This window comes from Gemmatimonadota bacterium (genome assembly GCA_026702745.1).
In the GTDB taxonomy this organism is placed as follows: Bacteria; JAAXHH01; JAAXHH01; order JAAXHH01; family JAAXHH01; genus JAAXHH01.
This window is the reverse complement of record JAPPBT010000018.1, coordinates 1-57671: the sequence shown is the minus strand read 5'-3', so window position 1 is coordinate 57671 and position 57671 is coordinate 1. Positions and strand designations below refer to the sequence as shown.

Genomic DNA, 57671 nt, shown 5'->3' with positions numbered 1-57671 from the left:
CGGAAATACTTCGGCGACGAAGATCCCATGGGCAAGATCCTGGATGCCGAGGGGTCCTTCCATTTCGAGGTGACCGGCGTCATGCGGGACCTGCCCGCCAACACGCACCTCGGATTCGACATCCTCGCGGCGTTCCGGATCCAGGAGCACTACGCGGATAAACCGGCCGACGTGTGGGACTGGCGAAAGTCGTACGGCTATGTCCTGCTCCGCGAGGGCAGCGATCCCGATGAACTGGAAGCCAGGCTGCCCGCCTTCGTGGAAAAGTACGTCGGCGACCAATATGATGGTGTATCGTCGACATTGGCCTTCAGGCTGCAGCCGGTCACGGATATCCATCTTCACTCTCATCTCGAGCGGGAACTGACACCGAACAGCGATATCCGGTACGTCTATCTTTTCGGCTGCATTGCCGTGTTCATCATCCTCATCGCGTGCATCAACTTCATGAACCTGGCCACCGCGCGTTCCGCGGGAAGGGCCGGGGAGATCGGCCTGCGAAAGACCTTCGGCGCGGCCAGGGGCCAGGTGATCCGGCAGTTCATCAGCGAGTCCATGCTCATGACCGGGCTGGCGGTCAGCGTCGCCCTCCTGCTTGCCCTGTTGAGTCTGCCGTGGTTCAACCTGCTCACGGGCAAATCCCTGTCCCTGAATGCGGAAACCGCCTGGTTCGCCCTGGGCGCCGTCGTGGCGATCGGCGCCGTCGTGGGTTTCGTCTCGGGCAGCTATCCGGCCCTTTACCTGTCCGGGCTCGCACCGGTCCAGGCACTGAGCGGCCTGCGCTCCACAGGTGCCGGAAACGCGGCCATCCGCCGGGTCCTGGTCGTGGGCCAGTTTGTGATTTCGATCGCCCTCATCATCTGCACCGGCGTGGTCTACAGCCAACTCGATTTCATACGCGCGCGAAACATGGGGCTCAATTCCGACCAGGTCGTCGCGGTGCCTCAGACCTTCGCGCCGGTTGTCGTGAGATCCAGCGTCTACAAAGCACGGCTGAAGGAGATACCTGCGGTGACGAACGTCTCGATGAATTTCCTGCTTCCAGGGCACAAGAACGCCGCGGCGCCGATCAAGGCGCGCGGACGGGGCCAGGACGAATCATCGATGATCGATATGAACCAGGCCTGGGTGGACGATGATTTCATCGGGATTTTCGGCATCGAACTGGTGGCGGGCCGCAATTTCGATTCCGCGTTCCCCGGCGACTGGACAGCGACGGGAGCGGTCGTAGTCAACGAAGCGGCCGTTGACCGGCTTGGCTATGCATCCGCCGGCGAGGCGTTGGGTAAGGAGATCGAAGGGCTGCAGGAACTGATTACGGATTCCGATGAGCGAGGTGAATTACGGCCGTCGATCGTAGGCGTGGTCAGGGATTTCCACTATGCCACCTTACGCGAACCCATCGAACCGCTGGTGCTGTTTCCGAACTATCCGGGCGGTTACGCCATGATCAAAATCGATGCAGGTCGCATGTCGGAAGGGCTATCGGCAATCGAAGAGGCATGGCATGAAGTAAATCCTGATTGGGCATTCGAGTACTTTTTCGTAGAAGACACCTTCGCGCGCCTATATGATGCCGAACAGCGGTTCGGAAGGATCTTCATCAGTTTTTCCGTGCTGGCCGTGATTATTGCCTGCCTCGGGCTCGTCGGGCTGTCCTCCTTCACCGCGGAAAGGCGCAGGAAGGAGATCGGGGTCCGCAAGGTCCTCGGCGCTTCTACCTCCGGTCTCGTCGCGCTGTTGTCTCGAGAGTACTTCCGGCTCGTGATCGCGGCCCTCGTGGTGGCTTGGCCAGTCGCCTATTTCGCGATGAACGCCTGGCTGGAAGGTTTCGCCTACCGCGTCGACCTGGATTGGACCACCTTCGTTCTCGCAGGCGCTCTCGCCATGGCGGTCGCCCTGCTCACCGTCAGCTTCCAGGCCGTGCGGGCCGCTGCCGCGAACCCGGTCGAGTCGTTGCGGATGGAGTAGGTGCTAATTAATGGAATATTCCCATAGAAAAACATTGACACGTCGAAGTGTATTATCATTTAATGAAATATCCTTGTTACAACGGTACTTTCTGTATCCTTTTCCTATAAGGAGCAGTATCATGCGAAAAGTAGCAGTTTACCTGCTGGCTGCGTTTTTGCTCGTGTCGATATCCGCTCAGAAAACCGTTCATGCCCAGGAGACTACGCCATCGTTTATTGTAGGAGGCGGACTGAGTCTTCCCATAGATGCCGAGGGAGCAAAGAATGGACCGGCGATTCGCGGCGGAGTATCCTTGCCGGTTTATCAGCGCTTGCATGCGGTATTGGAAGGTCATTATAGCCAATACAAGCCAGAAGAAGACGTGCTTGCCCCCGGGGTGAGTGGAAAAACGAATCTTACCGGAGCGAACCTCGGAGTTATGCTGCATTCCTCTTCTTCCACCGTAAGTGTATATGGGCATGGAGGAATAGGATTGACACGTGCTAAAGCGGAAATTTCCAGAGGAGGCGTATCTATCAGTAACTCCGAGAGTGCTTTAAGTTTTACGATAGGTGGCGGTGTTCATATTCCCATAAATCCGTCGATTGGCGTGGCTCTCGATGCGCGATACAATCACGCAATGACGGACGTGAAGCACAAGTGGATGCCGATCACCTTGTCTATTGTGTTCAGTCCATAGCGTCACAAATTGAATTTCCGGCTTTGTACATTAGAATGGTTAATCAAAACACCCCGCGGCGTAATCCGTTGCGGGGTGTTTTATTGCAATGGGTCATGAGATTCTTCTGTTAGACAAATCAAAAAAAGTTTCAAAAGACTCTTGCCTGTTCGCAAATAATACAATATCTTGTTTGCTACGTGTCTGAACACCACTATACCTAGTGATTCTTAATTCTTAAATTATCAATCAATTACAATCGGAGATCCGCCGCAGATGCGATGTCCTGCGTGTGGCACGCTCAACAGCCACGTTGTAGACTCCCGAACCATCCAGAGCGGTAGAACGATCCGCCGCCGCCGCGAGTGCCTTTCCTGCACCAAGCGATTCACTACTTACGAGGCGATCGAGGAAGAGGAACTGATGGTGGTGAAATCCGATGGCCGGAGGGAAGTCTTCGACCGCGGTAAGATCATGCACGGGCTGAAGCTGGCGTGCACGAAGCGCATGGTTTCCGCCGATCAACTCCACGAGCTCGTGGACCGTGTCGTGTACCACGTAAGCAACCTGAGCGAACGCGAGGTCTCCTCCGACAAGATCGGCGAATTTATCATCCGGGAACTGCGCAAGATCGATGAAGTGGCCTACGTGCGTTTCGCCTCGGTCTACCGGGATTTCAAGGACAGGAGCGAGTTCGCGGAAGAGCTCGAACAACTGGAGAAGCAGGAGTTGGCTGCGGTCGTCAAGGACCAGCCCGACCAGGGCTGATCCAGGTATTTGGGTACCTGGTCTGCGTTTTGCGGGATCAGGTATTTTTTGTTGACACAATATACACATCGTTTCGACGTTACATTTCTAAAGAAGGTGATTTAGGGGGCTAGTATGGCTGAAGACAAACTCGAATTGAATCTGGAAGAAACCCACGATCTCTTGATGGAAGAGACGGAGGAATCCGTTGCCGGAGGGGATGCCGAAGTGTCCGTCGATGACACGACCTCGGTCGACGCGCCGGTCGACGCACCCATCGAAGTGCCGGCCGAATTCGGCGGCCTTACCGTCGAGCGGCTGTACAGCAATCCCGGCCACGATCCCTACGCCGGCGTGGAATGGGAGAAGCGGACGGCCACGATCGCCGGCGACGGGGGCGATGTCGTCTTCGAGCAGAAGGACGTGGAGATCCCGGCGGACTGGTCGCAGCTGGCCACCAACGTCGTCGTGTCCAAGTACTTCCGCGGGCCCCTCGGCACCCCGAAGCGCGAGAACAGCGTCAAGCACATGATCAACCGCGTGGCCGACACGATCGCGGGCTGGGGGCGCGCCCAGGGCTACTTCGCCTCGGAGGAAGACGCCGACGCCTTCCACAACGAACTGAAGCAGATCATCCTCAATCAGCGGGCCACGTTCAACAGCCCGGTGTGGTTCAACGCGGGCGTCGAGGAAACGCCCCAGTGCTCGGCGTGCTTCATCCTGTCGGTCGACGACTCCATGGAGTCCATCCTCGAGTGGTGCAAGGTCGAAGGCATGATCTTCAAGGGTGGCTCGGGCGCCGGCGTGAACCTGTCCCGGATCCGCTCGTCCAGGGAAATCCTCTCCTCGGGTGGCCAGGCTTCAGGGCCGGTCTCTTTCATGCGGGCGGCCGATTCGGTGGCCGGGTCCATCAAGTCGGGCGGCAAGACCCGCAGGGCCGCCAAGATGGTCGTCCTGGACATCGACCATCCCGACGTGGTGGAGTTCATCTGGTGCAAGGCGAACGAGGAGCGCAAGGCCTACGCCCTCGGCGACGCCGGCTGGGACATGACCCTGAACGGCGACGCGTGGAGTTCCATCCAGTTCCAGAACGCCAACAACTCCGTGCGGGTGACGGACGACTTCCTGGACGCGGTGGAAAAGGACGGGGAATGGACGCTGCAGTCGATCACCACGAAAACGCCGGTGGAAAGCCTGAAGGCGAAGGAAGTCATGTCCTGGATCGCGGAAGCCGCGTGGCAGTGCGGCGACCCGGGCATGCAGTACGACACGACCATCAATGACTGGCACACCTGCGCCAACACGGACCGCATCAACGCGAGCAACCCCTGTTCCGAGTACATGCACCTGGACAACAGCGCGTGCAACCTGGCCTCGATCAACCTGCTCAAGTACCTGACCGACGAAGGCACCTTCGACGTGGTGGGATTCATCCACACGGTCAACATCATGATCATGGCGCAGGACATCATCGTCGACAACGCGAGCTACCCCACCGAGAAGATCGGCGAGAACGCCCGCGCCTTCCGCCAGCTGGGACTGGGCTACGCCAATCTCGGCGCACTGCTCATGGCCATGGGCCTGCCCTACGACAGCGACGGGGGCCGCGCCTTTGCCGGCGCCATCACGGCGCTGATGACCGGCCAGGGATACTACCGGTCCTCGGAGCTCGCCGAGCACCTGGGCACCTTCGACGGCTACGACGTCAACAGCGAACCCATGCTGAGGGTGATGCAGAAGCACCGGGACGCCGTGGACGACATCCAGGCGGAGATGGTGGACAAGAACCTGCTGGACGCCGCGCGCACCGCGTGGGACAACGCCCTTGCCCACGGCAAGGCGCACGGGTACAAGAACAGCCAGGCCACGGTGCTCGCGCCCACGGGGACCATCGCCTTCATGATGGACTGCGACACGACGGGCATCGAGCCCGACATCGCCCTGGTCAAGTACAAGCGCCTGGTGGGCGGCGGGACCATGAAGATCGTGAACCGCACCGTGTATTCCGCCCTGGAGAAGCTGGGTTACTCGAAGCCGCAGATCGAGCGGATCGTCCATTACATCGACGAGCACGGCACCATTGAAGGCGCGCCGCACTTGCTCCAGGAACACCTGCCGGTCTTCGACTGCGCGTTCCGGACCGAGAACGGAAGCCGTTCCATCCACCACATGGGCCACGTGAAGATGATGGCCGCGGCGCAGCCCTTCATTTCGGGCGCCATATCCAAGACGGTCAATCTCCCCAACGAGGCGACGGTCGAAGACGTCATGAACGTGTACATAAAGGGCGGGGAATTGGGTCTGAAGGCCCTGGCCATCTACCGCGACGGGTCGAAGCGCACCCAGCCGCTCAGCACCAAGGCTTCGGAGAATGAAGAAGAGGGCGCCGAGGTTCAGCCCGTGCGCCGTCGGTTGCCGGACGAGCGCGAGGCAGTAACGCACAAGTTCAGCATCGCCGGCCACGAAGGCTACCTGACGGTGGGGCTGTTCGAAGACCGCCAGCCCGGCGAGATATTCCTGCGGATGTCCAAGGAAGGAAGCACGGTGTCCGGCATGATGGACGCTTTCGCCACGGCCATTTCCGTGTCGCTGCAGTACGGTGTGCCCCTGGAAAGCCTGATCCGCAAGTTCAGCCACATGCGGTTCGAACCGGCCGGAATGACAGGCAACAAGGATGTGCCCATCGCCAAGTCCATCACCGATTACATCTTCCGGTGGCTTGCGGTTAAGTTCCTGCCCGAGGACAGCCATTCTGAGATCGTGGCGGACAAAGACATGGAAAACACCATGCATTCGAACGCCATGGACCAGACGATGACCGCGCAGGAGAACCAGGAACACGAAGTCTATACCGCCCAGGCCGACGCGCCTTCCTGCTCGGACTGCGGCAGCCTGATGACCCGCAACGGTACCTGCTACGTGTGCCGTGAGTGTGGAACGACGAGCGGGTGTTCTTGAGGTTGTGTAAACGTCCGCTACTCCTCTCCCGGGGCGTAGCGGAATCGGGTAGCCGGGACGCTCGATATAGTGATCTAGCCTTTTATACCGCCGGACACCGGGGAATCGAGTACCCGGGGTTCGGCCCTGACCGGGTGCGGGGATACGCCGGGGAGACCCGGCACCTTCTCCGTGCCCGTACGGTCAGGTCTGGCCAGCCGGGCCTCCTTCCAGCCGGGACTCCAGCGTTCAGGCCTCCTCCAGCCCCAGCCTTTCCTTCCAGTTTCTATCCGTAACCATGTAGTACAGGGCGCCCACGGCGGCAACGGTGACCCGAACGATCCGGTACGTCAGGGCGGCGGCCAGTCCCGTGGCCTGGGCGACCGTACCCGGGACCGATCCGTCGGCGGTCGTGCTGACGAGGTGGTAGATGTAGATGACCGCACCTTCCAGCGCGCCGACGCCCCCCGGCACCGGCGCGAAGGTGCCGATGATCTCGGCCGCGGGGATCAGCATGAGGTGCGCCCAATAGTCCGGCGCGGCCGCACCGGGCAGGAGCGCCATCGCGCAGCAATAGAAGGCCGATAGCATGAAGAACTGGCCGGCCAGGCCGATGAGCAGGGCCTCGGTGAGCGCGCTGCGTCGCGTCTGGTAGAGCGCCAGGCTGCCCGCCAGTTCGGCGAAGAAAGGCCCGACGAATCGTAGCCGGGTAAGCCGCTGGAAGAAGGTCCAGTCCAGTAGCCGGAAACGAAGGGAAACCGCCACGCAGATCAGCCCGGTCAAGGCACCGCCCCAGAAGACGAGGACGGCGATCATGATCTCCCGGTGATGCCAGAGGTCCTGGTTCAGCAGCGCGGCCGCCGATCCGACGATCAACAGCGCCAGCATGCCGATCAGCCGGTCGAGCAGCACCGTGGCCGCGGCTACGGTCCGTCTTGATTTCTGGCGGCGCGCGATGCCCACGGCGCGGACGATGTCGCCGCCCGCGGTACCGGGCGCCAGGTAGTTGAACAGGTTGCTGACGAAACCCAGACGGACGGCCTCGCGGAATCCCAGCACCAGCTTCTGGCCCCGGGCGAGAAGGTACCAGCGGAAGAAGGCCAGCACGGTCGCTATCGTGGCCAGTACGACGCCGATGCCCAGGAAGGTGAAATCGATTTCCCGGCGGATGAAGTCGACGTATTGTTCGCGGTAGAGATAGATAAGGTAGGCGAGGATGCCCAGTGCGATCAGCCACCGGAGCCATCCCCAGGCCTTCTTGAGCAGGTTCAGTTCCCTTCCTCCTCGGCCTGTCTGACCTGGGCCAGCGACTGAAGCCGGACGCAATGCAAACCCGTGTACGGAGCGCGTTTTCGGAACAGGCCGTAATCTTCCCGGCAGGACGTGCAGCTATACCGGGCGCCCCGGACGTGGCGCAGTTGTCCTCCGCAGGATGGGCAGGGAGGGACTCGTCGAAGCATCCGGTGGAGTATAGGAGATCAGGTGACCGGCGTCAAGGTATCAGGTTCGAGAACGGTAATCAGCCTCAATTCCCAACCAGAGACTGGCATCTACGCCTAACACCAATTCGAATTGTAAAGCGGTCTCCTGTGTAATCGGAGCCTTCCCCGCGATGATATCCTCAATGAGCTGCGGTGAACAGTCGCATCTTCGAGCAAATTCAGCGTGTGTGAGTCCTTGCGCGGCCAATCTCTCTTCCAGGACCATTCCAGGTGACACTACATAGTCCGGTTGGTACTGGTTTTTACCCACCGACATCTCTCCCTCCTTTGACATAAAGGTATGTACAATAGATTCGTACACTTGTAACTTGATTAGTCGGAAAAAGTTGGATTGTATCGGCACTCGAGAACAGATTTTAGAGGTGACTCCATGCCAAAAACCATAGCCATCGTAGGCGCACTGGATACCAAGGGCGATGAGTTCGCCTTCGTCAAAAACGAGATCGAGCGGCGTGGACACGGGACGCTGGTTATCGATACAGGCGTCATCGGCGATGCCGCCTTCGAAGCAGACGTATCGAATGAACAGGTCGCCGAAGCCGCCGGCACGACGATCGACGCATTGAAGAAGCGCGGCGACCGCGGCGAGGCCATCGACGCCATGGCGGCCGGTGTCGCGGAAATCGTGCAGGGACTGTATGAAGCCGGCGTGTTCGACGGGATCATCAGCATGGGTGGATCGGCCGGCACCGCGGTGGGGACGAGCGCCATGCGGGCGTTGCCCGTGGGCGTGCCCAAGGTGATGGTGTCCACCGTGGCCGCGGGGGACACGACCAACTACGTGGGGATCAAGGACGTGTCGATGATCCCTTCAGTCGTGGACGTGGCCGGCATCAACCGCATCAGCCGCAGGATCTTCGCCAATGCCGCGGGCGCGATTTCGGGCATGGTGGAAACCGAGGTGCAGGAAGCGGCGGAAGACAAGCCGCTCGTTACCGCCAGCATGTTCGGCAATACCACCGACGCCGTGGACCAGGCCCGGGCGATCATGGAGAAAGCCGGCTACGAGGTGCTGGTCTTCCACTGCACCGGCGCGGGCGGGCGGACCATGGAGGGCCTGATCGACGAGGGCCTGATCGAGGGCGTGCTCGACATAACGACCACGGAATGGGCCGACGAACTGGCCGGAGGCGTGCTGACCGCAGGCCCCGAACGCATGGACGCGGCCGGCAGGGCGGGCATTCCCCAGGTAATCGTACCGGGCTGCCTGGACATGGTGAACTTCTGGGCGCCGGACACGGTGCCGGAGAAGTACCGCGACCGCAGGCTGCACAAGTGGAATCCGAACATCACGCTGATGCGGACCAACGTGGAGGAGAACGCACGCCTCGGTCAGATCATCGCGGAGAAGGCCAACGCTTCGAGCGGGCCGGTATCCATCTTTCTGCCCCTGAAGGGCGTGTCCATCCTCGACAGCCCGGGGAACGAGTTCTGGTGGCCCGAGGCCGACCAGGCGCTTTACGACGCCATCAAATCGAACGTCTCCGCCGACGTGTCGGTATCGGAGATGGACTGCAACATCAACGATCCGGCCTTCGCGGAAGCGGTCACCGGCCGGCTGCTGTCCGATCTGAAGGGATAAGGCCGCCATGCCCGTCATCGACGCGGTGGAGCTCTATCACGTCGCCATGCCCCTGATCTACCCGTGGCGCACGGCCTACGGCAGCGACGACGTCATCGAGAGCGTCATCGTGAAGATGCACGCCGGTGATGCCGTGGGCTGGGGGGAGACGACCCCGCTCGCGAAGCCGACCTACAGCCCGGAATACACGGCCGGCGTGTTCGCGGTGACCCGGGACGTCCTCGCGCCGCTGCTGGTCGGCAAGCGGATCGACAGCGGCCAGGATCTGCACGAGGCGTGCAACTGGGTCGCCGGCAACTTCTTCGCCAAGGGCGGACTGGACGCGGCCTGGTGGGACCTGCACGCCCGGTTGGAGGGCAAACCGCTCTGGCAACTGATCGGCGGCAAGGGGCCGGTCATCGACGTCGGTGCCGACTTCGGGGTGCAGGACAGCATCGACATGCTGCTGCGCAACATCGAGCAGGCCGTGGAGGCGGGGTTCAAGCGGATCAAGCTGAAGTACAGCCGGGGGTGGGACCTCGACATGATCGCCGCGGTCCGTTCGGCCTTTCCAGACCCGGTCTTTCATATCGACTGCAACAGCGGATACACGCTGGACGATCTGCCCATGTTCCGGAAACTGGACCGGTACAATCTGGCCATGATCGAGCAGCCCCTGATGCGCGACGACCTGGTCGACCACGCCGAACTGCAGCGTCAGATCGAGACGCCGGTCTGCCTGGACGAGAGCATCACGTCCCCCGCGAAGGCCCGCAAGGCGATTCGGATCGGCGCGGCCCGCTGGATCAACATCAAACCGGCAAGGGTCGGCGGGTTGACCCAGGCGCTGGAGACGAACCGGATCTGCGAGGACGAAGGCATCCCCTGCTGGACGGGCGGCATGCTGGAATCGGCCCTCGGCGCGTCGTTCTGCATGGCGCTGGCGACGCTGCCCAATATGAAGTATCCGTCGGACGTCTTCCCGAGCACGCGGTTCTACGAACGGGACCTGAGCGCGCCGACGCTGGAACTCTCGGGCCCGTCGCAGATGGTCTTAAGCGATAAGCCCGGCGCCGGCGCGGAACCCGTGCCCGAACTGCTCGAACAGCAAACGATCGACCGGGCCGTGATAGACGGATCCTGAAAGGCGTCCCTTGCGCGCCGGTCTCGACGGAACCGAAGAACACGACGGAACCAGACCCATGTCCCCATCATCATCCCTTTCCCCCTTCAACCACATGTCTCGCGAGGAGTGGTCGCAGCTGCGCGCCGCGACGCCGCTGACGCTGTCCGAAGAAGACCTGCAGGAACTGCACGGCATCAACGAGATGGTCTCCCTCGACGAGGTCGCCGAGGTTTACCTGCCCATGTCCCGGTTCCTCAACCTGCATGTGGGCGCGGCCCAGCACCTTTACCGGGTGATGGACACATTCCTCGGGAAGCCGGCCGCCAAGGTGCCCTACGTCATCGGCATCGGCGGAAGCGTGGCGGTGGGCAAGAGCACGACGGCCCGTATCCTGCAGGCCCTGCTGAGCCGCTGGCCGAACCATCCCCGGGTGGACCTGGTCACGACGGACGGATTCCTGTTTCCCAACCGGGTCCTGGAGGAAAGGGGGCTCATGCAGCGGAAGGGATTTCCGGAAAGCTACGATCTCCGGCGCCTGGTGCGGACGATGGCGGACGTGAAGTCGGGCCGCGAATCGGTCACTGTTCCGGTGTACCGGCACCTGATCTACGATATCGTTCCGGGCGTGGAAAAGACGATCACGCAGCCGGACATCATCATCCTCGAGGGACTGAACATCCTGCAGACCGGCCATCACCTGACGGGCGACGCATCGCCTCGCGTCTTTGTCTCCGATTTCATCGATTTCTCGATCTACGTGGAGGCGGAAGAACACGACCTGGAGCAGTGGTACGTCGATCGTTTCCTGAGGCTGCGGGACACCGCGTTCCAGAACCCGGAATCCTACTTCCACCACTACGCGGGATTGAGCACGGAAGAGGCCGTGGAAACGGCCCGGGGGATCTGGCGGGACATCAACCTCGTGAACCTGCGCGAGAACATCATTCCGACGCGCGAACGGGCGGACCTGATCCTCGAGAAGGGCACGAACCACCGCGTGACGGGGGTGTACCAGCGGAAGTTGTGATCAATCCCGCAGAAACCGCTTCAGCACGTTGGACGTGACCCTGGAAACCACGTCGTCCACGAGGACCGATGACGGGTAGGTGATCGACCCCGCCGAGAATACCATCCCGCCGCTTTCCGTCTCATGTACGACCATTTCGGCCCCACCGTCGTCCACGTTGGTTCCCTTGGCGATCAGTTGGGTGTTTGCCGGTGAATTGGGCGTGATCTTGTCGGTTTCGTGTCCCGATGCCCCGCCGGGCACCCGTTCGTGCAGGCTTGCTTCGCCGAAGATTTCACCTTCCGCGACGCCGGTGCCCTCGAAGACCCAGTGGCCCGCGTCGATCACGCGGTACGGCGCGCTGGTCATGATCCCCGTGCGGGTGAAGGCCACGCCGAGGAGGTTCGCCTCGGATTCGTTGTAGATGTTGAAGCGGCTTTCGATGCCCTCCCCGGGCCGGTCGAGCGAATCGATGTTGCCGTTCTTCACCTTCATCGTGTATTCGTCGACGAACTCGACCTCGCAGTTCAGGCCGTTGCCGCCCAGGTACATGAGCCGTCCGCCGGATTCGAACACCCAGTCCTTGAGCCGGTAGTACATGTCCCGCGACCAGTATTCCGGATGGGTGGTGGTGATGAGCACCTTGTACCGGTCCAGGGGCAGCGTGCCGTCGTGGAACTGCGTCTCGGCGTAGAGGTCGTAGCCGAAGTCCTCCCGCTCCATCCAGGCCAGGAACCGCCACTCGGCGGGTGCCACGTGACAGGCCGCCCTGCCCCGGATCATGTCGGTGGCTTCGACGTCTTCGGGAACGTGGTTGATGGGCTCGGGCCGGTCGAAGGAGAGCGGCGCGTAGTCGTCCGCACTGTACATCCGGTGCTCGGAATCGGTGTACCGACTCAGGTCGTAACGGGCGTTGACCGTGGGGGTCGGGGGAAAGGCATCGGTGTGGATGTAGTTGCTGCGCCCTCCGAAGTTGTTGTAGGCGTTCCAGTTGATGTTGGCGGCCAGTATGGCGACGTCGGTCGTCGGCGCCGCGGGCGCGACGATCCAGGGGAAGGAGAAGAACCCGCCCGTCTCCGTGGACGCGTGGAGGTAGTACAGGCCGGACCGTTCCGGCGCCTCGATGTACTGTTTGTGGGCGGGATTCGTATAGCCCTGGGTATTCCACTTCACGCCGGACCGGGTATAGTCGCCGTCGGGCGTGATCTGCATGGTGGCGCGGGGGCCGTGTTCGTCGTACCAGCCGATATTCCGGACAAACTCCTTCTTCCAACCGTAGCGGTACAGTTCAAGCTGGTAAGCCTCCACCGCGTGCACGCGGAACTCCGATTTCTCCCCGGACCGGACCCACTTGGGCCACATGTACCCCAGCAGGCTGTCCCGCAGCAGCCGGAAATGGTAAGGCTCGTCCTCGCGCGGGATCATGTACACGCTTTTGTAACCGAAATCCCGGCCGGCAAGCGTGACCTTGTACTCCCGGCCGGGCGTCACGTCCGCGTAGACCGCTCCCGTGGCCCGGGAGCGCGCCTCGATGGATGCTCCATCGGCTTCGAACTCCAGCAGCACTTCGGGAATAGCGACGTAGCGTTCGTCACTGACATATCCAACAAGCATTCTTGAACCTCCGGTTGGCGGACGTTACGGTACGGTCTCCGGCCGTTGTGAGCATTGCGGGCTTGCATGGTGTCTGGCTGTGCTGAGGACCTGACCCGGAAGACAATGTACACCGAACTTCATCGCCGTCAACCGTACCGGCGAGTCACACCGCGGCCGCCGAATTACCTTTGACACGGAATCGGGACGGATGTTACCTTGCCTGTCCGTGTAGTGATCCGAATCCCTCGTACGTTTTCTATTCGACAAGGACCCTGGCATCGTGCCCGCCTGCCGGTTGAAAGACATCGCGCGCCTGGCCGAACCCGGCGACAACGTGGCCATCGTCTCCCGGCGGCAGGAAGCGGGAACGGAAGTGAGAGACGACGCCGGCGCGTCCTTTTCCCTCGCCCATACCTTGCTGGAAGGGCACCGGTTCGCCGTTCAACCCATACCCGCCGGGGAGTTCGTCCTGTCCTGGGGCCTGCCCTTCGGCCGGGCGACCCGGGACATCGCGCCCGGCGACTACCTGTGCAACGCGGACATCCTCGACGCGCTCCGTGTCCGCCAGGTCGATTTCGCCCTCCCGGACCAGCCCAATTTCGAAGACCGCGTTGTGCCCTACGAACTGGATGAGTCCACCTTCAAACCAGGCGAGCAGGTTCCACTCAGTGACCGTCCGCCGGCGTTCGACGGTTTCGACCGCGGTCCGGCGCGAGGTGTCGGGACCCGAAACTATATCATTCTGCTGGGCATTACGTCGCAGACGACGGGTTTCGTGCGGCGCCTGGAATCGCTGCTGAAAGACCAGGCGGACCGGTACCCGAACATCGACGGCGTGGTGGCGGTGGCCCATACCGAGGGCGGCTCGGGCATGGATCCCAACAACCGGGAACTGGTGCTGCGGACGCTGGCCGGTTTCATGGTCCATGCCAACGTCGGGGCGGTGCTTGCGGTGGACCGCGGCACCGAGTTCGTCTCGGACCGGATGCTGGAAAACTACATGCGGCTCAACCGCTATCCGTTAAGCGATGTTCCCCACCGGTTCGAGACGCTCAAGGGCGGGTTCGAAGAGGACCTGGAGCGCTGCGCGGGGATCGTCACCGGATGGTTCGAGACAGTCAACCGAGTTTCGCGGAAACCGGTATCCGCTTCTCATCTCAACATCGTGCTTCAATGCGGCGGTTCCGATTCCTTTTCCGGGATATCGGGCAATCCCCTGGCCGCGCTCGTGGCCCGTGAGATCATCCGCTTCGGCGGGAAGGCCAATCTCGCGGAGACAGACGAGCTCATCGGCGGCGAACCCTACGTGCTGGACAACGTACGGGACATCGAGACGGCCCGCACCTTCCTCCATATGATCGAGCGGTTCCAGGAGCGCACGGCGTGGCACGGCCAGTCGGTCGACGCCAATCCGTCCGGCGGCAATAAGCTCCGGGGGATCTACAACATCGTGCTCAAGTCCATCGGCGCGGCCCGTAAGCGACACCCGGACGTACGTCTCGACTACGCCATCGACTACGCGGTCCCGATGAAGGAACCGGGGTACTACTTCATGGACAGTCCGGGCAATGACCTGGAAGCCATCGCGGGCCAGGTGGCGTCCGGCGGCAATCTCATCTTCTTCATCACCGGGAACGGTTCCATCACCAACTTCCCCTTCGTGCCGACGATCAAGTTCGTGACGACCACGAAGCGGTACGAGATGCTCTCGGGGGAAATGGACGTGAACGCCGGGGCTTACCTGGATGGCGTGTCCATGGAAGAACTGGGCCGGCAGACCCTCGATCTGACGCTGCGCGCGGCGTCGGGCGAGTTGACCCGCGGCGAGCGGGCGGGCCACAGCCAGACCCAGATCTGGCGGGACTGGCGGCAGACCGACGGGAGCCGGCTGCAGGACCTGCGCGATCGTCCCGCACCGGAGGGCAGGCCGCTGGCGGTCCGGTCGAACGGGGAACAGGCGCCCCCGCCGGCGTTCAGGCTGCCCGTGTTCGAATCGAAAGGGTCGCGCGCCACCGACCGGATCGGCCTCATACTTCCCACCAGTCTGTGCTCCGGCCAGATCGCCCGCATGGCCGCGGAACGGTTGACCGAAAAAGGCGTGGGGCGCGACGCCGGCCTGTCCCGTTTCGTCGCCCTGGTGCACACCGAGGGGTGCGGCGTCTCGGGCGGCGTATCCGAGGAGATGTACATCCGCACCATGACCGGCTACCTCACCCACCCCATGACGGCGGCCGCCCTGCTCCTGGAACATGGTTGTGAACGCACGCACAACGATTTCTACCGCCAGCAACTGGTCGACCGCGGTCTGGATCCTGCGAGCTTCGGCTGGGCCAGCGTGCAGCTCGACGGCGGTATCGAGAAGGTCATCGACCGTATCGAGGATTGGTTCACTGGGACCCTGGACGGCTGCGAGGGGCCGGTCGCGGTCGAAGCCGGCCTGTCTACGCTCAGGCTGGGTGTGGCGACGGCCGGTCCGCCGGCCTCGGATCTGTTTGCCACGGCTGGTCCGGCTACGACGGCTGGCCCGACTACCGCGGCCAGTCCGGATACGACCTTATGCCCGGCTGCCACGGCCGATCCGGTTTCCAATGATGTATCCGAAGCACTGTCGCAATTGATCCTCGATGTCGTAAATGGGGGCGGTACGGTCGTGGTGCCGGACAACGCCGCGCTGCTCGGCCACCCGGCTTTCCTGCGGTGTCTGAAAGATGGAACCGCGTCCCCGACATTGACTTACGGAGAGCCCGCTTCGGTACCCGGATTGCACGTGATGGAGACCCAGACGGCCCACTGGGTGGAAACCCTGACCGGGCTAGGCGCGGCCGGCGTGGAGTTGGTCGTCGCCGGCGTCGGCGGCCACCCCCTGCCCGGCCATCCCATGATCCCGGTGCTGCAGGTCGGAGCGGACGAACTGCCCGGTTCCTTCCGCGAAGACGTGGATCTCATCCTGACCGGGGGACCGGCGGAATGGCGCCAGGGCGTGCTGGCCCTGATCCGGAATACGGCCGCCGGGAGGTATGCACCTCGGGCCGCGGTCGTCGGCAACACGGATTTCCAGATAACGCGCGGCCTCCTCGGCGTCTCGGTGTGAAAGGAATCCCCCATGCCTCGTGAAGTCGTCCGGCCCGATAAACTCGATCTCGATTCGCCCGGGCGCCGGGACTACTGGGTCGCCCTCGAACACGATTCACTCTGGGCGGACCATCTCATCCCCCTGACGGTCATGGTCGGACCTGACGCGCGCGAAGGCGAAGGCCTTCTCGCCACAGGTTCCAACCACGGCAACGAATACGAAGGACCGGTGGCGGTCAAGGTACTGCTTCAGGAGATCGAGCTGGTAGCCGTCAAGGGGCGTCTGATCTTCATTCCCGTGCTCAACCCCGCTGCCTTTCACGCGGGCCGCCGGGCCAGCGACGCCGACGACGGGGTCAACCTGAACCGGGCGTTCGTGGACGGCGCCGGCACCTCGCCGGCCCTCGCGGGCATCACCCACCGGATCGCCGGGTTTGTGCGGGAATATCTCTGGCCCCGTGTGCACGTCGTGACGGACATCCATTCCGGCGGGGCCGAGCTCGACTTCGCCCTGTGTTCGAGTTTCCACGAGGTGGATGATCCGGAACAGGCGGTCGTCATCGAAAATACGGCACGGTGGTTCGGCACGCCCTTCTTGATGGCCTACCAGAACGAGACGCCCGGGCTGATGGTCAGCGAAGCCGAGCGGTTGGGTAAGATCACCATCGGCACCGAACTGGGCTGGGGAGAATCGGTCAATCCCGACGGCGTCCGGTATGCGCGGCACGGCATACGGGCCGCGGCCATCCACCACGGCCAGCTTGCCGGTGACATCCAGCCCATCGCCCATCACGCCGACGGCACCCAGAAACTGACGGCCATAATCGACCGGGCCTGTTACGTACCGGCGCCTTTCCCGGGTCACTACGAACCGCTCATGGCCTGCGGCGCACGCGTTGCGGCGGGGCAGACCGTGGGAAACCTGCACGATTTCTACCGCGTGGACGATCCGCCCTGGCCTGTACGCGCGGGCGTGGACGGCTACGTGCTTTCGCAGGCGTTCCGCCAGCCGGTCAGGCAGGGTAGCCACATCCTGGTCGTGGCCCAGGAATACCCGTTGCGGTCGATTCCCGCGTAATCGATCCGGCTAGACGGCCAATCGTCAGGCGGCCAGCCATCAGCCGGCCAGCCGTCAACCGGCCATCGGCCATCGGCCATCGGCCATTGGCCATTGGAAGCGGATACACATTGAAGAACACGAATCCCCGCACGGAACCACTTGAAGACCATCCCGACCGGCTGAAGTGGAACGCAAGGTACCTGTCGCCGAAGCGCCTGGCGCCCAAGGGTTTTTGCCCGCTGTACGACCGGGCCGGTGCCCTGGGATATCCAGAAGGTCCCGTGCTGGAACTCGCCTGCGGCCAGTCGGACCAGGCTCTCACCCTGGCCGGCGACGGTCGCGAGGTGCTTGCTGTCGACATATCGAACGTAGCGCTTGACCATTTGCGTACGGAGGCGGCGGAAAAGGGGCTCGAGCCCCGTCTGACCTGCGTGGAAGCGGACCTGGCATCCTGGCGTCCGCCAACCGATAGTAAATTCGCCCTTGTGATCTGCGTAATGTACTGGGAGGCGGCGGTCTTCGACTATGCCTGGCCCGTGGTCGCCGACGGAGGGCTCATCGCCTGGCAGGGCTTTAACCTGGACCACCTGCGGTACCGGCCCGCACAGAACCCGGACTGGTGCTTCAAAGAAGACGAACCCGCGAACCGGCTTCCCGCCGGCGAGTTTACCGTGTTGCACGAAGAGGACGTGGATGAAGGCCACCGTGTGATCCGTCGCATGGTGGCCAGGAGGATCCGAAGTTGACCCCGGCGGGGAGGGGAACGGGGAGGAGAACATGGAAGTACGACGAATCGCCATATTGAGCCCGGGAGAGATGGGACATTCCGTAGGGAGATGCCTCCTGGCGGGTGGCTTCGATGTTGCCACCTGCCTGACCGGCCGAAGCGAACGGACCCGTACTTTGACGACGGCCGCGGGCATCCGGGATGAACCGGACCTGGACGTTCTGGTGCGGGACACCGACCTGATCCTGTCCATCCTGGTGCCCGATCAGGCCCTGGCGCTCGCCAGAAAGGTAGCGGAGGTGTTGAAACGGACCGCGGCCTCGAGACAGGCCGGGTCCTCGCCGGCCTACGCCGACTGCAACGCAGTCTCCCCGGATACGGCGAGAGAGATCGACCGGGTCATCTCCGGCGCCGGAGGGCGCTTCATTGACGCAGGCATCATCGGCGGTCCTCCCGGCGCAGTCGAGAAGACCCGCTTCTATGCTTCCGGTCCTTACGAGGCCATACTCACGCAACTCGACGGCCACGGAATCCTCGTCCGGCCACTGGGCGGCGAAGTAGGCAGGGCGTCGGGCATCAAGATGTGCTATGCCTCGGTTACCAAGGGGACCTCCGCCCTCCATGCCGCGGCACTGACCGCCGCCGAAGTCATGGGTCTGAGTGAGGAGCTGCTGGCGGAATTCGCCGAAAGCCAGGGCCAGCGGCTCAGGGCGATGGGCGGCGTGAACAGCCTGTCGGCCAAAGCCTTCCGCTGGATCGGTGAAATGCAGGAGATCGCGGCGACCTACGAACGTGCCGGGGTATCGCCCGGTTTTCACGAAGGCGCCGAACACATCTTCCGCCTCATCGCCGAAAGTCCCATCGGCCACGAACGGCCTGAGACCGTGGACCGCAGCCGCACCCTTGTGGAAACGGTGGCCATCTTCGCGGACGAGGCGCGTCGGCGGTCACGTGAACCCGGTAAAGGATAAACACCATCCCAAAGATCCAGACTCTGGGCATACCGGTCCGCAGCGTCAACTGGGTCCGGGTCTTCCCCACACTGGACGGGGCTGGTCGGGACTGCCTGGTGGCCGTGATGGGCCAGCAGGCGGCGGGCTTCACCGTCGTGAAAATCGACCCGGCCACCGGCACGACGTCCCAAGCGACGGCGCCTGATCCCACCGCCAATTTCCCCACGGGCGCCTTGCGCACCCGCGACGGCCTGGTCTACATCGGTGCGGCCTACGCGGGGCACCTCTACCGTTACGATCCCGCGACGGAAAGACTGGAAGATCTCGGCGCCATCAACCTGCCCGACGATACCTTTCCCTGTAACATGGACGAGGACGACAACGGCGTGATCTGGATCGGATGCTACGGTTCGGCTGGTTTGACGAGCTACGATCCGGCAGCCGGCGCGTTCACCCGCCACGGGCGGATGGACGAGACCGACATGTATTGCTATCCCTACGTCGGCGCCGGGGGAACGATCGCCTGCAACATCAAGATGACCCGTCCGCACGTGGTCGTCTACGATCCGGCCACGGACCGGCGCGAGACCGTGGGGCCCGTGGTGGTCACGGAAGACGGGGGATCGCTGAACCTGTACCGGGCGGTCGACGGTCAACTCTACATCCGGTCGACCGCGGGCGATTTTAGATTGAAGGGCTTCGAAGCCGAACCCGTAGATAGCCTTCCGGATCCGGCGCCGCCGCTGCCGATGTCCGATGGTTCCACGGCGGATTTCGCGGACCGGGAAATTCAGATGTTCCGGGAAATCGCTATTACCCAACCGGGGTCCGGCAGGACGCGCACCATCCCCGTGGCCTACGTATCCGCGGGCAGCGAGATCTTCCTGGTGCATCGCGGGCCCGACGACAACATCTACGGTTCGAGCATCCTGCCGTTGCACCTGTTTCACCACGATCCGTCCACCGGCGCCACGGACGACCTGGGCATATGCACCACCGCCACCGGCGAAGCCTATTCCATGGCCAACATGGACGGCAAGCTCTTCATCTGTTCCTACCCGGGCGCCGTGCTGTCCGTCTACGATCCCGCCCGGCCCTATCAATTCGGGAAGGAAACCGGCAGCAACCCCCGGGATCTCGGCCGCATGGACGAAATCTCCTACCGGCCGCGTTCCATGGTCGCCGGTCCCATGGGCCGCGTGTGGACGGCCTCCGTACCGAACTACGGCATGTGGGGCGGACCACTGTCCTGGTACGATCCCGGCACGGACACCTTCGGTACCTATCGCGATATCGCCGGGGAGGCCAGTTGCTGGTCGCTGGCCTGGCTGGAGGCCCATGGCCTGCTGGCCGTCGGGACGACGATAGACGGCGGCACCGGCACGCAGCCGCGCGTAGACCAGGCATCGCTGTTCCTCTGGGATTACGAGAAGGAGAAAAAGGTGTGGGAAGGCCAGCTCCCGGTCGAGGTTACGGCCGTCGACGCGCTGGCCGTCATGGACGGCGGCCTGCTATGCGGGACGGCCCGTACAGGATCAGGGTCCAATCTCTTCGTTTTCGATGCCGGTGACCGGCGGATCGTGCACCTGGCTTCCCTGCCGGGCGGGCGGTCGCTGGAAGGCGGCCTCCAGACCGGTCCGGATGGCGGTATATACGGATTCACGACCGACTGTTTCTACCGTTTCGATCCCGCCACCGGCGTCGTGACTACCATTCACGAAGCGCCGTCCGCCTTCCAGAATCCCGGTCCGATGTACGGGGACGGCGTCTACTTCACGAAGAAACACGAGCTGAAGAAGCTGGTGTTTTGAAAAACGAATGATCGCAATGCCCTACATGACCTTGACAGGCCCGGCCGCATGCCGTAAATATGCAATGGTTTTTATTGAGCATCGCCAACCCATCACTAAGGATCCGTCTGATGAATACCCCGTTCAGATCGTGGAAAAGGTCTGTGTTTCTTGCCGGTCTGGTCTCGCTGTTGTTGATCCGGCCGGACCCGGTCGCCGCGCTGGATGCCCCGCAATCCTGGGAACTGCGCAAATCCACGATTATCGACCTGCCCCGGACCCATCCCGCGGCGTCTTACCTGCCCGACCTGATCAAGCGTCTTGCGTCCGGACAGGGCGGAGGGTCGCCCGTGTCAGAAGCGGAGTTCCTGGCCCTGTTCGACCGGCCTGAAAGCCGAGAAGTCTACAACAACCAATTGATCAAGGTGGCCACGCCCCGGAGCGTCGCGATTCAAAACAAGGCCCACGAGGATTTCTCGCGCGTCTTTCTGACGGAAAAGCGGGTGAAACGGGGTGTTGCGTTCCTCGAGGAGAAGAAAGAACTGCTGGGCCGGGCGGAGCGGACTTACGGCGTAGCGCCGAAGGACATCGTGTCTATCTTGATGTGGGAATCCGGACTGGGCGAGTTCACGGGCAACTACCGCGTGTTCAATGTCCTGGTCGCCCAGCTTCTCTACTTGGAGGAAGCCCAGCAAGAAGCCGTGCGACGTATTACGGCCGGGGGTGAAGCCGATCCGCTCGCTACGGCCGCGGTAGCCGAAAGGCAGATGGAACGATTCGCGAAAATCCGCCGCAGGTGCGTCGGCAACCTGGTAGCGCTCCTGCGCCAGAGCAAGGCCACCGGGGTGGACCCGCTTTCGCTCCACGGTTCCTGGGCTGGCGCCATCGGGTACCCGCAGTTCATGCCGGCCAGCATGCCCCATGCCGCCGATGGAGACGGGGACGGCGAAATCAACCTGCATTCGTGGCCCGATGCCATCATGAGCGTGGCAAAGTACCTCAACGAACGGGGTAAGTACCACACCGCCGATGCCGCGCGACGCAAGGCCATCTTCAGCTACAACCCCATCGACTCTTACGTAAACGGTGTGATCAAGTACGCCGAAGCCATCTCGAAGGCGCGCTGAAGACAGCCCCTTCCTGCGATTTACCAAACCAACCTGCAAGATCCCGTTTCGGTTATCCACGAACGCCGGGTGGCGTTGTCGAATAGGCGGTCGGCACATGACCATGCAGGACGACATTGATCCAGCCCTGGATCTTGTCCTCGAGCGTCACATCCCGGACGTCACGCCCGCCCAGTTGTGGCGTGCCTGGACAGAGCCCGAGGAATTAAAGCAATGGTTCACGCCGAAGCCGTGGCAGACGGTTGCCTGTGAAATCGATCTGCAGCCCGGCGGCGCGTTTGGCACGACGATGCGCTCTCCCGAAGGCGAAGAGGTATCGGGCACCGGATGCTATCTGGAGATCGTCGAGGATCGGAGGCTTGTCTGGACTGATGCATTGGCGCCAGGTTACCGGCCGGGCGCGTCACCGTTCATGACGGCCATCATCACGATGGCGCCCGAATGCGACGGTACGCGCTATCGTGCGCTTGTTCGGCACCACGACGAAGCCGCCCGTCAGAAGCACGAGGAATTGGGGTTTTTCACGGGCTGGGGCACTGCACTCGATCAACTCGTCGAGCACGCGCGGAAGCTTGGCTGAGGAAGTCACCAGGACAGCTATCCGTATCTACAGGGCGATGATCTGCCGGATGCGCTCTGCGGTCTGTCTCATGGTGTCATCGTCGCCGCCCACCTCGCTCACCAGGGCGCCGTCGAACCCGATGCCGCGCAGTTCGGCCATGACCGCCGGCCAGTCCGTGTCGCCGTCCATCAACTGGACCCAGGCGCCTTCCCCGCGCCGGAAGTCTTTCACGTGCACCTTGAAGATCCGCCGGCCCAGTTCCTTGATCCACATGTCCGGGTAGCCGTAGAGGATCATGTTGGCCGTGTCCAGGTAGATACCGACAGCGGGCGAGCCCACTTCGTCGACGAGCTGTCGGGCTTCCCGGGGACTCAGCATGAACTGGTTCCACACGTTCTCGATGCCGATCCGGGTGCCGTGGCGCTCCGCATCGGGCGCGAGCTCGCGCAAGGCGTCGCGGAAGTTGTCCCAGGTCGTCCCGTAGGAACTCTTGGGATCGAGCGCTCCGGGATGCAGAAGGAGAGCGTCCACACCCAGGATCTCGGCGATTTCGAAGCCGCGCTTGAGGATGGCAACCCGCTTTGCCCGTTCGTCCGCGGACGGCGATAGCAGGGACCCGGCATCGCCGCGGATAGCGATCATGGAACACAATTCGAGTCCGTGGTTACTGCAGGCCTTCCCCACGGCGGCGATCTCCGAGGTAGAGGCGTCTATGTCCGGTGAACCCTGGTCGGAGAAAACCAGTTCGATGGCCTCGTAGCCCAAGTTTCGGGCCTTCGAGAGATCCGCTTCGAGATCCTGGCGGGCGAGACAGAGTTGCGTGATGCCTGGCTTCATGGGGAGTCGGCTCCTTGGAAACGTTACGGGGACGCGAAATGGTTGCGAAAATTGAAATCGATGGGGAAACAGGAATCGTTGCGGACGGCAGTAATTTTGAAGTTAACAGTCGTGTCGAGGTAGGTTATATTAAGGGGAACAAAAGGCAAGCGAATTGCGCCGCATCTGAAACGAGGAGGAAGACCATGATTCATACACTGGCGCGGTGGTGTTTCGCCCTGGCCCTGGTCGGCCTGGTGACGGAGTTCGCCGACGCGCAACCGCGGAACCTGGCGCCGAGGCTGAATGAGGCCGCACCGGAGTTCAGCCTGCAGGACGTCAACGGCGAGACCGTCAACTTCGCCGATTACAAGGGCAGCAAGAACCTGCTCGTGGTCGTCGACCGCGGTTGGATAGGCTACTGGTGACCCCTTTGCTTACGGCAACTGGGGCAGTTGCAATCCGATTACGAACGTATAGCGGCACTCGACACCGAACTACTCTTCATCAATCCCGAAGATCTCGAACAAACCAGGGATTTCGTCGCCAAGTCGAAAGTCACGCGGGAGGAACTCTCCTTTCGCGTTGTCGCCGATCCGGACCGGGCCATACCCACCAAGTTCAAGATCGAGATAGACACCGACAAGGGGACGGAGGTAGCTCCCACGGCCTTCATCATCGACAAGGAAGGCGTCCTTCGGTTCAAGTACGTGGGATCGGACCCCTTCGACCGGCCTTCGACCGACAGCCTGGTGGAGATCCTGGGTATGATCGAAGGGCAGTAAGCCGGTATTGACGTAGAAGTCACGACGCGAAGCCTAAGGTCAGGACGTCAGGTTCCTGATCTCGTCGGACACGAATTCGACCAGGATCTGGGATTCCAGCCAGACTTCGTAGAGCGGTCCGCCTAGCCTCGGCCGAAAGCGGTGGTGAAGTCCATGCGATTCCGCCACCGCTTTCAAGTGGTCGAGGCTTTGCTTTGTCTCCAGCAGTAAATGGGTCGAATTGAAATTCTGTACTTCTTCACTCGGCCTGAATTCCGCGGCGTGTTTTCCGGGGTAGAGCAGGTAGTTGTTCGGAATGAACTCAATCATCTCTCCGGACTGACGGTCCCATGCACATACCCAGGCGCCTTCCATGGTCCTCGATGTGAATGGATATACAGAGCCATCCGTCAATTCCGCCAGAATTCCCGCCGCTCTTTCCGGGTTCGATGCCGTAATGGAAAGGTGTTTGATCTGCATTCGTCCCCCTTCAGGTTTACCTGGATCAGGATGATCAGGGCATCCCAAGCGCCCGACCGATTCTTTCCACCTTCTCGTCGATCCTTTCCAGGTACCGCATGGCCGTCTTGTAGGTGGGCATGAGTACCCGCTGCTCATCCACCTCGCCATCCAGGTACTGGTCGGCCATCCACAGGTAGATGGAGATTTCGTAGATCGTCCATTCAGGATCTTTCGGGGTGTTGCCATATCCTTCATAGAATGCGACGGGTGTGGGGCCGATCGGCTTCAACCGGAAGATTTCCAGCCTGACCAGGTCCCAGGTCGGATCGCCGGACCAGGCGTACTCCCAGTCGAGCCAGGCGGAGCACCTCCACTGGTCGTCTGTCTCGTGAACCAGCACGTTCCAGGGATGGGGATCGTTGTGCAGTAGGACCAGGGGTCTTTCGTTCAGCAGGGGTACCGCTTGCTTCAGTACCCGCTTCATCGACGCCAGGTCGAAACAAGTTTCCAGTCCCCGCTTCAGCAGGTTCTCCGCATGCCGAACGGCCTGGTGGTAGTGAAATTCGCCCCAGGATTCTTCTTCGAAGGGCTGAACGTGTTGTCCGACGATCAGTCCCGCGCTGTGATCGGGAAGCTGGATGGAATGCACTTTTCGAAACGCGGCGCCGACATCCCGCCAGGCCTGAGCGCGCTGACCGTCGGTCAGGCTATCGACAACATCACCCAGTAACTGCCCGACTTGAACTCCATCAGCACGGCACGTCCACTTTCATCATCGTGATGCGCGACAATGGCCGGCACGGGTACGTCGTGATTAAGCAACAGGTCGTGTAAATACAGTTCTTTTTCGACCCTTTGAAGGTCGTCATCAGTATCGTACGGCCATTCGTATTCGCGGAGGATGTAGCGTGTGTCGTCCCGGAGTTTTATGAGGGAGGTTCGGTTGGTCACGCCGGTATGGAGCGGCTCGATCGATCGGATGGTGTTACGGCAATGCCCGGCTTCGGCGAGTAGCCCTGTAAGGAATGCAGGAAGCTGGGACATGGGGTATGCAAGCTTTCAGTTCGATCGTTTCAGCACGCGTACTTCTGTCTCCAATCGTTCTCCCAGCCGATCCCTTTGCAGCTCCAGGTCATAGTGGGTCTGCAGATTCAACCAGAATCGATCCGTAGTGCCGAAATAACGCGCCAGCCGTAGCGCCGTGTCGGCCGAAATGGCGCGTTTGCCGTGCACGATCTCGTTTATACGGCGCGGGGAAACGGATATATCCACGGCAACACGATACTGACTCAAACCTAGTGGTTCGAGGAACTCTTCCTTGAGGATCTCACCAGGATGAATCGGAGGCATAATAGCAGCAGGCATGTGAAACTCCTAATGATAATCTACAAGTTCGACATCGGAGGCTCGGCCGTTTTTCCAAACGAAGCATATGCGCCATTGGTCGTTAACACGTATGCTGTACTGGCCTTTGCGGTCCCCTGTGAGTTTTCTGTTCTATTACCAGGTAATGCGATCAAGTCCTGAAGGGTGTCCGCGGAGTGGAGCATGACTAGTTTCTTCAAGGCGGCACGAGCCAAAGTACCAGAAAACCTACGAGACTTTACACGCCGAAAACTCTTTCGGTCTCACGGTCTTTGAACAATATGATCATGCCAATACCATTACTATAATAACGTCACATGTTATTAACGTCAAGCGTTAATAACGAGTGTTATCGTAAGGACCGGTGTGGTAAAGCACAGAACCATGAGAACGGTATCCTCTATGGGAAGTTCTGATACAACTTGACCCCCTCCAACCCCTATTTACCTTAGTCAAGACACCGGCATATTCCTGATCCTTTTTACACAGTTACTGCAACAGCCTGGACGACAACACAACACCCACTCGATCTATATCCGAGGACTTCCCGCCATGCCCAACGACCACGAACTGCGGTTCGCCGCCGATGATTACCAGTCGGCCGACAACCGGGATTTCACCACGGACGCCATCCACGGAGGCTACCACGGCACGTCGTCCGCGGTGCCGATCTACCAGGGGAACACCAATTACCGAGAGGGTTACGAAGGGACGAATTCCTACGGCCGCGGGCTGGACAAGGCGGGCGGTCCCACCAGCGGTGCACTCGAAGAACAGGTGAGGATCCTGGAAGGCGCGGAGTGGGCGCAGGCGACCTCGTGCGGTATGTCGGCGGTCAGCCAGACGTTGTTCGGTCTGCTTCGGAGCGGCGACCGGGTGGTCTGCCACGAGACCGTGTATGCCGGTACCCACATGTTGTTCCAGGACGTGCTGCCGGTGAGATGGGGCGTGGATGTCGAGATGGTCAACCTGTGCGACCTGGACGTCCTGAAGAAATCGCTGGAGAAACCCGCCCGGATGGTCTACTTCGAACCGTACGCCCATTCCATGGAGTTCATCGATCTGGCCCGCGCCACGGAAATGGCCCACGAAGCCGGCGCGCTGGTCGTGGTGGACAACACCTTCCTCTCCCCCTACCTGCTACGTCCCTTGCACTTCGGCGCCGACGTGGTCCTCCACGCCATGACCAAGTACATGGCCGGCCATGGCGACGCGCTGTCCGGCATCGTTGTGGGCCGTGACGAGGAGATCCGGAAGCAGATCCACTTCATGCGTATCCTGATGGGCGGCGTGCTGGCGCCCATGAACGCCTTCCTCGTGCACCGGGGCCTCAAGACCCTGGCTTTCAGGATGGAACGGCACTGCGCCAGCGGCCAGAAGGTGGCCGAATACCTGGAGAGGCACAAAAAGATCGCCCGGATCGACTACCTGGGACTGAAATCCCATCCCCAACACGAGGTCGCGACCGGGTATCTTCGAGGCTATGGAGGAATGATGCGGTTCTTCTCTGGGTCCGGCGTCTCTCTCGACACTTTCATCGGTCGGTTAAAGATGTGCAAGCCGTGGTACAGCCTCGGCGATGTGGAGACGCTGATCCTGCCCTCGGGCGAGGGTGAAGAAGGCGGTTTTGAAGCGCGCGTTTCGGTGGGCCTGGAAGATCCGGACGACATCATCGCCGACCTGGATCAGGCGATGGAGAATGCGTAGGAACCTGCGTTCATCCTCACACCACCCTCTCTACCTCTCTCCCAACAGGCTCGGTCTTCTTCTCCGTGGGCGGCAGGCAGTTACGCAGGACGATGTAGCCCAACACGCCCGAAAGCAGCGATCCGGCCAGGATCCCCAGTCTTTCGTCGAATAACCCGTACGTGTCGATGTCCGCGAAGGCCAGCGACCCGATGAAGAGACTCATGGTAAACCCGATGCCGCACAGGGCGCTGGCTCCGTATATGCTCGTCCAGGTCATGCCCGTGGGCAGGCTGGCCCATTTGAATTTGACGAACATCCAGCAGAGGCCGAAGATACCGATCTGCTTGCCCAGGAACAGGCCCAGCGCCACACCGACGGGAACGCCGTGAAGTACCTGGTCGAGCGTCATGCCCTCGAAACTGATCCCGGCGTTGGCGAAAGCGAACACGGGAAGGATGACGAAGGCGACGACCGTATGCAGATCGTGCTCCAGGATCTTGAGCGGCGAGACGTCGGGATCGGTCCTGGACCGCATGGGAATGAATATGGCCAGGATCACGCCTGCCAGCGTCGCGTGGACGCCGGACTTCACCAGCGCGATCCACAGGATTACACCGACCATCATGTAGGAACTGTGGGAGACCCAGTTCCTGTTGTTCAGGAAGAACAGCACCAGTACGCAGCCTGCGGCTACCAGCAGGGCCGGTATCGATATTTCCGCCGCATAGAACACCGCGATGATCGCGATGGCCCCGATGTCGTCCAATATGGCCAGGGAGGTGAGGAAGACTTTGATCGAAATAGGCACGCGGGAGCCCAGGAGGGCGAGCACGCCCAAGGCGAAGGCGATATCCGTGGCCACCGGGACGGCCCAGCCTCGCAACGCGTCAGAATTGCCGCTGTTGAAGAGGAAATAGATCAACGCGGGGACGATCATGCCGCCGACGGCGCCCACGCCGGGCAGGACGATGTTTCGCCGGTCCGACAGCTCCCCCTCGAGGAATTCGCGCTTCAGTTCCAGGCCGACGAGGAAGAAGAAGATGGCCATCAGGCCGTCGTTGATCCAGAGCTGCAGCGGCTTGTGGATATCCAGCGCGGCGATGTGAATCTGAATCGGGATATTCAGCAGGAAGTGGTAAAGCGGCTCAAGGAACGAGTTCGCGAATATCAAGGCCAGCGCGGTCGCGAGCATCAGGAGGATGCCGCTGGCGGATTCCAGGCGTAAAAAGGCGTCGATGAACGGTAATTTCTGATTCGACATAAGCTGTGTTACCCGTACCTCATCAGGCTGAACCCGTCACCCGCCCGACCATCTCCTCCACGTCGACGGACCCGCTGCTGCACGAGGCCTCGATGGCGGCGAATACCATGGCCACGCTGCGGATGTTGTGTTCCAGGCGCGTGTCCGGCGCGGGCCCGCCGTCGATCCAATCGAGATACTCGTTGATCTGCCACTGGTGCCCGTCGTATTCGGGAACGACCGGGCTGACGTCCTCGACCAGCATGCCCTTGCCGGGCGTGTGCCGGTATATGCGCGTGACCCCGTCGCTTCCGATGGCGACGGCGCCTTCTTCGCATTCGACCCGGTAGTACTCCTTGTGCCAGCTGTTCTGCTCGGCGGCGCCCAGGCACGAACCCTCGTAGGCCGCCTTCACGCCGTTGGTCATGTCCATCACGTACATGGCACAGCAATCCCCCTGGAAGGTGCTCCACGGCCGGTTCCACTCCCAACCGGCGATCGTCTTGCAGTCTCCCCCCGAGAGATTCCGCATCATGTCAAAGTGATGCACGGCGCCTTCCACGAGCAGGGTGTGCAGTATTTCGTAGCGGAAGGCGCCCCAGGCGCCGTGCTTCCGGTAGTCCGCTGCAAAGCGGCCCTGGATGTGGTTGATTCGTCCGAGTTCTCCGTCCCGCAGCACCTGCCGCATGGTCAACATGCGGCTGGAATAGCGGTAGTTCTGAATCACGTGCATCTTAAGGCCGGCTTCCGTGACCGCCCTGTATATATCTACGCATGCGGGCCACGTGTCGGCAATCGGTTTTTCACTCAGGATGTCCAGCCTGTGTTCCACCGCCAGCATTACGGCGTCCCGGTGGACGGCCGGCGGGATCACGATCGTGCAGTAGTCCGCGTCCACCTCCCCGAAGGCGGCCGCCATGTCCGTGTACCGACGCCTCTGTGGAAGCCCCAGGAAATCCCCGGCATCGTGTAGGATATCCGCATTGATGTCCACCAGGGCGACGATTTCGTGCCGGTCGTTGAACCGTGGATAGAATTGGCGTATCCATGCGCCGGCCATGCCGCCGCCGCCGATCATCAGGCATTTCTTTTTGTTAGACACTCAGTACTCCGTTCTCTTGTTGGAAAACGATCTGCGTTCGATGATAATCGCCTCGCTATATCACCATCCTCTTCCATGCGCCTTGCCGGAACCGGTAGACGCACGCGATGCCGAGCAGGCAGATATAGATGGTCGCGCTCAGCCAGGCGCCCCAGAAGTTCAGATTCAGGGTGAAGGCGAGCAGGTAGGTCAGTGGAAGGAAGATTACCCAGGCGCCGATGAAAGCGGCCACGGCGGACCACCGGGTGTCGCCGGCGCCGCGCAGGGCGCCGATGAAAATGACCGCGAGCGCGTCGAAGGCCTGGAACAGCGCCGCGTACAGGAGTCCCTGCCTGCCGTAGCGGATGACGTCGGGATCGTCGTTGAACAGGCTGACCAGCGGCTCGGGAAACAGCAGAAACGCCAGGCCGACAAAGACCATGATGCCCATCGCCAGTTTCAGGGCGCTGTAGGCGCTGCGTTCGGCCAGCGCAATACGTTTGGCCCCGATGTACTGCCCCACGAGAGTGGCAGCGGCCATGCCGATGCCCAGGCCGATCATGTAGGAGATGGACATCAGCTGGATGGCGATCTGGTTCGCGGCCAGCTGGGCGTTCCCCAGCCTTCCGATGATAGCGGCAAATATGACGAAGCTGCCGATGTCGAGAAACCGTTGCAGGCCGATCGGGGCGCCGACTTTCAAGAGCCGGACCTGGTCCAGCCACCGGGGTCGCGGCACGGTCCGGTTGTCGTAGTGACAGAGCCGCCGGGACAGGTACAGGACGAGGTATATTCCCCCGCCAAGAATACCGGCCAGCGCCGATCCAATAGCCGATCCCTGCACCTCGAGGCGGGGCAGGCCGAAGTGGCCGTAGATCAACCCGTAGTTCAGGATGACGTTGATGATGTTGATGGTGATGCCGATCTTCATCGGCGTCTTCGTATCGCCGATACCTCGGAAGAAGCTGGCCGTGGTCATGGCGACCATGAAGGCCGGACCGTCGATCAGCCGCCATTGCAGGTAGGTGATCCCCAGGCGCCGCACTTCGGCGGAGGGTCCCGCGAGGTCGAACAACAGGGGTACGAAAGGGATGACGAGCAGGATCAGTACGCCGCTGGCCACGGCCATGTACAGCCCCTGCCACGTCATGTAGCCGCAGGCCTTCCGGTTGCCCGCGCCGTAGCTCTGGGCGACGAAGGTGTTCAACCCCATGGCCAAACCCAGGAACGGAAGGTAGAAAAGCCAGGCGAGCATGGATCCCAGGCCCACGGCGCCGATCTCGGCCACGCCCAGCTGGCCGACCATGTACGTGTCGACCACGCCCAGCAGCGTTTCGGACATGTTGGCCAGGATGATCGGGTAGGCCAGCAGCCACACCTGGTTCACGCTTCCCGAAGAGGGATGAAAGGCGGGTACCGTATCCTCGGCCGTAGGTTTCGATGTATCGGAAACGCTCATTTTTTCTGGAAGGTTTTGGCTTGTTCACAGGGTATAACGCCGTTCCGGACTCTTCGCATACTAACGAATCAGTCGGATCGGTTCTCGCGATTCTCGCAAGAAAGTGCGCAATGCAACGCGTCCCTGCCGGAACGCTACACGTCCGTGTCGGAAACGCTTCGCGTCCGTGCCGGAGGTGCTACGCGTCCCCGACGATGGTCAGTCCGCCGTCGACCACGAGGCTGGCGCCGGTGATGAAGGACGCCTCGTCGGACGCGAGAAACACCACGGCGGACGCGATGTCTTCCGGAAGGCCCAGCCGCTTCATGGGCGGTCGGTCGATGTAGGGCCTGCGTATCGACTCGTCGAGGCCGTCCCAGGCATTCGTCAGTATGGCGCCGGGCAGCACGGCGTTGCTGCGTATTTCCGGTCCGTAGTCCACGGCGACGGCCCGCGTGATCCCGACGACCCCGCCCTTGGCCGCGTCGTAGGCGGCGTAGTCCCGGAACCCGACGAGACTGTGTACCGATGCCGTGTTGACGACTGCGCCTCCTCCGGATTCCCTCATGACCGGGATGGCGTGCTTGCAGCCCAGGTAGATTGATTTCAGGCACACGTCGAGCGTGCGGTCCCAATCGGCTTCCGCCAGGTCGCACACCGGTCCGGGCGCGTGCCAGTACGCGTTGTTGTGCAGAATATGAAGTCCGCCGTAGGTGTCGACCGCGCACTGGACCATGCGCCTGACCTGTTCGTCCCGGCCCACGTCGGCGACGCAGGCCGTGGCCGTCCAGCCTTCCCGGCGGATCGATTCGACGGTCTGTTCCAGCCCCACTTCGTTGATGTCCACGGCCACGACCCGGGCGCCTTCCCGCGCCATCCTCTCCGCGGTGCCCCGTCCGATGCCCGATGCCGCGCCGGTTACGATCGCTGTCTTGTCTGCCAGTCTCATGGTTCTGCTCCGTTGCTATGCCGCTGAGTTCAGATTGTGTCGCGAGATCAAGCCATGCCCCGGTTTCCGGGTCAACGCTCGGTAACCGGTGACTCCCGGGTGCGGCGCCACAGGTCCTCGAACTCCGCGGTGCCGTCCTCCCGCCAGTATTCGGTTCGGATGCCGGGCGTATAGGCCTCCAGCTCCCACCCATGGCGGATGTTCCCGAAATGGACGCGATGCCCGTCGGGAAACACCGCCGTGCGGATGAATCGCGGCCTGGCAAAATCGTAGGGTTCGTCCCGGTCGCGGAAGGGTCGCATCACGTCATCGGGGACGAGAAAGCCGTGCATGGCCTCTTCGTCCACTTCGACGCCCAGCCCGGGTCCGTCTGGGACGCGGTGGAAGCCGCCCACGACCTCGATGGGGTTTTTCAGCAGGTGGTGGCGGTACAGATTGATGCAGGTGATGGCGGGCCAGGTGGCGTGGGTGAGCACGGCGCCGAGATGGGCGGCCCAGGTGGTGGTGAGTCCGTTGCCGACCATCTGGAGCCAGAAGGGCATGTTGGCCTCCGCGCTGAGGATGCCCTGATAGATTACCCGCGTGGCGCCGCCGCTGACGACGAAACCGTCGCAGACCGCCTCGCGGATCGCCGTGGTGTAGGGCGGCGAACCGAAATGCATGGCGATGGGACGGCTGATGACCTGCCGCAACTGGCGGTTCCCCAGGAGGTCGGTCTGCGGGATGGGCGTCTCGAACATGGCCACGATGTCGAAGCGCTCCAGGCCGCGCATGACAGGCATGGCCGCGGCCGCGTTGTGCATGGAACCGTTGGCGTCGAGGTCCACTTTGAAGTGGCGCGGCACGTTGGCGTCGATCGCCGTCATCTGTTCGTGGATGTCGTGCCACGGCCGTTGTTTGAGCTTGATGGTCGTGTACCCGTGGTCCACGGCGTCCCGGACCTGGCGGACCCAGTCGTCCGGCGGCCCCTCGTTGGACCACCAGGATATGGGGACCCAGTCCCGCGCCTTGCTGCCCAGCAGCTTGTGACAGGGGACCTCGAGCGCCTTGCCGACCACGTCGTACAGGGCCATCTGCAGCCCGGCGCCGATGGTATCGTCCTGCATGAAGTCCGCCGGGCTCTTTCCCATGACGCGCTGCACGCTCTCGTCGGTCACCCGCGCGTGGGTGTAGTGGACGATGGTCTCGCCCCAGCCCACGAGGCCGGCGTCGGTGGTGACCTTGCACAGTTCGAACACGGACCAGTTGTATACCGTCCGCTCCGCCATGGGCCGCTGTCCCTGCGTGAACGGCACGGTGACGGTGAAGCGTTCCACGTTGGTGACTTTCAGGGCCATTACGTTGCTCCGCTCCTCCCGGTTACTCCGGATTTACCAGGTAGGCCGCCAGCAGGGCGGCGCACTGGACCAGACTGTTGCGGGGGATGATCTCGAATCCGTGGGTGTTCTCCGTAGGGATGCACAGCAGGCCGGCCTGGGGCGTCTGCCCCACGGACTTGGCCATGGTGGCGTCCGAGGCGTAGCTCTGCCAGTACGCGCACTGGGGCTCCATGTCCAGCGCGCGTCCGCACGCCAGCAGACGGTCCGCGACGGCCTTGTCGTAGAGTCCCCGCCCGTCGCCGTAGACGACAATGGGCTCATCCGTGAGCGCCACGCCGTATTCCTTGCAGGCAGGACCGGAATCCACGGCCAGGGAGATCTCGCCGGGCAGGGTCCGCGAGGCATAGGCGGCGCCGTGGCCGCCGATCTCCTCGCAGGTGGTCATAACGAGGTAGGCATCGCCCGCGGGCCGGATGTCGAGGTCCCTCAGGCTCACGGCCGCACCGATAGCGATGGCGATCGCCGCCCGGTTGTCCATGAAATACCCGCCGATGCAGTCTTCGATCTCCCAGAACGCGCGACGCGATTGGGCGATGACGACCCGCGTACCGGCGTGAACCCCCACCTCCTTGAGCTGCTCCGCCGTCCGGCGTGTGAAGACGTACACGTGGTTCCAGTCCATGGCCACGTTGCCGCCCTTGGCCTTGGTCTCCCAGATCCGCGCGGAATCGGCCGTCGTGTGCTGCGGTCCGACGGACAGGACGCCCGGAACGATGCCGTCGTCGGCAAGGATCTCCACGGGTCCCTGCCCGTAGTTGGCGGGATAGATGCCCCCGAGGGGATTGACCCGGAGCGTGCCGTCTTCGTTGACGCGCTTGACGACCAGGGCCAGTTCGTCCAGGTGGGCCATCACGCGGACCACCGGGGCGTCCGGCGAGTCGCCCTTCAGCAGGCCGATGACGTTGCCGGCGGCGTCGATCCAGGTCTCGTCGCACAGGGACTGCAGTTCCCGTTCACAGACCGCCCGCACCTCGTCTTCCTGGCCTGACGGCCCCCGGGCGTGAACGAGTTCCTGGAGCAATGAAACGAGGTGGTCGTCGGCGGACATGGATCGCTCCTTGCGGGTTGAATTGACCAGTCGCGGTCTTGATGCGTTAGTCGAAAAAGTATGCGTAAAATAGTACTTTTCGATCGGCTCCAGATCAAGGGTAAAGACTTGACAGAGGGCATGTTATGTATAAACTCCAGATATCATCCTCGCGGTGTCCGGAGTTTCTGCCGTCCTGGATTCGGACGTGGTCTCAGGTGCGGTGATTGGTGGCGCCGTGAATGCTGAAGTGGTTTCAGGCGCATATTGCCGGTCAGGATCAGGGAGCGGTCTCAGGAGCGTAGATTGGTTCAGGTTTCTCAACTGAAGCTGGCGGGAATCATCACGAAAACGACGGTCGTGCACACCGTGACGTATTTCGTCGCCGGTGCGCTGGCTTACGCGTTTTTCGACTACCAGTCGCTCTGGGACGAACCGGTATTCAACGTTTACATGAAGCGCATGGACGACCCGGTCCTGATGGCCGGACCGCTCTTTCAGCCCATCCGAGGGGTGTTGTTCGGCGTGGTGTTCTACCTGCTGCGCCGCGAATACTTCGGCCGGGCATACGGTTGGCTGACCATCTGGGTAGTCCTGGTCGTGCTGGGGATGCTGAGTACGTTTGGTCCGGCACCGGGTTCCATAGAAGGCCTGATCTATACGACGATTCCCTTCGGCTCGCAGTTCGGCGGCGGGAGCATCGAGACTTTAGCCCAGGCACTTACCTTTTCGTTTATCGTGTTCTACTGGGTGCGCCAGCCCGAAAAGCGGTGGTTGACCTGGGTGTTGACCTCCGCGTTTCTTCTCGTCCTGGCGTTTTCAATCATCGGGATGCTTCAGTGATTCTTCCTGATTTACCTATTTTACAGGAGTCATTATGTACAGGAATCTGATTGCAATACTCGTAAGCAGCGCATTCGTGACCATGTTGTCGGCCTGCGCGGCTACGGATGAGGAAACGGCAGCGCCCGCGTCCGAAACCGCGGGCGAGTCCGATACCGCGGGCGACGCTGAAACCGCGGGCGACGCTGAAACCGCGGCCGACGCCGACGTCCTCACCACGACCCTGACGCCTGACTCGGACCGGGCCGCTATCGTCGCCCACCTGCTGGAGGCGGAGCAGAAGAAGATCAACACCGAGGCCATGGCGGTCAACTTCCCCGACATGGACAGGCAGACCGCCTACGACATCCAGGCGGACATTCTGGCTGAGAAACTGAAGAATGAAGAGCGCGTCGGCTGGAAGATCGGCTTCTCCCGAATGCCCGAGGACCCGGCCACGCTGGATCCCATTTACGGTCATATCATGGCGTCGAACGTGTTCGAACCCGGGACGCCCGTGGAAGCCGCGTCCTTCGTGGCTGACACGGCGGTCGTGGAAGGCGAGTTCGCCTTCTTGATCGGCGAGGATCTTCCCGGTCCCGATTTGACCCGTGAGCAGGTCGGCGATGCCGTCACCGCGGTGGTCGGCGTGATCGAACTGCTTTCCACGTGGACGAACGGTACCGAGGAGAATCCGTCCACCCGTGACCATGATGTCACGGGCAACGTGTTCCACGTGGGCATCATCCTGGGTGAGACGCGCGTGCCGCTCTCCGAGATGGATTTCACGAAAGAAACCGCGACCGCGGCGATTGACGGCGAGGAAAGGGCCTCCGCGCTGGCCACCATGAACATGGGCGTGGACCCCCTGGAGGCGCTGACCTGGCTGGCCAACGAGTTGACCACCTACAGCGACGAGTACCTCCGGGCGGGGGACGTGGTAATCACCGGAACGGTCTTCCCGCCGCCCCGCATGGGCGCCGGCAGCAAGGCCGTGATGAGCTACACGACCCTCGGCACGATCGAGGTGGAACTAAAGTAAAGGACCTTGGCTACTCAACCTGGGATTCGTAATCAAGCGCATGATGATTAACGCCAGGAAACTAATCCTGGGAACCGCCGCCTATACGGTCTGTACCTTCTCCCTCGCGGTGGGCTGGCATGTACTCCTTTTCCAGGAGAGGTATGAATCGTTCGGCTACTTCGAGGGAGAGCCTGATTTTCTGCTCGGGTTGCTCACCATCGTGCTCCAGGGCGTGCTGCTCTCCGCGCTGTTTCCGATGCTGAAAGCCGAGGGCACCTCATTTCGGCGGGGGATCAAGTTCGCTTTCATTGCAGGTGCGTTCTTCTGGACTTCTCACGTGCTCGCCTTCGTCGCCAGGCAGAAGGTCCCGGAAGTGTCGGCGTTCATCTGGATGGAAACGGCCTACCTATTGGTCCAATTCGGGCTGTTCGGTCTGATCCTCGGTGTCATTTACCGTGGAGAAATTCAGACTGACGGTCGTTCAAACCCCGGCGACGATGGCGGGGACGCATAAAATCAGCCGGACGGTCAGTCCCTTCCGTAATTTCGAAACAACAGACCGCCACGTCATCGTCGGCCTGGGCGAGCTACTGTGGGACATGCTGCCCTCGGGTCCCCAGCTCGGCGGCGCCACGGCGAACTTCGCCTACTTCGCGTCGCTTCTGGGTGAGGAGGGCATCGTAGCGAGCCGGGTCGGGTGCGACGACCTGGGAGACAAGGCCGTGGACCGTATCGCCGATCTCGGCCTGTCCACCGACGCGATCCAGCGGGACGAAGTCTATCCCACCGGGACGGTCGACGTTGCCATCGGACCGGACGGGCAGCCCGATTTCACGATCAACGGCGATGTCGCGTGGGAGCACATGGCGTGGACGCCCGGCTGGTCTGCGCTGGCCAAACGGGCGGACGCAGTATGCTTTGGGACGGTGTCCCGTCACCAGGCTGGTTCGATCGGTGCGGTCACGGCGTTCCTCGATGATTTGAGACCCTCCGCTTTACGTATCTTCGACGTGAACCTTAGGCAGGACCGGTATTCCCCGGCCCTGCTGCACGATTCCTTCCAGCGTGTCCACATTGTCAAACTGAACGACGAGGAACTGCGCGCGGTCTGTGCCCTGCTGGACCTAGGGGGTGATGATCTCGAGTCCATGGCGCGACAGCTACGCGAGGTTTACGAGTTGGAAGTCGTCTGCGTCACTCGCGGCGCGGAAGGCAGCCTGCTGGTCACCGCGTCGGAGACCGTGGCCCACCCGGGCGTACCGGTCGACGTGGTGGATACCATCGGCGCCGGCGACGCCTTCACCGCGGTCCTGGCCAGCGGCTACCTGCGCGGCGTGCCGCTTGAACGCGTGAGTGAAGCCGCCAACCGGCTCGGCGCCTGGGTCGCGTCCCAGACCGGCGCCATGCCGGCGGCCGACGAGGCCGTGTGCTCCGGGGTCCGGAATACCCTCCGGGAAGCATAGGGGAACCGTAAAGGAAGTATTAGGGAAACACGGGGAAGCGTAAGGGAAAAGCCGGGTTATTCAGGCAGGTAGTACGTCTCTTCCGCTGGACGCAGGGGGCGGTTGAGCCAGAGGGGCCGGCGCAGTCCGCCCGGACCGGGGGCGGGGCGCGTCTGGGCCAGCCATTCGCGGTACACCTCGAAGGACTTCTCCGTATCCACCATCACGTCCCCGTAGGCGTCCTCCTCGCGGGCCTTTTCGATCCTGACCTTCTGGTGCCAGCAGTGCATGCCGCTCACGGGATCGGGGTGCACGGGGAAGGTGATGTTCTGGTGTACGCCGCCGTCCCGCCAGAAGATGCGGGACGAGTCGCGGTCGGCGCTTTCGTAGGGCCGGATGCCGTCCATCACTTTCATGCGCCACTTGCCCCCGGTTTCTTCCTGAATATCCACCAGGTTGACCGACCAGCGGTTGCCATCCGCGTCCTGCTTGCGCCGCCACCGGCCCAGGTGGTGGGAGCAGGCGACCACGCCGGGCTTCATGGCCTCGGTGACCCAGACGCGGTCTACGAAATGGCCGATCTCGGTGGTCACCCGGACCAGGTCGCCCGTGGTGATGCCCATCCGGTCGGCGTCCTGCTGGTGCATCCACACGGGGTTGCGGTTGGAGATCTCGTTGAGCCACTTGGCGTTGCCCGACCTGGAGTGGATCAGCGTGGGTAACCGGAAAGTGGGCACCAGCGGGAACTCGCCATTGTCACGGTCAAGCTCGTCGGGGTGCACGTGGCTCTTGATGTAGGTCGGAATGGCGTACTCCGGCCAGCCCCAGTCCACCATGGTCTGGGAGTAGAACTCCTGCTTGAGCGAGGGCGTGGGGAAGCCCGCCCGCGGCGTCCCGTCCACCATGACCCCCACGGCCTTGCCGTCGGCGATCAAAGTATCCGTCTCCGGATCGACCCTGGCACCCGATGCCGTCCCGTCATCCAGCTTCTTGAGGTGCTTCGCGTAGGCCGTCTTCTCCACCTCGAAGGCACCGTACTTGCGCATGTAGTCCAGGGTGGACAGGCCCTCTTCCGCGGCGGCTTCGGGCAGCCCGTCCACGTGGTCGAAGATATACTGGTAGTATTCGTCGACGGTGATCTTCTCGCCGGGCCGGTAGGGTGATATGAAATGGTCCCGGATCCCCAGACTGCCGTCGGGATCGATGCGCCAGGACAGTTCGATCCAGAACTCGTCCTCTTCCCACACCTCGCCCGGGTTGGCCTCGTAGGTGAACGTGACCGGATCGCCCATGCGCCGCCGCGCCTCGCGCAATACGGGCTGGCGGAACCCGATCCAGGTGCCCGAGTGGGTCTCGTAGCTGATGATGTCGTGGCGCTCGCTGGCATGGCCCATGGGCAGCACGTAGTCGGCGAAATAGGCCGTCTCGTTCCACGTGGGGGTCAGGGCCGCGTGGAGCCCCACCTTCTCTTCGTCGCGCAGCGCCTCGACCCAGGTGAACCCGTCGGGGTACGTCCACACGGGATTGAACACCCGGGTGAAGTAGACGGCCAGCTTTCCGCGCCCCTCTTTCAGGAAATGGGGCAGGAGAAAGCTCATCTCGTAATGGGAGAGGGGGTATTCCTTCGGGAAATGCAGTTCGTTCCAGAACTTCTGGTCCGGGGGATGGTCGAAGACGTTGGGCTTGAACTTGTTCCACCCGCTCGGTGAGGTCCCGCCCTCCGTGCCGACGCTGCCCGTGAGCACGTTCAGGAAGTGAAGGCACCGCGCCACGGCCCAGCCGCCGGCGTTGCCGCTGCCCGCGCTGCGCCAGTTGTGGGTGGCGAACCGCGACCCCGCCCGGCCGATCTCCCGGGCGATCTCCACGATCTGCGCCGCCGGCACGCCGCTTTCCTGCTCGGCGAACTCGGGGGTGTATTCGCTGTAGACGGCCTTGAGCGCCTCTACGAACCGCTCGAAGGTGCGCGGCGCGTCCGGGTGTTCCTTCTCCAGGTAGGTCTGCCAGTTGACCCAGATCTTCATGAACTTCTCGTCGTAGAGACCGTCCTGCAGGATGACGTTGGCCATGGCCAGCAGCACCGCGGCCTCGCTGCCCGGATAGGTGGGCATCCAGTGGTCCGCCATGCTCGCCGTGTTGGAGAGCCTGGGGTCCATGACGGCGAGCTTCGCGCCCTTCATCATGCCCTCGATGATGCGCTGGGCGTGGGGATTGAAGTAGTGTCCCGATTCCAGGTGGGCGCTGATGAGGAGGATGAACCGCGCGTTGGCGTGGTCCGGCGACGGCCGGTCGAAGAAGTGCCAGAGGGCGTAGCCGAAGCGGGCGCCCGACGAACAAATGTTGGTGTGGCTGTTGTGCCCGTCCACGCCCCAGGCCTTGAGCACCCGGTCGATGTAGCCCTCGGCACCGGGCCGGCCCACGTGATAGGCGATCTCGTTGTTTGCGCCTTGCTGCAGGCGTTCGCGGATCCGGGCGGCGATGTCGTCCAACGCATCGTCCCAGGACACCCGTTCCCACTCGCCGCTGCCCCGGGCACCCGAGCGGCGCACGGGATAGAGGATGCGGTCGGTGTCGCGGATCTGGTTGATGGTCGCCGGGCCCTTGGCGCAGTTCCGTCCCCGGCTGGCCGGGTGGTAGGGATTGCCCTCGAACTTGCGGACCTCCATCGTCTCCTTGTCCACGTAGCTCAGCATGCCGCATCCGGCTTCGCAGTTGAAGCAGGCCGTGGGCACCACCATGTAGCGTTTGGGCTGCTGCCGCGGCCAGTCCTGCGCCTCGTACTCCACCCAGTCGTCCCACTGGTCCGGCGGCGGGTAGTCCGTGAGCGCGCCGCCCTCGGTCAGACTCGGGAGATCCGGTCCGTCCTCTTCGTGCAGGTTGGGGATGAGACCGATCTTTTCGGCCAGCGATTCGATCAAACCCGGTTTATGGCGTATGGACATGTCGAAGTTTCCAGTCTTGATCGTCGGTGATGCGCCGGTTGACGCCGGCTTTGCCTTCTTCGTACCGGCTGATGCGCCTGGCTATGACCGTCGTCGCGTCAGCTCAGCGGGATGTCCTGCGGCGCCCTGACCCATACGTACTCCGTCGCGTAGAGACCGATCAGCACGCCCGCGCCCGCCGCGGCGAGCATCGGACCGCCGCCGATCCAGGCCAGTACGACGGGGGCCAGGTTGCCGACGGCGATACCGAGCACCCAGAAATACCCCCGGTACCTGCCCCGGACGATGGCCTGGACGGCTTTCCGGGCGTCTGCCGTGGGATGGGGCGTCAGCATCTCGGACGCGATCACCAGCAGGTTCAGAACGATGGCGACGATCAACGTGTTCCGCACAAAGGCGGTCCACGCCTCGCCGTGCTGTACGAACAGCAGGACCAGGGCGAACACCGCCGCGCCGGCCAGTACCGCGTGGAGCAGCATGTGCAGGACCAGCGTCGGGCTCTGCCAGAAATCCCGCCCCTTGGCCTGGGCGAAGAGAAAGGCCGTATAGACCGCCGTGACGACCGCCAGCGCGGCCGTGATCCAGCCGATGATTTCGGCCGCCCCGGTTCGTCCGGTCCACATGGCCGCGGCCCAGAGCGTGAGCGCCAGGCCGTAGAGGGTCAGGGCGTAGCCGCCGAGTACGAGCCAGGACTTCCACTGCGGACGGAGCAGCACGTAGAGAAAACGTTTGGGCTGGGTCAGGTCACTGACGAGCAGGATCGTCGTGGCTACGAGAAACGTCAGGGCCACGGTGCAGCCGGCCCAGGCGAGCACGGGATCAATGGCATACCCGAAGACCGAGGCCGCGAAGGGGAGGAGGAAGGCCCCCGCCGAAATGGCCTTGGTCCACACGTAGGCCGCCACGTCGTTGCCCCACAGGACGCCCTTGTCCGGCGCATCGTAGACCCGGCGCGCCGCGGCGTCTTTTCCGGTACCGTTGCCGGTCCGCTCGCTCTGATCTTCTTGGCCGTTCGCCCCGTCCCGTCCGTCCTGTCCCGCGCCGCCAAGCTGCCGGATCATGTCCTCCGGGTCCGCCCTGGCGGTTCTTTCCTCGATATACCGGGCGAAATGGCCGACGCCGTCCGACTGTGAACTCCACATGTAGTTGTCCGACGTCGCGGTTTCCCCGGGCGTCAAAGAGGCCTCGTCGCCGTCGATGTAGTACAGACGGGGCTTCGTGTCCTTCTCGATCTTTCGGACCGTCACCTGTTCCTTCGCGAGCAACTGGGCGATCTCCGTCGATCCATCGTCCATGTCGCCCGAGATGATGGCGTGTTCCGGGCAGACGTTCACGCAGGCGGGTTCGAGACCGATGTCCACACGGTGGGCACAGTAGTTGCACTTGGCCGCCGTGTGGGTGTCCGGATCGATGTACAGGGCGTCATAGGGACAGGCCTGCATGCAACCCTTGCATCCGATGCACCGCCGCGGATCGAAATCGACGATGCCGTCCTTCCGGGTGTACAGCGCCGTCACCGGGCAGATCTCCACGCAGGGGGCGTCCTCGCAGTGGTTGCACCGCATGACGGAGAAATGCCTCGATGTGTTCGGATACGTCCCTTTCTCGATGTACTTCACCCAGGTCCGGTTGACGCCGAGGGGCACCTCGTGCTCGGCCTTGCACGCAACGGTGCAGGCGTGGCACCCGATGCACTTCCTGTTGTCGATGATGAAACCGTATTGCATGGATGCTCCGCAATATATGGCAGTCGGTCTATATGGCAGTCGGTCCGGCGGCTCTGCGACTCGGATCACTGGAGGTCCTGCGGTCCGGTCGCGGCGAGTCAGCCGGAGAGCTTTCCGTACCGGCCGCCGTAGAAAACCAGTGGGCGCCCTTCACCGGCGTCACCCGCCACGATTTCGCCGATGAAGATGTCGTGATCTCCGCCCGGCAGTACATTGGTGACCCGGCAGTCGACGTAGGCGAGCGCTTGTTCGATAACGGGCGAGCCCGTAACCTCGGTCCGGTATTCGATGCCTGAGAAGTCCTTCGGACCGTGCTTTGCGAACCGCACGGACAGCGCTTCGTGTTCTTCGGTCAATATGTTGACGGCGAAGCAGTCGCTGGCCTTGAGGCAGGCGTTCATCTGGGCCTTGACGTCCACCGATACGAGGATGAGCGGGGGATCCAGGGAGAGGGAAGCCACCGCGTTGGCGGTCATGCCCTGCGGCCTGTCCTCGTAGCACGTGGTTACGACGGTCACACCGGTCGCGAAATGCCCCATGATCCGCCGTTGTTCCATTTGATCGAATGCCATTTTACCACGCTTGTCAGGGTGTTTTCCGCGATCGGGCAACTGTCTCCCACTGTGATGCATCGTCCCGACAAAGTCAATGTATTTAAAGATGGCACCGTGTTTCATTCCCGCTGGCGTCTCAGGGCTACAGTCGCATCACCACGAAGGCGGTTACGGGTATCCACCAGGCGCTTTCATCGAATACATTGCGCGCATGGTTGTACCTCGCCTCCAGGGACAACCTCACGCGGTCGCTGACGGTCAGGTTGACCCCCAGGCCGAACACGAACATGAACGAGTGGTCGCTGGTACCGGAGTCCGCGTCTTCACCCGCGGCAGTGCGATCGGATCGGCCCGTGAAGCGATCGGGCCGGCCCTTGGCCCTGACCCATCCCACACCCCCGTGGCCATAGAATCCCACGGGATCCGCGATTCCTTCGATCAACAGACCCGCATTGCCTCCCATCAGCGTTCTGTCGGCATCCGATGCCGACCCCTCATTCGAATGAGAAAACGCCGGGTCTTTGATACCGAAACGGCTGTGATGACCCTCAATCAGCAGGAAGTAACCCTCATCGACGGGTAAGGCCAGGCCACCGTGCAGAAAAGAGCCTACCGAGGCCGTTCCGTCCGCCAGGTCACCGATGGGCATGGCGGGGCCGCCGCCCAGCCTGGCATTCACCTGGCCCTCGGCCAACAACGGCGAAAACACACACGCGATCGCCAGACAAACAACACGCACGTGATGACTCCTTTTCATGCCGCATCAATTTGCATATGCGGATACACCGACAAGAACGGGCCGGCTCCTGTTGAACGGGCCGGCTCCTGTTGAACGGACCGGATCCTGTTGAACGGACCGGATCCTGTTGAACGGACCGGATCCGATTACAGGCTCCTGGAGCAGGTTCTCTGTGAGAGAAGTTACCTGTTTTTGAATTTATGGGAATAAAATCGGCGCCGGCGGGGTCTAATTGGTAGACGGCGGCAACCGACCGGATCGCTTCCCGGCACTTTCGAGATGCGTTAACGGGCCGCGTCGGCCGACCGTCCGTTCGATGCGGACCATAGTGTTCCTGGCCTACGAGGAAAGCGGGATGAGGGAAGACGCCTTGACGGACGAAGCTCTGGTCGACGCCGCCCGCGATGGCAGCGAAGACGCCTTCCGCGCCCTGGTGGAACGATACGAAGGCCGCGTGGCGTCCGTGGTCATCCGCATGCTGGGGAATACGCCCGAAGCTGAGGACGCGGGGCAGGAGACTTTCATCCGGTTCTATCGAGGCTTGCATATCTTCCGCGGTCAGGCGTCGGTCGGCACCTACCTGACCCGGATCGCCATCAACCTGTCGCTCACCGAACTGAAGAAACGACGCCGCCGTTCGATCTTCGTCCCCTTCACACCGCCGGGCAGGGAACAGGACGCACCGGAGCTGGATTTTGCCGATCCGACGGCCAGCGCCGACTACGACGACACGGCCGATCGGATTCAAGATGCGCTGAGCCGGCTGAAGCCCGAATTCCGTTCCGTGATCGTACTCCGGCTGATGGAAGGCTACTCGACGAAAGAAACCGCCGAGATCCTGGGTGTGCCCGTCGGGACGGTACTGTCCCGACTGAGGAGGTCCCAGGAGAAACTGAAACGCATGCTCATTTCCACTAACAGGGAGCTTGTCCATGAAACGGTCTGAACTGGATCTGCTGTACCGGTCGCTGGATGCGTCCCTGACGCCCGGTGAACAAAGCCGCCTGGACGCGGCGCTGCGGCGCGATCCCGGCCTGCGGGATGAATACGAGCGACTGGTCCGGCTGCGCAGCCTGGTCGAGAACCAGGAATCGCCCTCGTTCCGGGCAGATTTCTCCCAACGCGTCATGGAACGCCTGGCGGCGGAACCCGCGGACATGCCGGCGTCGATCCCGGAAGGCGAAACAACGGCCGACTTCGAGGACGCGTTGCCGCTAATGTTCCGAAAAGTGGCGGTGGCCGCTTCGGTCGCTGCTGTCCTGCTGTTGACCTACAACCTGGCCACGTCCGATAGCGTCTCCATCACCACTTCGTTCGGGCTGGCCGGGGAACTGTACCCTGAAGACCTGTACGACGCGCGGATCGCGCTCGAAACGGAGGGCGAACTATGAACATCCACCTGAAGACCGCGGCCATTCTGTTGGCCACGTTGATCATCGGCATGGTCTGCGGCGCGCTGATCCTGGGCGCTTTTGCCCGGGACCGCCTGCAACCGCCGCCCCAGGTGACCCGGGAACGCTTCGTGGAACGGTGGGTCAGGATGGTGCGGCCGGACCCGGTGCAACTGGAAAGGATACGAGAAGTGGTGGGCGAGCATGAACCCGGATTCCGGGAGAATTACATGCGTCATCGGCAGGAAATGCAGGTCCTGGTCGATTCGCTGCACAGGGACCTGGAACCCATCCTGACCGAGGAGCAACTCCAGCGGATCAAGACAATCCGCGAGCGACGTGAACGCATGCGGGAGTTTCGCCGGGAAGGCGATCACGAATCGCGCAGAGACCGCCCCCGTCGGCCTCCCGGACGCAACCGGGCCGGCGAGCGGGACCGGGGGGCACGCCCAGACCCTGACAACTCGGAAAGACTCGGGAGCGACGACCGTACGGAAGAGCGCGGGAGCGACGACCGTGCAGAAGAGCGCGGGAACGGGGGCGGCCAGTGACTCCTCGTTCCGACAGGCCAGGAGTGGGTAGGCCTCCGGTTGAATGTCCGGTCGCCGACCGCCAGGCCCGGGTGAGCGTCCAGCCGCCGGGCATTGTACGGATGTGAAGAAAGTTGGAATATAGCGCACCCGTCGCCCGTCTAATCCAGTAGAGCAGCACGAAGACGATCTCCGGAGATCGCGGTCCTGACATCCGCCAGTCTTACCATGAAGGGAGCGACAAAATGAAAAAGATCATTTCAATCACATTCACAAGCGCTTTGAGTGTCGTCGTACTGGCCTGGGCATTCGATGCGATGGGCCGGATCGGTCCCGAGGTTACTGCAGGGCACGCGGAGAAAGCCGGACACGAGGAAGCTGCAGGGCCCGCGGCGGAAACCGGGCATGAGGAAGCTGACGTACTCGACGGAGTAGCTGAACTCGCAGCGGCTGGCTCGTCCGGCGAGTTCGATGACATCCTGGCCGTCAACCTCGCCGATGACGATGCGGATGATGTGCGTACGCGTCTGTCTCGGAGAGCAATGTCCAGACTCGAACTCACGGATGAGCAGCAGGAAAAGATCAACACGCTGCGTTCCGCCTACACGCGGGAGATGATTCAGCTTCGCGCCGACTCGAGGCTCGCACGGGTCGAACTACGCGAACTGATGAATGAGATCAGTCCGGACATCGACAGGGTGAAGGAACTGGCCGCGGCCGCATCGGCGGCCCAGGGCAGCGTGTTCGAGCGAAGCGCGCTGTTCCGCGCAGAGATCAAGCATGTCCTGACCGCGGAGCAGCAAGAGACCCTGCGTGAGTCCTTCCGCGATCGGCGCGACGGTCGCCGAGAATCCGGGATGCGCTGGCGGCGCGACGGCCGCGAATCGCGCAATCGGCGTTGAGCAAGTGTTGCAAGATAAGGCAATCAGACGAGCGTTTTGTGTTTTGACACAGTTATCGGAGGCGAACACATGCCGCGGAAGGATCCAGGTCCGACCGCGGCATTCGACCTTGGATACCGGCCACGGCGTTTCACCGCGGAGTCTGACCGTGGCCTTCAATTACCACATTTTGTTCTTTTAAAAAGGAGTCGTAACATGAGATACCGTTTTCACCTGGCCGTACTCGGACTGATCATGACCGCGTTTATCGCCAACGACGTGGCCGCGCAGCGCGGTGGTTTCGGCCGCGGGGGTGGCCGGGGCCAGAACAACGAAATGATGGAACGCGTGCGGGCGGTAAGCACCTTCCCCGTCGACCGGATCTGGCACGTGTTGAGCATCCGGATGGACACCACCGACCAGCAGGTGCTGCAATTGCGCGCGGTCGTTAAGGAAGCCTCGTCTCAGAAGGTCGCGTTGGTGGAACAGGCTACGAAAACCGAGGACTGGAACTGGCTGCGCGAACAACTGGAAGCAAACGAAAAGCAGTTCATGGAGAACCTGAAGGGTATGCTCTCCACCGACGAGATAAAGACGCTTGAGCAACTGGTGGAGGAAGCTTCACGCCTGGTGCCGGGCATGCAAGGCAGGTCCAGGCGTTGAAGGAGCAGGCATAACTGGGCGCGCCTGGGCTCTTCCAGGCTCGCCCGGATCCGCCCGGATCCGCCCGGCCGCGCCCGATCCCGCCTGGTCCCGCCCGGTCCCACCTATCCCGACCACAGTTCCATCTTCTCCTCATCCAATTCCATGCCCAGCCCCGGACCTTCGAAAGGAGCGAGTTCACCTCCCGCGAGGGTGAAGGGGTTGGCGCATACATCGTCCTGAAGCAAGCCGGGTCCCACCAGGTCGGAGGGCACACTGACGTTCGCCGATGCAACGGCGAGATGCACCGACGCCGCGGTACCGGGTCCCAGTTCGATGGTGCTGCCGAGCAGGGCGGGCATGCCCGCGGTCTCCGCGGCGTGGAGCAGACGCCCCGCGCGGCGTAATCCACCTGCCTGACAGGGGACGACGTTGACGATGTCCACGGCGCGGTGGCGGATCAGGGCCGTAAGGAAGACGTCCCCGAGATCGGCGACGTGTTCGATGATGGGAATGGGGGAACGGCCGCGGACACTCGCCAGCGCTTCGGCAATGCCCTCCGCATCCTCTTCGATCCGGGCGGGATCCTCCCGCGACATGGGCCGTGAGAGCGCGCGAATCGGCGTCTCGCACGCGTCGGCCCCGGCCTCGTCCATGTCGCGCAGCCCGGACAGAGCCTCCTCTTCCTCCCAGAATCCGCTGGCATCCACCTTGATATAGGCTTCGGGGCCCGCGATCCTGCGAGTGATTCTCACCCGCTCCAGATCCCGTTCGTGGTCCTCGCCCACCTTGAGCTTGAAGGCCTTCAAGCCCGATCCCACCTGGTCGGCGACTTCTCGCTCAAGAGCCTGCAGTTCGTCCTCGAGCGTGGCGTCGCCGCGCAGATAAGCCACCCAGGAAACGGTTGCGGCGTACCGGCAGCGGCCGCCCAGTAGTTCGTACAGCGGAAGGCCGTGCGCCTTGCCAACCAGGTCGAGCAACGCGCCTTCGACGCCGAAGAGTATCAATTGCCGGAGTTCGGGGTACCAGTTACCGGGAAGCGCTTCATCAGCCCGGTCATAGAGTTCGCGCCACGCGCGCACGTCGCCGCCAGCCAGCACGTCACCGCCGGCCAATAGGCCATCGTCGATCAGCACGGCGGACAGCAGGTCCCGCAGCGCCGCGGGTGAAGGGGCGTCCATCCGCGGCGCGATATCGGAGACCTCGCCGATGCCGGTCAGGCCGTCCGGCGTCATCAGTTCGATGATCTGGTAGGTGGACCGACCGTGATCGATGGTGGCCTTCAGTAACTTGGGGTCCGCGCAGTAGGTGTCGTAGATGCGCGGTACGGCCACCTGGCGCACGCGGACGTCGGAGATTCGCATTTCGATATATTACCGCCGTCGAGTTCCGGGGTCAATGGCATCTTCGTTCGTCGTTCGCGCGGTTTCCCCTGTCGGTAACAGGAAGCATCCCTGCTGGTCACGTACGTGAATCGCCTGGACCGCCCGGACCGCCTGGACCGCCTGGACCGGCTGGACCGGCTGGACCGCCCGGACCGCCTCCACCGCCCGGACCGCCTGGACCGCCTGGACCGCCTGCACCGGCTGGACCGTCCCGATCACCGGTTACGTACCGGTTTGCAACTTGCCTGAAAGGTACATAGTCTATATCTTTAAAGAGCCAGAATCCGTACACACAACCCGACTACACAGGGGAAGTACCTCATGTCACGATATATGAAACTGGTCTTGATGACCGGCTTGATCGCGCTGATGGGTGGTTTTTTGCAGTCCGGACCGGGTGCTGAGCGTTCGGTGGCGACCGACCGCTTGCGCTCGGTCGATGACGCGGCGCGGATCACAGGCAGCGCGGCGAGCACGGAAAATACGGAAAGAACGATCCGGGAGATCACCGGACTGTTCGGTCCATTCGGTCCGGAGGAAGCCTACGCCCGCCGCGGTTTCGGCGGTTTCCGGAGTTCGCGTTCCCTCTGGAATCGCCGCAGTTCCTTTGGCCGCCGCAGCCCCTTCGCCCGGAGAAGCACGCCCGCCGCGACACTTCAGACGCCGGCGCGCACGACGGCCGGGCAGCCCTCGGCCACCGCGGCCCGATCGACCCGGGCAGGCGCCGCAACCGCCGGTAGGGCCACGGCGCGGTCTTCGGTCATGGGCCGGCGGGTCCAGAGCGAGACGGCGCGCCGGTCGCTGGCCACGCACCAGTCCAGGCAGGCCGGTTTCGCCCAGTCGTCCAACTCGGCGGCCAATACGAGCAGCTACCGCGACAACGGCCTCTATAATCGGGGCTCGCAGAACCGCACATCCTATGACAACTACTACGCAGGCCGAGACAGTTACTACGGGGGCATGGGCTGGAGGACGCCGGGATACGCCTTCATGTCCTATCCCAGTTTCGGCATGTGGGACGCCCTGTTCATGTGGTCCATGCTGGACATGATGAGCAGCCGCCGTCACTACGCGGTAGCCCATCACCATGCCAATGACCCGGGATACCAGGAATGGCGCAGCGAGGCCGAGCGCCTGGCCGAGGATAACACTGAACTGCGCGCGAAGCTGGATGAGCTGGACCGGCAGGTCGCCACGCTGGAAGGCACGCCGAGAGATCCCGAATACCTGCCGCCCGGCGTCACCCCGGCGATCGCCCTGGCCGCCGAAGTCGTGGCCACCGCCGATCCGAACCAACCCCGCATCACGGTGAATACGGGGGTGGCGAACGGCAATTACCACCGATTCGGTCAGATCCTGCAGTCCCACCTGCCGGATTTCGACGTGATGCTCGAAACGACGGCGGGTTCGGAGGAGAACCTCAACAACCTTGTCCGGAACCAGGTCGACGCGATCCTCGTGCAAAGCGACATCCTGAACTCCTACCTGCGCAAGAATCCTGACGCGGAAGACCAGCTGGTCGGACTGCAGTCGACCCTGTACACCGAGTACGTACAGCTGATCGTCAACGAGGACGGCGGCATCGCGAGCGTGTCCGACCTCGAGCCGAACACCCACATCGTGTACGTAGGCCCCCGGGGTTCGGGGACGCACCGGGCCTGGGAGGGCTTCGTCCTGCAGGATCCGAGGTACGGGGAATTCAACACGCGGTTCGCCAGCTATGAGGAAGCGCTGAGCCAGGTCGCGGAGAACGCCAACGCGGTCATGCTGTTCGTCGCCGGCCTCAACTCGGAACTGCTCAAGGAGGCGGACCGGCAGCATGGACTGCAGCTGAGCATGGTCGCCGTGGACGAGCACTATTTCAGCACGGCCGTGGACCAGTTCGGCAACACGATCTACGAGGTGGCGACGATCCCCCACGAGACCTATCCCGAGCTGCAGGAAGGCTGGCTCTTCGGCTATTTCGACAGCAGCGTGGAGACGCTTACGGTGGACGCCATCCTGATCCTGTCCAAGCAGTGGGTGGATACCTACGGCAGCAAGCCGATGACCCTCTTCGAGGACGCCCTGTGGCGGTCCATCGACGACATCAAACCCATCGTGGGCGAGGAGTAGCGTTAAGGCCCGATGAGCTTTCACATCATTCGTTCCGTAGCGAAGAAGCAGGCGAAAGAGGCGGCAGGTTTCTTTCGGAAGAAACCGGTGCGGGTCGACCAGAAACTGCCCCTGGGCATCGCCATCGACCGGCTGATCGACATCGATGCCGTCGCGTCGTCCACTTTTGTCGGCCTCGTCCATTTCAACTTTCCCTCCTTTCCCCTGGCCATCGAGGCGATCGGCAAGATCGACCTCGGCGAAGGGGCCATGGCCTATCGGTGCTATCTCCAGGGGACCTCGGCGTTTATCCAGGTGGTATCGGACCACGGGGAGCCCGTGGAATGCCGCCTGTACGTGCTCGATCGGGATCTGTATCCCCATTCCGAGGAAGTCTGGGAACAGTGGCTGAACGGCACGGACGGCATCATCGGATCCCCCGAAGTGCTGCACGGCGACGGAGAGGAACGAAGCTACCAGCGGGAATGGATGGACGGCGACGGACAGTCGGCTCCGATACAGGTCGACGAGCGGATTATCCGCGACGCGTACGGAGAGCAGGTCTTCGAGGAAACCCAGCAGGCCATGTCCTACTTCCGGGTAGCGAGCGGAGATCCCCACAACCCGGAAGACCCCGAGCGCGTGGATGAATTCCTGTTGATCAGCGCGGGCGACGGCGTTATAGAACTGTACCTGGGCGTGGCACTGATGCTTGAGGAAGTCACGGTTATTTAAACGCGAAAGGATGAAAAGATGATCTGGAAGTTTCTCTCCCGCGTCGGCAAGAAACAGGCCGGCAACGCCCTGGAGTCCTTTACCCAGGCCGTGGTGGCCTTCGACCCGGAAACCGCCTCCGAAGCGCAGATCTCCCTCATGGAAGAGGAGCTCGACAAGCTCGGGAAGCGGGTCGGCAAGGCCGAGATGGACGTGAAGAAGGACCATGAAGAGACGCAGGCGCTGTTGACCCAGTACGACCGGTACCTGGCCGCCGCCGAACGGATCGAAGGCCAGCTCGAAGGGGCGGACGAGGGCCAGCGGCCCAAGCTTGAGGAGAGCCTGGAAAAGCTGGTCGCGGAACTGGAGCGTCTGAACCCGGAAATCGAGCGGGAGCGCCAGGAGGACCAGGAAGCGGAGGCCTTTGCGACCGAGCTGCGCCAGGCCTACGATGTGGCGGCGGAGAAGCTCAAGAAGGCGCAGGTTCAGCTGAAACAGGCCCAGCGCCGCATGGAGCAGGCCCGGATGAAAAAGGAGCGGGCCCTCGAACGCGCCGAAGGCGTGCGGCAGGCCTCGGGGCTGAGCAGTTCAATGGGCGGACTCGACACGGCCCTCAACGCCATGGACAAGGAGACGGAGAAGGCTGAGACGACCTCCCGTGCCGCAGAACTGAAGATCGGCGCCTTCGGGCAGACCGAAATCACCGATGATCCCAACATCGCGGCGGCCCTGGAAGCGGCCGAGAAACCCGCGCTGACCGCATCCTCGACGAGGGACCGGCTGGCGGCCCTGCGCTCCAGGAAGTCCTGAGACCGTAACAGGTCAATAATTCAAAGGCTCACCCGATGCGAGAAGCGGACGGTGGGCCTTTCTCTTTAGATATGCCTTAGATAAGCATTAGATGTGCCCACCGCAATCACCCAGGAGGCATACCATGCCGGGATTCCTGTCCTCCCTCCTTGCCGCCGTACACCGTTTCGGTCCCTACGTGCTGGCCGTCAACATGATCCTCTATTTCATCGAGTTGCAATATACCCAGACACGCAGCAGCCTGGACGCCGGCGCCTGGGCGGGGTTCATCTGGTTCGAGCGAATCATCGCCGGGTTCTTTACCCTGGAATACGCGCTGCGCATCAAGCTGGCGCCGCACAAAGGGAAGTACCTGCGCAGCGGGCTCGGGTTGATCGACCTGGTCAGCATCCTGCCGTTCTGGATCGGATTCTATCCCGGTCTCACCCAGGAGCAACTCGGCCTGGTGCGCGGCGCGCGGACGCTCCGGTTGCTCAAGATGTTCCGGTACAGCCCCAAGCTTGCGGAGTTCGCCCGGTCCATGTACACCAATCGCGTCCGCGTCATCCCCATCTTCCTCATCACCATCATGTACCTGATGATCAGTTCCACCGTGATCTACGAGGTGGAACGCCGCGCCCAGCCGGAGGTATTCAACGTCTACGGCGACAGCATCTGGTGGGCCGTGGTGACCTCCACCACGGTGGGGTACGGGGACAAGTACCCGGTCACTCCGCTGGGACAGGGAGCTACCGTCCTGATGATGATGGTGGGCATCGGAATCGTGGGCATGATCTTCGGGTTTTTCGCGGACAGCTTCCACGACTCCCGGCAACCACTGGAACCTACGTTAATGGAGGCGTACTGCCGGGGTGTTCACGAGGAGGGGGTGGAGGGCCGCACGGTGCAGGCCCTGCGGGAGACCCACCGCAGCAACCCGCAATTCCTGATCTTCGCCGATACGGTGGACCGGTATATCGACTCGGCCGAGGGAACGAACTAAGCGGAAGAAACGAACTGGGCGGAAGGCGCGAACTAAAGGGATGAGGTCTCTTCGGACTCGTTCTCGATCTCGGGGACGAGATCCGGCTCGAACGTCCCGATGGACTCCTTGAGGGAAATCAGCCTGCGGAGTCGTCTCCGGTCCTTGGGCGTGAAACGATCCGTGTAGGCGTCGTAGATGGGCTGCTCGGGCGCCCCGTCGATTCGAGTGACGATCACGTAAAAGTAGAGGTTCTCCACGTCCGCTGGAGCCTTCTTCCAGACGGGCGACAGCAAGGCGAAGTTCCAGACGGCCCGCTCATCCGGTCCCAGATCCTTGCCTTCCGTGAGCCGGATATTGTAGTTGAAGTCGTCATCCAGGATCCACTTCCGGGGTTCGTTTCTCATGAGCGATCCGCGGAAGTACACCTTGGAGATCCGGTGATCCGTCCGGTTATGAATGGAGAGTTTCACGACGGACTGGCCCCGCTGCACGTAGTACTCGACCCCGCGCACCCTCACGTCCTTGAGACTTTCCATGGCGGAGTCCGTGTTCTCCTGCTTCTCCTCGAGGGCCTCGATAGCCTTGTTCACCCGTTCGTTCCACTCCGCGAAGATGTCCGTCGCGTCCATGCCGTCCAGCCGGCCGCGGATCCGGTTCTGTATGGCGTCTGACGCGTTCAGCGAGCTGATCACGTTGTCGCTGTAGAGGTACTCGAAGGCATCCAGCACGTCGTCGAGTCTTGCCTGGTCGTCCTCAGCCAGGGCGGCCTTGACTTCGGTAATGGATGCGTCGAAAGTCTCGACGTCCGTGCCATCTATGGTCGGACCGGACTTGCAAGCCATCGCGACCAGCGCGAGACCCGCGGCAATCAGACTCAGGCGCGCCATTGTTCGTCTCCTGCCCGTTCGTCTCCTGCCGAATACGCTGAAGAATGCTCTTCGCTCATGTAAATACTATCCGGTTTGTGCTGGATGTACAAGGTTAAACGTCCCTGGCGGTACGCAGTTCCTCCGCAGGCTTGCGCCCCACGAAATCGTGCAGTTCACGCCGGGAGAGGACGGACGTGGCCGGTTTCTGCACGATGACGGCCGCCGCGTCGTTGGCGAGCCCCCCCGCTTCCTCGAGGGAAAGTCCCAGCGTCGCGCCAATGGCGAGTACCGCCCGTACCGTGTCGCCGCAGCCGACCTTGTCCACGGGTACTACCCGGTGTCCGGGCGCGTGGAAGAACCCGTCCGTGCCCACGCCGCAGAGTCCGTGCTCGCCGAGTGTGACCACCGTGTGCCGGCAGCCCAGCGCGTCGTGCAGACGCCGGCAGTCGGATTCCAGACGGTCCAGGGAAAACCCGCCGATGAGCTCGGCAGCCTCGGCGGCGTTCGGCGCGATGATGTCCACGCCGGAGAAGATTGCCCGGTTGCCCGGCTTGAAATCGACCACGACCGGGATTTCGTGGAGGCGGCATTCGCGGATGATCTGGCCGGCGTTCTCTGCGGTAAAGACGCCCTTGTCGTAGTCGCTCAGGACCACCACGTCGGTTTCCGGTAGCGCGCGAAGGACTTCCTTCACCAGCGCGGCCGATATCCTGTCGTTCACCCGGTCGGTGCACTCGGAATCGCGACGCAGCAGGTAGTCGTCATCCAGGTACAGCCGGACCTTGGTCGTGGTGGGCCGGTCGCCGTCCCGGATCAGGCCGTGGTGGATGGATAGTCCGTCAGCCAGCTCCCTTATCTTGTAGTAATGTTCGTCGTCGCCCGTCACGCCCACAAGGGTGGTGCGCACGTCCAGGGAAGCCAGGTTGGCGGCCACGTTGCCCGCACCGCCCAGCACCTTGATCGTTTCCTGTGCCTGATAGGCCCGCTTTCCTTCCTTCTCCGAATCGATGGGCTTGCTGGCCCGCGTCCGGCAGAACTCGTAGACATCGAGCATGACGTCGCCGACGACGAGGGCGCGCAGTTCCGGGAGATGATCGATGAGCTCGAGCGCACTTCCGGGTTTACTGTCCGGTCCGCTGTTCATGGGTTTTCCATTTCGACGCCCTTCATCGACGCGATGCGTGCGATGAGGCCGGCCTGGTCGAGGATGGCGTATCCGGCGCGCCGGGCCAGCGCGTGGTCGTCCGGTCCGATGTATCCCCAGGAAGCAAGCATCAGTTCGAGCAGAGGCTCACCGGCGTTACCGGGCTCACCGGCGTTGAAATGGGCGTCGAGTTCCTCCAGGTTGCCGATGGAATCGTCGACGAATCCGTACCGCTCCCGGCCGAACCGCGCCTGGATCGCCTCCAGGTTCTCGATCTTGGTGGTCCCGTGATCGCCTGCGTACACGTTTTCCGGCCGGACGGCCAGGCCGAAGTGGTGGCACAGGGTCACGGTAGCCTCCCGGTTTTTATTGGTCAGGATCACGATCCCTTCGGCGTCCACCCCATTCAATTCGTCCCAGACCGGTTGGTAGACCGTGTTGAGCGACGGCCACCGCACGGGATCGTGGGCGACAAAACGCTTTCGGGCCGCGAAGAACTGGACCGTGCGCTCCTTCAGGGGAATGTCCGACGAACCGCGGATCGCACGGTACTCCGCAGGATCCAGCCGGTGATTACCGGGCAGGCCGGCGTTCTCCACGCACCAGGCCATCAGGTTGATCGCGTCGCCGGCCGGCTGGACGTGGTACCGGTTGGTCACGAAGAGCGTCGCCGCGTTGCCGGGAAGATCGTCCGGAGATGTGGCCAGTCCCCCGGTGACCGCATTGTAGGCCGTGATCGACATCTCCACGACGGAGTTCAGCAAGACCCCGTCGAAATCGAATATGAGCATGGAACCTTTTTCGGGGGTCTGTAGACGCGTCACGGCCGCTGCACCCCCTGGGTTTCGACGTAGAGGGCGTACAGGGACTGGCTGGCGGCCATGAACAGGCGGTTCTTCTTCACCCCGCCGAAACACAGGTTGGCACAAGGCTCGGGCAGGTGGATCATGCCCAGTCGCTCGCCTTCCGGGGAGAAGCAGACTACGCCGTTCGTGTCCGGTCCGCCCCAGCCGGAGGCGGCCCACAGGTTGCCGTCCACGTCGGTCCGTATGCCGTCGGAGGAGGCCGGTTTCATGTCGGTGAATACGTGGGAGCTTGTGGCGCGGGCACCCTCAATGTCCAGCACCCGGATGTGGGCGGGTCCGTCGGGGTCGTGGAAAGCACCTGTATCTACAACGTATAGACGTGATTCGTCGGGCGAGAAGCAGAGCCCGTTGGGACGCACGAAGTCGTCGGCGATGACGGTCGCGCCGCCCGTGACCGGGTCAAGCCGATACACCCGGGTGGGCAGTTCGAATTCGGCCCTGTGCCCTTCGTAGTTCATCAGGATGCCGTACCCCGGGTCGGTGAACCAGATCGAGCCGTCTGAGTGTACCACCACGTCGTTCGGCGCGTTGAGTGGCTTGCCGTCGAACCGGTCGATCAGCACGGTGATCGTCCCGTCGTGTTCCGTGCGCGTCACCCGCCGGGTGTCGTGCTCGCAGGAGACCAGCCTCCCCTCGCGGTCCCGCGTGTTGCCATTGGTGTTGTTGGAAGGCTTGCGAAAGACGGTCACCGCACCGGTCTCTTCGTCCCAACGCAGCATACGGTTGTTGGGGATGTCGCTCCATACCAGGCAACGGGCGTCGCCGATCCAGACGGGGCCTTCCGACCACCGCGTCCCGGTGAACAGCCGCTCGATCCCGGCGGTGTGCAGCACGTAGGGCCTGAAGCGGTCGTCGATCGTTTCGACATTGGGGTCGGGATAGCTCACGAGACCCCGGTCCCAGTCCCTGCCTTGGTCGTTCATACCCGCTCCGTGTTGAGGCGTGACGCATACCGTCCGTAGACAGGCCGCGAAGTTTTTGCCGGCACCGCACACCGACGCACAAGTCCGGTTACCACATCGAATCCGCCTGTCTGGCCGGCATCAATGCAACGGCTCAAGATATGTCGCAGACGGCCTGCGGGCAAGTGAGAAATGGGCTGGCGTCTATGTCTCGGACGGCCCGTGGACAAGCGAGAAACAGGCTGGCGTCACGTCCCTCGGGTGTCCCCGTAGAGGTCGATATGTACCCGCGGACAGTACCGGAAGCCACGGGATTTGCAGGCCTCGGCGACCCACGCACCTCTGCTGCTCAAATCATCGGCCGTCCGTCCCTGGGGCATGAGGAGCACCCGGTTGCGGTCCACGTCGTCCAGGTCCGCGAGGAACGACTCGATCTCGTCCAGGTCTTCCTGGCGGTCGACCACGAATTTCAACTGGTACGGGTAGGCCGACATGAACTGGCCGAGGACGGGCAGGTTGATCCGCAGTTTCTCGTGGTTCGCTGCGTATTTTCCGTTCTCCTCATTCCAGGGCGTGGAATTGGACAGCTTGGGACTGAGAGAGGCCAGGTCGCAACGCAGGTCA

At 62.5% G+C, this 57671-nt stretch carries 54 protein-coding genes and 1 pseudogene (1 of these 55 running past the window's edge); 31 read left to right on the top strand and 24 right to left on the bottom strand.

Annotated elements, in window-relative coordinates:
• The 4 genes from OXH56_02870 to OXH56_02855 form a co-directional block, all read left to right on the top strand.
• A protein-coding gene (locus OXH56_02870) for an ABC transporter permease (GenBank protein MCY3554243.1) crosses the window boundary here: on the top strand, positions 1 to 1971 show its 3' portion. 465 nt of this gene lie to the left of the window's left edge; only the last 1971 of its 2436 coding nucleotides appear in the window; its start codon lies off the left edge, out of view; the stop codon is at positions 1969 to 1971.
• Between the two features lie 121 nt (positions 1972 to 2092).
• Entirely contained in the window at positions 2093 to 2653 is a 561-nt protein-coding gene (locus OXH56_02865) for an outer membrane beta-barrel protein (protein ID MCY3554242.1), read from the top strand.
• 255 nt (positions 2654 to 2908) lie between these two features.
• Entirely contained in the window at positions 2909 to 3400 is a 492-nt protein-coding gene (gene nrdR / locus OXH56_02860) for a transcriptional regulator NrdR (GenBank protein ID MCY3554241.1), read from the top strand.
• 114 nt (positions 3401 to 3514) lie between these two features.
• Complete coding sequence (locus OXH56_02855; protein ID MCY3554240.1) at positions 3515 to 6337, top strand: vitamin B12-dependent ribonucleotide reductase; 2823 nt, start codon at positions 3515 to 3517, stop codon at positions 6335 to 6337.
• Positions 6338 to 6565: 228 nt separating this feature from the next.
• Here OXH56_02855 and OXH56_02850 read toward each other — a convergent pair whose 3' ends face one another.
• Positions 6566 to 7642 carry a lysylphosphatidylglycerol synthase transmembrane domain-containing protein gene (locus OXH56_02850; protein MCY3554239.1) on the bottom strand — a complete coding sequence of 359 codons (1077 nt, stop codon included), beginning with the start codon at positions 7640 to 7642 and terminating at the stop codon, positions 6566 to 6568.
• A gap of 546 nt (positions 7643 to 8188) precedes the next feature.
• Between OXH56_02850 and OXH56_02845 the strand changes: the two genes are divergently transcribed.
• From OXH56_02845 to coaA, 3 genes are read left to right on the top strand one after another with little or no spacing between them, the layout of a single operon-like run.
• A complete protein-coding gene (locus OXH56_02845; protein MCY3554238.1) occupies positions 8189 to 9400 on the top strand; it encodes a Tm-1-like ATP-binding domain-containing protein in 1212 nt (403 codons plus the stop codon).
• 7 nt (positions 9401 to 9407) lie between these two features.
• Entirely contained in the window at positions 9408 to 10523 is a 1116-nt protein-coding gene (gene menC, locus OXH56_02840) for an o-succinylbenzoate synthase (GenBank protein MCY3554237.1), read from the top strand.
• 58 nt (positions 10524 to 10581) lie between these two features.
• Positions 10582 to 11532, top strand: coding sequence for a type I pantothenate kinase (gene coaA, locus OXH56_02835; GenBank protein ID MCY3554236.1), 951 nt, complete (start codon positions 10582 to 10584; stop codon positions 11530 to 11532).
• Here the strand turns inward: coaA and OXH56_02830 are convergent, their stop codons facing one another.
• A complete protein-coding gene (locus tag OXH56_02830) occupies positions 11533 to 13125 on the bottom strand; it encodes a carboxypeptidase regulatory-like domain-containing protein (GenBank protein ID MCY3554235.1) in 1593 nt (530 codons plus the stop codon).
• Between the two features lie 262 nt (positions 13126 to 13387).
• Between OXH56_02830 and OXH56_02825 the strand changes: the two genes are divergently transcribed.
• From OXH56_02825 to OXH56_02795, 7 genes are all read left to right on the top strand, one after another.
• Positions 13388 to 16198 carry a UxaA family hydrolase gene (locus OXH56_02825; protein MCY3554234.1) on the top strand — a complete coding sequence of 937 codons (2811 nt, stop codon included), beginning with the start codon at positions 13388 to 13390 and terminating at the stop codon, positions 16196 to 16198.
• A gap of 12 nt (positions 16199 to 16210) precedes the next feature.
• Positions 16211 to 17257: a succinylglutamate desuccinylase/aspartoacylase family protein gene (locus tag OXH56_02820; GenBank protein ID MCY3554233.1), complete on the top strand. Its 1047-nt coding sequence runs from the start codon at positions 16211 to 16213 to the stop codon at positions 17255 to 17257.
• 110 nt (positions 17258 to 17367) lie between these two features.
• On the top strand, positions 17368 to 17985 hold the full coding sequence (locus OXH56_02815) for a class I SAM-dependent methyltransferase (GenBank protein ID MCY3554232.1): 618 nt from the start codon (positions 17368 to 17370) through the stop codon (positions 17983 to 17985).
• A 31-nt stretch (positions 17986 to 18016) separates the two neighbouring features.
• Positions 18017 to 18937, top strand: a complete 921-nt coding sequence (locus OXH56_02810; protein ID MCY3554231.1) for a DUF1932 domain-containing protein — start codon at positions 18017 to 18019, stop codon at positions 18935 to 18937.
• A 98-nt stretch (positions 18938 to 19035) separates the two neighbouring features.
• Positions 19036 to 20730, top strand: coding sequence for a hypothetical protein (locus tag OXH56_02805; protein ID MCY3554230.1), 1695 nt, complete (start codon positions 19036 to 19038; stop codon positions 20728 to 20730).
• Positions 20731 to 20873: 143 nt separating this feature from the next.
• Entirely contained in the window at positions 20874 to 21836 is a 963-nt protein-coding gene (locus tag OXH56_02800; GenBank protein ID MCY3554229.1) for a lytic murein transglycosylase, read from the top strand.
• Positions 21837 to 21933: 97 nt separating this feature from the next.
• Positions 21934 to 22416 carry an SRPBCC family protein gene (locus OXH56_02795; GenBank protein MCY3554228.1) on the top strand — a complete coding sequence of 161 codons (483 nt, stop codon included), beginning with the start codon at positions 21934 to 21936 and terminating at the stop codon, positions 22414 to 22416.
• A 27-nt stretch (positions 22417 to 22443) separates the two neighbouring features.
• Here the strand turns inward: OXH56_02795 and OXH56_02790 are convergent, their stop codons facing one another.
• Positions 22444 to 23235, bottom strand: coding sequence for a sugar phosphate isomerase/epimerase (locus OXH56_02790; GenBank protein MCY3554227.1), 792 nt, complete (start codon positions 23233 to 23235; stop codon positions 22444 to 22446).
• A 185-nt stretch (positions 23236 to 23420) separates the two neighbouring features.
• On the opposite strand from OXH56_02790, the gene OXH56_02785 reads away from it, so the two are divergent.
• Positions 23421 to 23642, top strand: coding sequence for a hypothetical protein (locus OXH56_02785; protein ID MCY3554226.1), 222 nt, complete (start codon positions 23421 to 23423; stop codon positions 23640 to 23642).
• An 18-nt stretch (positions 23643 to 23660) separates the two neighbouring features.
• Positions 23661 to 23999, top strand: a complete 339-nt coding sequence (locus OXH56_02780) for a redoxin domain-containing protein (GenBank protein ID MCY3554225.1) — start codon at positions 23661 to 23663, stop codon at positions 23997 to 23999.
• Positions 24000 to 24038: 39 nt separating this feature from the next.
• Here OXH56_02780 and OXH56_02775 read toward each other — a convergent pair whose 3' ends face one another.
• The 5 genes and pseudogenes from OXH56_02775 to OXH56_02755 form a co-directional block, all read right to left on the bottom strand.
• Positions 24039 to 24458, bottom strand: a complete 420-nt coding sequence (locus OXH56_02775) for a hypothetical protein (protein ID MCY3554224.1) — start codon at positions 24456 to 24458, stop codon at positions 24039 to 24041.
• 34 nt (positions 24459 to 24492) lie between these two features.
• The gene (locus OXH56_02770) at positions 24493 to 25146 is read right to left on the bottom strand and encodes a phosphotransferase (protein MCY3554223.1); all 654 of its coding nucleotides are present in this window, start codon (positions 25144 to 25146) and stop codon (positions 24493 to 24495) included.
• The gene (locus OXH56_02765; protein MCY3554222.1) at positions 25143 to 25484 is read right to left on the bottom strand and encodes a phosphotransferase; all 342 of its coding nucleotides are present in this window, start codon (positions 25482 to 25484) and stop codon (positions 25143 to 25145) included. Before OXH56_02765 ends, OXH56_02770 begins: the two co-directional genes overlap by 4 nt.
• Positions 25485 to 25499: 15 nt before the next feature.
• The gene (locus OXH56_02760) at positions 25500 to 25805 is read right to left on the bottom strand and encodes a HigA family addiction module antitoxin (GenBank protein ID MCY3554221.1); all 306 of its coding nucleotides are present in this window, start codon (positions 25803 to 25805) and stop codon (positions 25500 to 25502) included.
• Between the two features lie 9 nt (positions 25806 to 25814).
• A pseudogene (locus OXH56_02755) lies at positions 25815 to 26094 on the bottom strand (type II toxin-antitoxin system RelE/ParE family toxin).
• A 263-nt stretch (positions 26095 to 26357) separates the two neighbouring features.
• On the opposite strand from OXH56_02755, the gene OXH56_02750 reads away from it, so the two are divergent.
• Positions 26358 to 27512 (top strand): PLP-dependent transferase, encoded by a 1155-nt coding sequence (locus tag OXH56_02750; GenBank protein ID MCY3554220.1) that lies wholly within the window; start codon positions 26358 to 26360, stop codon positions 27510 to 27512.
• A gap of 16 nt (positions 27513 to 27528) precedes the next feature.
• Here OXH56_02750 and nhaA read toward each other — a convergent pair whose 3' ends face one another.
• The 6 genes from nhaA to OXH56_02720 all read right to left on the bottom strand — a co-directional run bounded on the left by nhaA (position 27529) and on the right by OXH56_02720 (position 34629).
• A complete protein-coding gene (gene nhaA / locus OXH56_02745; GenBank protein ID MCY3554219.1) occupies positions 27529 to 28755 on the bottom strand; it encodes a Na+/H+ antiporter NhaA in 1227 nt (408 codons plus the stop codon).
• 22 nt (positions 28756 to 28777) lie between these two features.
• Entirely contained in the window at positions 28778 to 29836 is a 1059-nt protein-coding gene (locus tag OXH56_02740; GenBank protein MCY3554218.1) for a Gfo/Idh/MocA family oxidoreductase, read from the bottom strand.
• Between the two features lie 55 nt (positions 29837 to 29891).
• Positions 29892 to 31274, bottom strand: a complete 1383-nt coding sequence (locus OXH56_02735) for an MATE family efflux transporter (GenBank protein MCY3554217.1) — start codon at positions 31272 to 31274, stop codon at positions 29892 to 29894.
• A gap of 178 nt (positions 31275 to 31452) precedes the next feature.
• Positions 31453 to 32202 (bottom strand): SDR family oxidoreductase, encoded by a 750-nt coding sequence (locus OXH56_02730; protein MCY3554216.1) that lies wholly within the window; start codon positions 32200 to 32202, stop codon positions 31453 to 31455.
• A 71-nt stretch (positions 32203 to 32273) separates the two neighbouring features.
• Positions 32274 to 33539: an enolase gene (locus tag OXH56_02725; protein ID MCY3554215.1), complete on the bottom strand. Its 1266-nt coding sequence runs from the start codon at positions 33537 to 33539 to the stop codon at positions 32274 to 32276.
• A gap of 22 nt (positions 33540 to 33561) precedes the next feature.
• Positions 33562 to 34629 (bottom strand): peptidase M42, encoded by a 1068-nt coding sequence (locus OXH56_02720; protein MCY3554214.1) that lies wholly within the window; start codon positions 34627 to 34629, stop codon positions 33562 to 33564.
• A 285-nt stretch (positions 34630 to 34914) separates the two neighbouring features.
• Here OXH56_02720 and OXH56_02715 point away from each other — a divergent pair, with 285 nt between their 5' ends.
• The 4 genes from OXH56_02715 to OXH56_02700 are packed head-to-tail and all read left to right on the top strand — an operon-like array spanning position 34915 to position 37917.
• Entirely contained in the window at positions 34915 to 35451 is a 537-nt protein-coding gene (locus OXH56_02715; GenBank protein ID MCY3554213.1) for a hypothetical protein, read from the top strand.
• Between the two features lie 34 nt (positions 35452 to 35485).
• Positions 35486 to 36472, top strand: a complete 987-nt coding sequence (locus tag OXH56_02710) for a fumarylacetoacetate hydrolase family protein (GenBank protein ID MCY3554212.1) — start codon at positions 35486 to 35488, stop codon at positions 36470 to 36472.
• Positions 36473 to 36512: 40 nt separating this feature from the next.
• Positions 36513 to 36968 carry a hypothetical protein gene (locus tag OXH56_02705; GenBank protein ID MCY3554211.1) on the top strand — a complete coding sequence of 152 codons (456 nt, stop codon included), beginning with the start codon at positions 36513 to 36515 and terminating at the stop codon, positions 36966 to 36968.
• Positions 36910 to 37917 carry a carbohydrate kinase gene (locus OXH56_02700; GenBank protein MCY3554210.1) on the top strand — a complete coding sequence of 336 codons (1008 nt, stop codon included), beginning with the start codon at positions 36910 to 36912 and terminating at the stop codon, positions 37915 to 37917. Before OXH56_02705 ends, OXH56_02700 begins: the two co-directional genes overlap by 59 nt.
• Positions 37918 to 37973: 56 nt before the next feature.
• Here OXH56_02700 and OXH56_02695 read toward each other — a convergent pair whose 3' ends face one another.
• The 4 genes from OXH56_02695 to OXH56_02680 all read right to left on the bottom strand — a co-directional run bounded on the left by OXH56_02695 (position 37974) and on the right by OXH56_02680 (position 43855).
• Complete coding sequence (locus tag OXH56_02695) at positions 37974 to 40835, bottom strand: molybdopterin-dependent oxidoreductase (GenBank protein ID MCY3554209.1); 2862 nt, start codon at positions 40833 to 40835, stop codon at positions 37974 to 37976.
• Between the two features lie 98 nt (positions 40836 to 40933).
• Positions 40934 to 42562, bottom strand: coding sequence for a polysulfide reductase NrfD (nrfD, locus tag OXH56_02690; protein ID MCY3554208.1), 1629 nt, complete (start codon positions 42560 to 42562; stop codon positions 40934 to 40936).
• Positions 42563 to 42660: 98 nt separating this feature from the next.
• Entirely contained in the window at positions 42661 to 43134 is a 474-nt protein-coding gene (locus OXH56_02685; protein ID MCY3554207.1) for a flavin reductase family protein, read from the bottom strand.
• Between the two features lie 124 nt (positions 43135 to 43258).
• Entirely contained in the window at positions 43259 to 43855 is a 597-nt protein-coding gene (locus OXH56_02680) for an outer membrane beta-barrel protein (GenBank protein ID MCY3554206.1), read from the bottom strand.
• 316 nt (positions 43856 to 44171) lie between these two features.
• On the opposite strand from OXH56_02680, the gene OXH56_02675 reads away from it, so the two are divergent.
• The 5 genes from OXH56_02675 to OXH56_02655 all read left to right on the top strand — a co-directional run bounded on the left by OXH56_02675 (position 44172) and on the right by OXH56_02655 (position 47320).
• A complete protein-coding gene (locus OXH56_02675) occupies positions 44172 to 44801 on the top strand; it encodes a sigma-70 family RNA polymerase sigma factor (GenBank protein ID MCY3554205.1) in 630 nt (209 codons plus the stop codon).
• A complete protein-coding gene (locus OXH56_02670; protein MCY3554204.1) occupies positions 44788 to 45246 on the top strand; it encodes a hypothetical protein in 459 nt (152 codons plus the stop codon). Before OXH56_02675 ends, OXH56_02670 begins: the two co-directional genes overlap by 14 nt.
• Entirely contained in the window at positions 45243 to 45797 is a 555-nt protein-coding gene (locus tag OXH56_02665) for a hypothetical protein (protein MCY3554203.1), read from the top strand. The genes OXH56_02670 and OXH56_02665 overlap by 4 nt, the downstream gene beginning before the upstream one ends.
• A 224-nt stretch (positions 45798 to 46021) precedes the next feature.
• Positions 46022 to 46678: a Spy/CpxP family protein refolding chaperone gene (locus OXH56_02660; GenBank protein ID MCY3554202.1), complete on the top strand. Its 657-nt coding sequence runs from the start codon at positions 46022 to 46024 to the stop codon at positions 46676 to 46678.
• Between the two features lie 195 nt (positions 46679 to 46873).
• Positions 46874 to 47320 (top strand): hypothetical protein, encoded by a 447-nt coding sequence (locus OXH56_02655; GenBank protein MCY3554201.1) that lies wholly within the window; start codon positions 46874 to 46876, stop codon positions 47318 to 47320.
• A gap of 104 nt (positions 47321 to 47424) precedes the next feature.
• On the opposite strand, the gene OXH56_02650 is transcribed toward OXH56_02655, so the two are convergent.
• Positions 47425 to 48663, bottom strand: coding sequence for a hypothetical protein (locus OXH56_02650; GenBank protein MCY3554200.1), 1239 nt, complete (start codon positions 48661 to 48663; stop codon positions 47425 to 47427).
• Positions 48664 to 48768: 105 nt separating this feature from the next.
• On the opposite strand from OXH56_02650, the gene OXH56_02645 reads away from it, so the two are divergent.
• From OXH56_02645 to OXH56_02625, 5 genes are all read left to right on the top strand, one after another.
• Entirely contained in the window at positions 48769 to 48933 is a 165-nt protein-coding gene (locus OXH56_02645; protein MCY3554199.1) for a hypothetical protein, read from the top strand.
• Between the two features lie 72 nt (positions 48934 to 49005).
• A complete protein-coding gene (locus OXH56_02640) occupies positions 49006 to 50799 on the top strand; it encodes a hypothetical protein (protein MCY3554198.1) in 1794 nt (597 codons plus the stop codon).
• A 12-nt stretch (positions 50800 to 50811) separates the two neighbouring features.
• Positions 50812 to 51513, top strand: coding sequence for a DUF2491 family protein (locus OXH56_02635; GenBank protein ID MCY3554197.1), 702 nt, complete (start codon positions 50812 to 50814; stop codon positions 51511 to 51513).
• Positions 51514 to 51531: 18 nt separating this feature from the next.
• On the top strand, positions 51532 to 52302 hold the full coding sequence (locus OXH56_02630; protein MCY3554196.1) for a hypothetical protein: 771 nt from the start codon (positions 51532 to 51534) through the stop codon (positions 52300 to 52302).
• A 193-nt stretch (positions 52303 to 52495) separates the two neighbouring features.
• Positions 52496 to 53284 (top strand): ion transporter, encoded by a 789-nt coding sequence (locus OXH56_02625; protein ID MCY3554195.1) that lies wholly within the window; start codon positions 52496 to 52498, stop codon positions 53282 to 53284.
• Between the two features lie 32 nt (positions 53285 to 53316).
• Here the strand turns inward: OXH56_02625 and OXH56_02620 are convergent, their stop codons facing one another.
• The 5 genes from OXH56_02620 to OXH56_02600 all read right to left on the bottom strand — a co-directional run.
• Complete coding sequence (locus tag OXH56_02620) at positions 53317 to 54153, bottom strand: hypothetical protein (GenBank protein ID MCY3554194.1); 837 nt, start codon at positions 54151 to 54153, stop codon at positions 53317 to 53319.
• Between the two features lie 94 nt (positions 54154 to 54247).
• Positions 54248 to 55279: a PfkB family carbohydrate kinase gene (locus OXH56_02615; protein ID MCY3554193.1), complete on the bottom strand. Its 1032-nt coding sequence runs from the start codon at positions 55277 to 55279 to the stop codon at positions 54248 to 54250.
• Positions 55276 to 56103, bottom strand: coding sequence for a hypothetical protein (locus tag OXH56_02610; GenBank protein MCY3554192.1), 828 nt, complete (start codon positions 56101 to 56103; stop codon positions 55276 to 55278). The genes OXH56_02615 and OXH56_02610 overlap by 4 nt, the downstream gene beginning before the upstream one ends.
• Complete coding sequence (locus OXH56_02605; GenBank protein MCY3554191.1) at positions 56100 to 57068, bottom strand: SMP-30/gluconolactonase/LRE family protein; 969 nt, start codon at positions 57066 to 57068, stop codon at positions 56100 to 56102. The genes OXH56_02610 and OXH56_02605 overlap by 4 nt, the downstream gene beginning before the upstream one ends.
• A 227-nt stretch (positions 57069 to 57295) precedes the next feature.
• Positions 57296 to 57671 (bottom strand): radical SAM protein (locus OXH56_02600; protein MCY3554190.1); only part of this gene is annotated, 376 nt, incomplete at its 5' end.

Bases quoted from the DNA above. Each gene is read 5' to 3' on its own strand.
- OXH56_02845 (MCY3554238.1), top strand. From the start codon at position 8,189: ATGCCAAAAACCATAGCCATCGTAGGCGCACTGGATACCAAGGGCGAT.
- OXH56_02760 (MCY3554221.1), bottom strand. From the start codon at position 25,805: ATGCCTGCTGCTATTATGCCTCCGATTCATCCTGGTGAGATCCTCAAG.
- nrdR (MCY3554241.1), top strand. From the start codon at position 2,909: ATGCGATGTCCTGCGTGTGGCACGCTCAACAGCCACGTTGTAGACTCC.
- OXH56_02620 (MCY3554194.1), bottom strand. From the start codon at position 54,153: ATGGCGCGCCTGAGTCTGATTGCCGCGGGTCTCGCGCTGGTCGCGATG.
- OXH56_02630 (MCY3554196.1), top strand. From the start codon at position 51,532: ATGATCTGGAAGTTTCTCTCCCGCGTCGGCAAGAAACAGGCCGGCAAC.
- OXH56_02635 (MCY3554197.1), top strand. From the start codon at position 50,812: ATGAGCTTTCACATCATTCGTTCCGTAGCGAAGAAGCAGGCGAAAGAG.
- OXH56_02820 (MCY3554233.1), top strand. From the start codon at position 16,211: ATGCCTCGTGAAGTCGTCCGGCCCGATAAACTCGATCTCGATTCGCCC.
- nhaA (MCY3554219.1), bottom strand. From the start codon at position 28,755: ATGTCGAATCAGAAATTACCGTTCATCGACGCCTTTTTACGCCTGGAA.
- OXH56_02615 (MCY3554193.1), bottom strand. From the start codon at position 55,279: ATGAACAGCGGACCGGACAGTAAACCCGGAAGTGCGCTCGAGCTCATC.
- nrfD (MCY3554208.1), bottom strand. From the start codon at position 42,562: ATGCAATACGGTTTCATCATCGACAACAGGAAGTGCATCGGGTGCCAC.
- OXH56_02810 (MCY3554231.1), top strand. From the start codon at position 18,017: ATGGAAGTACGACGAATCGCCATATTGAGCCCGGGAGAGATGGGACAT.
- OXH56_02685 (MCY3554207.1), bottom strand. From the start codon at position 43,134: ATGGCATTCGATCAAATGGAACAACGGCGGATCATGGGGCATTTCGCG.
- OXH56_02650 (MCY3554200.1), bottom strand. From the start codon at position 48,663: ATGCGAATCTCCGACGTCCGCGTGCGCCAGGTGGCCGTACCGCGCATC.
- OXH56_02665 (MCY3554203.1), top strand. From the start codon at position 45,243: ATGAACATCCACCTGAAGACCGCGGCCATTCTGTTGGCCACGTTGATC.
- OXH56_02735 (MCY3554217.1), bottom strand. From the start codon at position 31,274: ATGAGCGTTTCCGATACATCGAAACCTACGGCCGAGGATACGGTACCC.
- OXH56_02710 (MCY3554212.1), top strand. From the start codon at position 35,486: ATGTACAGGAATCTGATTGCAATACTCGTAAGCAGCGCATTCGTGACC.
- OXH56_02605 (MCY3554191.1), bottom strand. From the start codon at position 57,068: ATGAACGACCAAGGCAGGGACTGGGACCGGGGTCTCGTGAGCTATCCC.
- OXH56_02765 (MCY3554222.1), bottom strand. From the start codon at position 25,484: ATGTCCCAGCTTCCTGCATTCCTTACAGGGCTACTCGCCGAAGCCGGG.
- OXH56_02695 (MCY3554209.1), bottom strand. From the start codon at position 40,835: ATGTCCATACGCCATAAACCGGGTTTGATCGAATCGCTGGCCGAAAAG.
- OXH56_02785 (MCY3554226.1), top strand. From the start codon at position 23,421: ATGATTCATACACTGGCGCGGTGGTGTTTCGCCCTGGCCCTGGTCGGC.
- OXH56_02640 (MCY3554198.1), top strand. From the start codon at position 49,006: ATGTCACGATATATGAAACTGGTCTTGATGACCGGCTTGATCGCGCTG.
- OXH56_02675 (MCY3554205.1), top strand. From the start codon at position 44,172: ATGCGGACCATAGTGTTCCTGGCCTACGAGGAAAGCGGGATGAGGGAA.
- OXH56_02655 (MCY3554201.1), top strand. From the start codon at position 46,874: ATGAGATACCGTTTTCACCTGGCCGTACTCGGACTGATCATGACCGCG.
- OXH56_02830 (MCY3554235.1), bottom strand. From the start codon at position 13,125: ATGCTTGTTGGATATGTCAGTGACGAACGCTACGTCGCTATTCCCGAA.
- OXH56_02730 (MCY3554216.1), bottom strand. From the start codon at position 32,202: ATGAGACTGGCAGACAAGACAGCGATCGTAACCGGCGCGGCATCGGGC.
- coaA (MCY3554236.1), top strand. From the start codon at position 10,582: ATGTCCCCATCATCATCCCTTTCCCCCTTCAACCACATGTCTCGCGAG.
- OXH56_02795 (MCY3554228.1), top strand. From the start codon at position 21,934: ATGACCATGCAGGACGACATTGATCCAGCCCTGGATCTTGTCCTCGAG.
- OXH56_02670 (MCY3554204.1), top strand. From the start codon at position 44,788: ATGAAACGGTCTGAACTGGATCTGCTGTACCGGTCGCTGGATGCGTCC.
- OXH56_02660 (MCY3554202.1), top strand. From the start codon at position 46,022: ATGAAAAAGATCATTTCAATCACATTCACAAGCGCTTTGAGTGTCGTC.
- OXH56_02725 (MCY3554215.1), bottom strand. From the start codon at position 33,539: ATGGCCCTGAAAGTCACCAACGTGGAACGCTTCACCGTCACCGTGCCG.
- menC (MCY3554237.1), top strand. From the start codon at position 9,408: ATGCCCGTCATCGACGCGGTGGAGCTCTATCACGTCGCCATGCCCCTG.
- OXH56_02790 (MCY3554227.1), bottom strand. From the start codon at position 23,235: ATGAAGCCAGGCATCACGCAACTCTGTCTCGCCCGCCAGGATCTCGAA.
- OXH56_02865 (MCY3554242.1), top strand. From the start codon at position 2,093: ATGCGAAAAGTAGCAGTTTACCTGCTGGCTGCGTTTTTGCTCGTGTCG.
- OXH56_02750 (MCY3554220.1), top strand. From the start codon at position 26,358: ATGCCCAACGACCACGAACTGCGGTTCGCCGCCGATGATTACCAGTCG.
- OXH56_02720 (MCY3554214.1), bottom strand. From the start codon at position 34,629: ATGTCCGCCGACGACCACCTCGTTTCATTGCTCCAGGAACTCGTTCAC.
- OXH56_02855 (MCY3554240.1), top strand. From the start codon at position 3,515: ATGGCTGAAGACAAACTCGAATTGAATCTGGAAGAAACCCACGATCTC.
- OXH56_02775 (MCY3554224.1), bottom strand. From the start codon at position 24,458: ATGCAGATCAAACACCTTTCCATTACGGCATCGAACCCGGAAAGAGCG.
- OXH56_02705 (MCY3554211.1), top strand. From the start codon at position 36,513: ATGATGATTAACGCCAGGAAACTAATCCTGGGAACCGCCGCCTATACG.
- OXH56_02625 (MCY3554195.1), top strand. From the start codon at position 52,496: ATGATCCTCTATTTCATCGAGTTGCAATATACCCAGACACGCAGCAGC.